Annotated in this window: 50 protein-coding genes, 1 tRNA gene and 3 rRNA genes (2 of these 54 running past the window's edge); 17 read left to right on the plus strand and 37 right to left on the minus strand. The window is 58.1% G+C overall.

The annotated features are described in order from the left end of the window. Positions 1-301, plus strand: the 3' end of a protein-coding gene (locus BKA12_RS09060; protein WP_338087484.1) for a DUF445 domain-containing protein. 941 nt of this gene lie to the left of the window's left edge; 301 of the gene's 1,242 nt are visible here — the last part of the coding sequence; its start codon lies beyond the left edge, outside the window; its stop codon occupies positions 299-301. A gap of 8 nt (positions 302-309) precedes the next feature. On the opposite strand, the gene BKA12_RS09065 is transcribed toward BKA12_RS09060, so the two are convergent. From BKA12_RS09065 to BKA12_RS09080, 4 genes are all read right to left on the minus strand, one after another. After that, on the minus strand, positions 310-1,278 hold the full coding sequence (locus BKA12_RS09065; RefSeq protein WP_246361650.1) for a hypothetical protein: 969 nt from the start codon (positions 1,276-1,278) through the stop codon (positions 310-312). Between the two features lie 131 nt (positions 1,279-1,409). Then, positions 1,410-2,054, minus strand: coding sequence for an alpha/beta hydrolase (locus tag BKA12_RS09070; RefSeq protein ID WP_338087485.1), 645 nt, complete (start codon positions 2,052-2,054; stop codon positions 1,410-1,412). Further along, a complete protein-coding gene (locus BKA12_RS09075; RefSeq protein ID WP_183642856.1) occupies positions 2,051-3,472 on the minus strand; it encodes an endonuclease/exonuclease/phosphatase family protein in 1,422 nt (473 codons plus the stop codon). The genes BKA12_RS09070 and BKA12_RS09075 overlap by 4 nt, the downstream gene beginning before the upstream one ends. A 111-nt stretch (positions 3,473-3,583) precedes the next feature. After that, on the minus strand, positions 3,584-4,351 hold the full coding sequence (locus BKA12_RS09080; protein ID WP_246361652.1) for a spermidine synthase: 768 nt from the start codon (positions 4,349-4,351) through the stop codon (positions 3,584-3,586). 141 nt (positions 4,352-4,492) lie between these two features. On the opposite strand from BKA12_RS09080, the gene BKA12_RS09085 reads away from it, so the two are divergent. Beyond that, positions 4,493-4,651, plus strand: a complete 159-nt coding sequence (locus BKA12_RS09085) for a hypothetical protein (protein ID WP_183642863.1) — start codon at positions 4,493-4,495, stop codon at positions 4,649-4,651. Between the two features lie 151 nt (positions 4,652-4,802). On the opposite strand, the gene BKA12_RS09090 is transcribed toward BKA12_RS09085, so the two are convergent. Then, a tRNA-Lys gene (locus BKA12_RS09090) sits at positions 4,803-4,875 on the minus strand. 143 nt (positions 4,876-5,018) lie between these two features. On the opposite strand from BKA12_RS09090, the gene BKA12_RS09095 reads away from it, so the two are divergent. The 3 genes from BKA12_RS09095 (at position 5,019) to BKA12_RS09105 (ending at position 7,589) form a co-directional block, all read left to right on the plus strand. Further along, positions 5,019-5,672: a hypothetical protein gene (locus BKA12_RS09095; RefSeq protein ID WP_183642866.1), complete on the plus strand. Its 654-nt coding sequence runs from the start codon at positions 5,019-5,021 to the stop codon at positions 5,670-5,672. Positions 5,673-5,933: 261 nt separating this feature from the next. Further along, on the plus strand, positions 5,934-6,551 hold the full coding sequence (locus tag BKA12_RS09100) for a hypothetical protein (RefSeq protein WP_183642869.1): 618 nt from the start codon (positions 5,934-5,936) through the stop codon (positions 6,549-6,551). 3 nt (positions 6,552-6,554) lie between these two features. Further along, complete coding sequence (locus tag BKA12_RS09105; RefSeq protein WP_183642872.1) at positions 6,555-7,589, plus strand: inorganic phosphate transporter; 1,035 nt, start codon at positions 6,555-6,557, stop codon at positions 7,587-7,589. Positions 7,590-7,864: 275 nt separating this feature from the next. On the opposite strand, the gene pstB is transcribed toward BKA12_RS09105, so the two are convergent. The 4 genes from pstB to pstS all read right to left on the minus strand — a co-directional run bounded on the left by pstB (position 7,865) and on the right by pstS (position 12,063). Then, entirely contained in the window at positions 7,865-8,644 is a 780-nt protein-coding gene (gene pstB, locus BKA12_RS09110) for a phosphate ABC transporter ATP-binding protein PstB (protein ID WP_183642875.1), read from the minus strand. A 27-nt stretch (positions 8,645-8,671) separates the two neighbouring features. Next, positions 8,672-9,829: a phosphate ABC transporter permease PstA gene (gene pstA / locus BKA12_RS09115; protein ID WP_183642877.1), complete on the minus strand. Its 1,158-nt coding sequence runs from the start codon at positions 9,827-9,829 to the stop codon at positions 8,672-8,674. Continuing rightward, entirely contained in the window at positions 9,829-10,779 is a 951-nt protein-coding gene (gene pstC / locus BKA12_RS09120) for a phosphate ABC transporter permease subunit PstC (protein ID WP_338087486.1), read from the minus strand. The genes pstA and pstC overlap by 1 nt, the downstream gene beginning before the upstream one ends. 156 nt (positions 10,780-10,935) lie before the next feature. Next, positions 10,936-12,063, minus strand: a complete 1,128-nt coding sequence (gene pstS, locus BKA12_RS09125) for a phosphate ABC transporter substrate-binding protein PstS (RefSeq protein ID WP_183642880.1) — start codon at positions 12,061-12,063, stop codon at positions 10,936-10,938. 372 nt (positions 12,064-12,435) lie between these two features. Here pstS and BKA12_RS09130 point away from each other — a divergent pair, with 372 nt between their 5' ends. Together BKA12_RS09130 and radA are read left to right on the plus strand one after the other, a co-directional pair. Next, complete coding sequence (locus BKA12_RS09130) at positions 12,436-13,557, plus strand: FUSC family protein (protein ID WP_338087487.1); 1,122 nt, start codon at positions 12,436-12,438, stop codon at positions 13,555-13,557. 69 nt (positions 13,558-13,626) lie between these two features. Then, positions 13,627-15,042: a DNA repair protein RadA gene (gene radA, locus BKA12_RS09135; RefSeq protein WP_183642882.1), complete on the plus strand. Its 1,416-nt coding sequence runs from the start codon at positions 13,627-13,629 to the stop codon at positions 15,040-15,042. On the opposite strand, the gene BKA12_RS09140 is transcribed toward radA, so the two are convergent. Then, positions 15,009-15,311, minus strand: a complete 303-nt coding sequence (locus BKA12_RS09140) for a hypothetical protein (RefSeq protein WP_183642885.1) — start codon at positions 15,309-15,311, stop codon at positions 15,009-15,011. The two genes, radA and BKA12_RS09140, sit on opposite strands and share 34 nt — an antisense overlap. On the opposite strand from BKA12_RS09140, the gene BKA12_RS09145 reads away from it, so the two are divergent. Further along, the gene (locus BKA12_RS09145; RefSeq protein ID WP_183642888.1) at positions 15,301-15,738 is read left to right on the plus strand and encodes a hypothetical protein; all 438 of its coding nucleotides are present in this window, start codon (positions 15,301-15,303) and stop codon (positions 15,736-15,738) included. The two genes, BKA12_RS09140 and BKA12_RS09145, sit on opposite strands and share 11 nt — an antisense overlap. Before the next feature lie 123 nt (positions 15,739-15,861). Next, a complete protein-coding gene (locus BKA12_RS09150; RefSeq protein ID WP_183642892.1) occupies positions 15,862-16,878 on the plus strand; it encodes an A/G-specific adenine glycosylase in 1,017 nt (338 codons plus the stop codon). Between the two features lie 95 nt (positions 16,879-16,973). On the opposite strand, the gene BKA12_RS09155 is transcribed toward BKA12_RS09150, so the two are convergent. The 7 genes from BKA12_RS09155 to BKA12_RS09185 form a co-directional block, all read right to left on the minus strand. Beyond that, positions 16,974-17,228: a hypothetical protein gene (locus tag BKA12_RS09155; RefSeq protein ID WP_183642895.1), complete on the minus strand. Its 255-nt coding sequence runs from the start codon at positions 17,226-17,228 to the stop codon at positions 16,974-16,976. Positions 17,229-17,475: 247 nt separating this feature from the next. Continuing rightward, on the minus strand, positions 17,476-17,985 hold the full coding sequence (locus BKA12_RS09160; protein ID WP_183642898.1) for an amino-acid N-acetyltransferase: 510 nt from the start codon (positions 17,983-17,985) through the stop codon (positions 17,476-17,478). Between the two features lie 177 nt (positions 17,986-18,162). Further along, entirely contained in the window at positions 18,163-20,676 is a 2,514-nt protein-coding gene (locus BKA12_RS09165; RefSeq protein ID WP_183642901.1) for an ATP-dependent Clp protease ATP-binding subunit, read from the minus strand. 161 nt (positions 20,677-20,837) lie between these two features. Continuing rightward, positions 20,838-21,134 (minus strand): histone-like nucleoid-structuring protein Lsr2, encoded by a 297-nt coding sequence (locus BKA12_RS09170; protein ID WP_183642904.1) that lies wholly within the window; start codon positions 21,132-21,134, stop codon positions 20,838-20,840. Positions 21,135-21,319: 185 nt separating this feature from the next. Further along, positions 21,320-21,544, minus strand: coding sequence for a hypothetical protein (locus BKA12_RS09175; protein ID WP_183642907.1), 225 nt, complete (start codon positions 21,542-21,544; stop codon positions 21,320-21,322). 2 nt (positions 21,545-21,546) lie between these two features. Further along, a complete protein-coding gene (gene lysS, locus BKA12_RS09180; RefSeq protein WP_183644885.1) occupies positions 21,547-23,025 on the minus strand; it encodes a lysine--tRNA ligase in 1,479 nt (492 codons plus the stop codon). Between the two features lie 113 nt (positions 23,026-23,138). Further along, a complete protein-coding gene (locus BKA12_RS09185; protein WP_183642909.1) occupies positions 23,139-25,070 on the minus strand; it encodes a M13 family metallopeptidase in 1,932 nt (643 codons plus the stop codon). Between the two features lie 219 nt (positions 25,071-25,289). Between BKA12_RS09185 and BKA12_RS09190 the strand changes: the two genes are divergently transcribed. Next, positions 25,290-25,838, plus strand: coding sequence for an AMIN-like domain-containing (lipo)protein (locus BKA12_RS09190; RefSeq protein WP_183642912.1), 549 nt, complete (start codon positions 25,290-25,292; stop codon positions 25,836-25,838). Between the two features lie 102 nt (positions 25,839-25,940). Here BKA12_RS09190 and rrf read toward each other — a convergent pair. From rrf to BKA12_RS09205, 3 genes are all read right to left on the minus strand, one after another. Further along, positions 25,941-26,057: ribosomal RNA gene (gene rrf, locus BKA12_RS09195) — 5S ribosomal RNA — on the minus strand. 217 nt (positions 26,058-26,274) lie between these two features. Further along, positions 26,275-29,374, minus strand: a 23S ribosomal RNA gene (locus BKA12_RS09200). 537 nt (positions 29,375-29,911) lie between these two features. After that, positions 29,912-31,435 (minus strand): 16S ribosomal RNA (locus tag BKA12_RS09205). The 16S, 23S and 5S rRNA genes sit together here, the layout of an rRNA operon. Positions 31,436-32,030: 595 nt before the next feature. Between BKA12_RS09205 and BKA12_RS09210 the strand changes: the two genes are divergently transcribed. Then, positions 32,031-33,035: an NAD(P)H-dependent flavin oxidoreductase gene (locus BKA12_RS09210; protein ID WP_183642915.1), complete on the plus strand. Its 1,005-nt coding sequence runs from the start codon at positions 32,031-32,033 to the stop codon at positions 33,033-33,035. Here BKA12_RS09210 and panC read toward each other — a convergent pair. The 10 genes from panC to ftsH all read right to left on the minus strand — a co-directional run bounded on the left by panC (position 33,032) and on the right by ftsH (position 42,141). Beyond that, a complete protein-coding gene (gene panC / locus BKA12_RS09215) occupies positions 33,032-33,895 on the minus strand; it encodes a pantoate--beta-alanine ligase (protein ID WP_246361949.1) in 864 nt (287 codons plus the stop codon). The two genes, BKA12_RS09210 and panC, sit on opposite strands and share 4 nt — an antisense overlap. A 114-nt stretch (positions 33,896-34,009) precedes the next feature. After that, entirely contained in the window at positions 34,010-34,906 is an 897-nt protein-coding gene (locus tag BKA12_RS09220) for a Rossmann-like and DUF2520 domain-containing protein (RefSeq protein WP_183642918.1), read from the minus strand. Then, positions 34,899-36,440 carry a PH domain-containing protein gene (locus tag BKA12_RS09225; RefSeq protein ID WP_183642921.1) on the minus strand — a complete coding sequence of 514 codons (1,542 nt, stop codon included), beginning with the start codon at positions 36,438-36,440 and terminating at the stop codon, positions 34,899-34,901. The genes BKA12_RS09220 and BKA12_RS09225 overlap by 8 nt, the downstream gene beginning before the upstream one ends. Next, positions 36,437-36,952 (minus strand): PH domain-containing protein, encoded by a 516-nt coding sequence (locus BKA12_RS09230; RefSeq protein WP_183642923.1) that lies wholly within the window; start codon positions 36,950-36,952, stop codon positions 36,437-36,439. The genes BKA12_RS09225 and BKA12_RS09230 overlap by 4 nt, the downstream gene beginning before the upstream one ends. Beyond that, positions 36,933-37,445, minus strand: a complete 513-nt coding sequence (locus tag BKA12_RS09235) for a DUF3180 family protein (RefSeq protein WP_183642926.1) — start codon at positions 37,443-37,445, stop codon at positions 36,933-36,935. Before BKA12_RS09235 ends, BKA12_RS09230 begins: the two co-directional genes overlap by 20 nt. Further along, on the minus strand, positions 37,445-37,987 hold the full coding sequence (gene folK, locus BKA12_RS09240; RefSeq protein WP_246361654.1) for a 2-amino-4-hydroxy-6-hydroxymethyldihydropteridine diphosphokinase: 543 nt from the start codon (positions 37,985-37,987) through the stop codon (positions 37,445-37,447). The genes BKA12_RS09235 and folK overlap by 1 nt, the downstream gene beginning before the upstream one ends. Continuing rightward, positions 37,984-38,367 (minus strand): dihydroneopterin aldolase, encoded by a 384-nt coding sequence (gene folB / locus BKA12_RS09245; RefSeq protein ID WP_183642928.1) that lies wholly within the window; start codon positions 38,365-38,367, stop codon positions 37,984-37,986. Before folB ends, folK begins: the two co-directional genes overlap by 4 nt. A gap of 3 nt (positions 38,368-38,370) precedes the next feature. Then, positions 38,371-39,297 (minus strand): dihydropteroate synthase, encoded by a 927-nt coding sequence (folP, locus tag BKA12_RS09250; protein ID WP_183642931.1) that lies wholly within the window; start codon positions 39,295-39,297, stop codon positions 38,371-38,373. 7 nt (positions 39,298-39,304) lie between these two features. Beyond that, positions 39,305-39,892 carry a GTP cyclohydrolase I FolE gene (gene folE / locus BKA12_RS09255; RefSeq protein ID WP_183644893.1) on the minus strand — a complete coding sequence of 196 codons (588 nt, stop codon included), beginning with the start codon at positions 39,890-39,892 and terminating at the stop codon, positions 39,305-39,307. 62 nt (positions 39,893-39,954) lie between these two features. Beyond that, positions 39,955-42,141 carry an ATP-dependent zinc metalloprotease FtsH gene (gene ftsH / locus BKA12_RS09260; RefSeq protein WP_183642935.1) on the minus strand — a complete coding sequence of 729 codons (2,187 nt, stop codon included), beginning with the start codon at positions 42,139-42,141 and terminating at the stop codon, positions 39,955-39,957. Positions 42,142-42,401: 260 nt separating this feature from the next. Here ftsH and BKA12_RS09265 point away from each other — a divergent pair, with 260 nt between their 5' ends. Next, positions 42,402-43,316: a hypothetical protein gene (locus BKA12_RS09265; RefSeq protein ID WP_183642938.1), complete on the plus strand. Its 915-nt coding sequence runs from the start codon at positions 42,402-42,404 to the stop codon at positions 43,314-43,316. Positions 43,317-43,489: 173 nt separating this feature from the next. Here the strand turns inward: BKA12_RS09265 and BKA12_RS09270 are convergent, their stop codons facing one another. From BKA12_RS09270 to dacB, 5 genes are all read right to left on the minus strand, one after another. Then, complete coding sequence (locus BKA12_RS09270) at positions 43,490-45,028, minus strand: HNH endonuclease signature motif containing protein (RefSeq protein WP_183642941.1); 1,539 nt, start codon at positions 45,026-45,028, stop codon at positions 43,490-43,492. 191 nt (positions 45,029-45,219) lie between these two features. Next, complete coding sequence (gene hpt, locus BKA12_RS09275; protein WP_183642944.1) at positions 45,220-45,771, minus strand: hypoxanthine phosphoribosyltransferase; 552 nt, start codon at positions 45,769-45,771, stop codon at positions 45,220-45,222. 69 nt (positions 45,772-45,840) lie between these two features. Continuing rightward, a complete protein-coding gene (gene tilS / locus BKA12_RS09280) occupies positions 45,841-46,878 on the minus strand; it encodes a tRNA lysidine(34) synthetase TilS (RefSeq protein WP_183642947.1) in 1,038 nt (345 codons plus the stop codon). A 54-nt stretch (positions 46,879-46,932) separates the two neighbouring features. Continuing rightward, positions 46,933-48,108 (minus strand): zinc-dependent metalloprotease, encoded by a 1,176-nt coding sequence (locus tag BKA12_RS09285; protein ID WP_183644896.1) that lies wholly within the window; start codon positions 48,106-48,108, stop codon positions 46,933-46,935. Between the two features lie 160 nt (positions 48,109-48,268). Continuing rightward, entirely contained in the window at positions 48,269-49,642 is a 1,374-nt protein-coding gene (gene dacB, locus BKA12_RS09290; RefSeq protein WP_183642950.1) for a D-alanyl-D-alanine carboxypeptidase/D-alanyl-D-alanine endopeptidase, read from the minus strand. A gap of 146 nt (positions 49,643-49,788) precedes the next feature. Here dacB and BKA12_RS09295 point away from each other — a divergent pair, with 146 nt between their 5' ends. Both BKA12_RS09295 and BKA12_RS09300 read left to right on the plus strand, forming a co-directional pair. Then, positions 49,789-50,313 carry an inorganic diphosphatase gene (locus BKA12_RS09295; protein ID WP_183642953.1) on the plus strand — a complete coding sequence of 175 codons (525 nt, stop codon included), beginning with the start codon at positions 49,789-49,791 and terminating at the stop codon, positions 50,311-50,313. 195 nt (positions 50,314-50,508) lie between these two features. Then, on the plus strand, positions 50,509-51,147 hold the full coding sequence (locus BKA12_RS09300) for a hypothetical protein (protein WP_183644898.1): 639 nt from the start codon (positions 50,509-50,511) through the stop codon (positions 51,145-51,147). A gap of 48 nt (positions 51,148-51,195) precedes the next feature. Here BKA12_RS09300 and BKA12_RS09305 read toward each other — a convergent pair whose 3' ends face one another. Then, positions 51,196-52,059, minus strand: a complete 864-nt coding sequence (locus tag BKA12_RS09305) for an HAD family hydrolase (RefSeq protein WP_246361656.1) — start codon at positions 52,057-52,059, stop codon at positions 51,196-51,198. Positions 52,060-52,456: 397 nt separating this feature from the next. Here BKA12_RS09305 and BKA12_RS09310 point away from each other — a divergent pair, with 397 nt between their 5' ends. After that, complete coding sequence (locus tag BKA12_RS09310) at positions 52,457-54,178, plus strand: choice-of-anchor I family protein (protein ID WP_338087488.1); 1,722 nt, start codon at positions 52,457-52,459, stop codon at positions 54,176-54,178. Between the two features lie 174 nt (positions 54,179-54,352). Here the strand turns inward: BKA12_RS09310 and serS are convergent, their stop codons facing one another. Continuing rightward, the gene (gene serS / locus BKA12_RS09315; RefSeq protein ID WP_183642959.1) at positions 54,353-55,639 is read right to left on the minus strand and encodes a serine--tRNA ligase; all 1,287 of its coding nucleotides are present in this window, start codon (positions 55,637-55,639) and stop codon (positions 54,353-54,355) included. A gap of 68 nt (positions 55,640-55,707) precedes the next feature. Here serS and BKA12_RS09320 point away from each other — a divergent pair, with 68 nt between their 5' ends. Next, complete coding sequence (locus tag BKA12_RS09320) at positions 55,708-56,691, plus strand: diacylglycerol/lipid kinase family protein (protein WP_183642962.1); 984 nt, start codon at positions 55,708-55,710, stop codon at positions 56,689-56,691. Positions 56,692-56,975: 284 nt separating this feature from the next. Further along, a protein-coding gene (locus BKA12_RS09325; protein ID WP_183642964.1) for a MetQ/NlpA family ABC transporter substrate-binding protein crosses the window boundary here: on the plus strand, positions 56,976-57,671 show its 5' portion. Its footprint extends 219 nt past the window's final position; the window shows 696 of its 915 coding nt (coding positions 1-696); its start codon is at positions 56,976-56,978; its stop codon lies off the right edge, out of view.

Genomic DNA, 57,671 nt, shown 5'->3' on the forward strand with positions numbered 1-57,671 from the left:
GAGAAAGTCCTTCGTCCGGGCTGTCGCTGATTTTGGTCGGCGCTTGAAGTCGGACGCCGCGCTGGCCACCAAGGTGGATGCTTGGGTCCGCAACGCGGCCATCTATGTGGCCACCACCTACCGCCATCAGGCCGCAAACCTGATCACGGAGACGGTAGCGCTGTGGGACGGCGAGGAAACCAGCCGCAAGATTGAGCTCCAGGTGGGCCGCGATCTGCAGTTCATCCGCATCAACGGCACCGTGGTGGGCTCCCTTGCGGGGCTCGCTATCTTCTCGCTGGCTTCAGCGATTTTCCACTAAGGGTTCAACTACGAATTCTGAGTACGACGACGCCGCTCGGCTTCGATTTCTTCCTCTACAGCCCGTGCGGCCGCGGATTCGTGGTCCTGTGTAGGGGCGTCCTGCTTGTCATCGTGCTTCAAAGAGAAGAGCGTTGACACCGGCGAGATGAGGCGGCCGATCTCGGCCAACTTGTTGCCGTCCTCGCCCTTGTGCTCCTTTTCAGCAGCCTTTGCGGCCTCCACCTCGTGACGGTACTCCTTGTAGCCATCCTTGGTGATTTCGCCTGGGATCACGGTAGGCAAAGGACCGAACGCAAGCTGCGCGGCCTCCACAACCTTCTTTCCGAGGATGCGGTTACCGACGCCGCCAACAGCAGCGCCAATGCCGAATGGAATGGCGCGGCCGAGCATCGAAGCGCCCTGGGTAGCGAGCATGCGGCGGAGGAATCGCTTCTGGATCTCCTTGGCAGCAACGTCCCAGAGTCCACCCTTGCCGGTGGTGCCCTGAGTAAACGCGGCGCCCCAACCGGCCATGGGGCCTGCTCCCTTGCCGGCAGCCTGACGCGTGAGCGCGGAAATCATGGAAGAGCCTTCGTCACCCATGAGGATAGCCATGACCAAAGCGCGAGCCTTCTCAGGATCCTCGGTGGTGACACCGTGAAGTTCCGCGAGCGACTGCGCATAGATAGCGCTCGCCTCCAGGAAGCCAACCGTGGCAACAGCCGAGAGGCCAATGGAGGTCACGGTGCCGATGCCAGGAACCGCTGCGGTAGCGCCGACACCTGCGCCGGTGGCGGTCACCGCCAACATGTACTCCTGCTCAACTTCCTTGGCGAGTTCGGCGGCCGTGGCGTTCGGGTGCTTCTTGCGCAAGTAGTTCAAGTGAGCGATGACCAGGGGGCGCTGGACTGCGACCGCCTGGAGAAGTGCCTTCTGGATGCCCTTGGCGGGCTTTCCGTCAGCGTCAACAACTCGATTGGCTAGAAAGTTCTTCATAAATACTCACCGTATGTTGTGTTGGGTTTGATTTACTATCGCCACGGACAACTATTCGCCCACGGCGCACAGACTTTGTTAACAGTGTAAGCAGACTTTGCTGGATCGTTTGTGGATCCTCAGCCGCAGGATCAGCGGGATCCGATGTAGTGACTCAAAAACACGCGAAGATCCACCTTTTCTTCAAGGCTAATCCGATGTCCCATCTCAGGATACGTGCGCGAGGTGAGGCGCGTATGCGCTTCGAGCCAGTCGCTCGTGTGCTCCACCGCATCAGGGTTGATCACGACGTCCTCGACATCTCGACCCCAGAAGTAAGGTGGTCGCTGCGCGGGATCTTCGTGAGGAGCATCTTCTGACATCGCCAGCAATTCGTTAGAGAGCACAAAGCCGCTCAGCCCGGCCACGCACGTGAATCTTTGCGGCCGCAAGCGCTGGATAGTGGACGCCATTGCCATGCCTTGCGAGAACCCCACCAGCGAAATGCTCTTGTAGTCCTGGGCGTTGGCATCGATCCAGTCGTAGACGCGTTGCGTTGCCGAGAGCACCTCGGTGAAATCGTGGGTCAGGAAGTAATCCAGCAAGAACCAACCGTGGTCTCCCCCGACGTCCAACCCGCCGCGTAGCGCCACTGCGGTGGCGCCTGCTGGGACGGCATCGAAAAGTTCGGCCATGCGCTGCTCGCTCGAGCCATAGCCGTGGAAAAACATCACGAGGTCCGTGCCACTCCGCTGGTCTTTGGGCCGCGAGTAGATGGCCTTGAGTTCAGTGCTCACGTACCAAACGGTAGCGCGATATCCACCCAGACCAAATGATGGTCCGAAACATTCTTGCCGCTCGATGTCTGTAGTGCACTGGACGCGGCTTCGGACGGAGCCGGCCAAAAGACGCCCGCATCCGTGACCTCTGCATCCTGTGACGGCAAGACGTAGTCAACGCGCATAGGCCCTTGCGAAAACTGTGCTGTGCTCGTGGCCGCCAAAGCGAGTTGTACAACCGCCGACGAGTTCATCGGATTCAGGAAGTCGCCCATCAACGCGACGTCGCCGCCGGCCTTGATGGCCCCGGCGGAAGCAGGTGAGGGATCTTGGACTCGAGCATCTTCGCGGAGTGCGTCAATTGCCGCGGACGATTGAGGCTGAGCATTCAGGTCGCCCAGGATGACGAAACTCGCGTCCTGCTTGAGACCTCCCGCAACGCCTTTGTCATCCGTGATGTAGGAGGCGGCTTTGCCGCCGGTGACGTAGTCCTTGATCAGCCGGATCTCGTCGTGATTGCGGCGCACATTGCGCTCTTCCGGACCATCGAAGGCCGGCGGCGTGGGGTGGGACGCGATGACGTGGACCGTTTTGCCGTTGACCAACAACGGGACGTCCCACAAAGACTTGCTAGGCAAGCGCAGCGTCTTCGCTGCGAGCGCGCCATAGAACTCCACCGGCATGAGGTTGTCCGGCATGGCCGACCACTTGAGCTTCTGGAACGTGCGGACGTTCGTGGTGTCGATCGGATACTTCGAATACAGCACCATCCCGTACTGACCAGGGAACGATCCAAAACCGTAGGCGTCCTGCGGCCCGCCAACTTCGCCGTCGCCGTTTAGGTCAGCGCCGCTTTGCACGCCGGTATTGGACGCGGCCGTGTAAATGAACGGGTAACTTGCGGCCGGCTGATTGCCCTGTGAAACGCCAAGGTATTCATTCGCGAAGACCCGGGCTGATTCACCCGTGGCGTCATAATCGAACTCGTTGAGTAGCACCACGTCAGGCTGTGTGCGCTGAATAATCTCAGCGACAGCCTTGCCCTGAACACTAGAGCCGTTCTTGAGTTCGGTAGCCAGCGCACCTTCGGAGTTGCGAAACATCGAGACGTTGAACGTGGCAAAACGCAAGGAATCCACCAGTACGCTACTTTCTTCCGAGGGCGCGACTTGTTCAGATGGAGCAACCAGATCAGACGGTACATTTCGATCCGATGGGAGCGTCTGACCAGATGAATCAGACGGACTAGATGGCGCAGACGGGTCAGATGTTGCGGTCTGACTAGGCAGAACAGACGGATCTGCGGGTGCGGATTGCGTCTGCAGAGGAGCAGTCGGCGCATCGCTGAAATCTGGAGAATGTGGCATGACAGGGCTCGCCCACACGTTGACCGCGAGGGACGCGGCAACGGCTATCGAAGCGGACCATGAAAGCACTGTTTCAATTTACTGTCTGGTAACCCGCTACAGAAGAGTTCAGTGGGATCGTTAGTAAACCGCAACCTAAACGTGACTGGGCAAGGCGAGCCAGCGTCGTCGTAATCTGCCCTAAACAGCCCGGAATTGTGCGGGCAACGCATCCATCCGCAGGTCCCGCTCAAGCGCTGCGAGGTTTTCGAAAGGCCGTTGTGAGGCCGCAAAAACCACGTTGCCGCTGCGACGACCCTTAAACATCGCGGGGTCCGAGATCATCGCTACAAGTTCAAAGACTTCGCTCAAGATTTGGGACTCACGGCGCACTTCCTCGAGCTTGGACGTATCGCCGCAATTGGCCAAATACAGGCCATCCGGGTCCAGAACGCGCTTGATCTGCGTTGCGAATTCTTTACTTGAGACCCTTGCCGGGGTCTTATTGCCTGCGAAAACGTCACGAATAATGATGTCCCGCGTGGCATCCGTGAGGGTCGGCGTGACCTCGGCAGCGTCGCCCACGCGAATCCGCAAGAGCGGGGCTTTCGGAAGGTCAAACCACTCGCGCACGTACGTGGCGAGCTTACCGTCCAACTCCACCACCACTTGGCGGCTGTCCGGATACTTGGCCGCAGCCCAGCGAGCCATCGAACAGGCGCCGCCACCCAAGTGCAGGATGCGGCGATACGGCGCAGGGCCTGCCGGCCACTGATTAATCGCGGCAGCCATCCACCGCATGTACTCGAAGTCGAGGCGAAGCGGATCGTTGAGATCCACATGGGAGCTCTGGACGCCGTTGACGCGAAGCAACCAGGACGAATCGCCGTAGTGATCTCGCTCGAGGGACGCCGTGCCCGTGTCGATCTGATACGTGCCCGGAACCGGGGCGTTCGCCTGCTTAGCCATGCGAGTCATGTTAGCCCGTAGGCACACAAGTAGCGTTTCCACGAGGAGTTGCTACGCCAAAAGCGCGCGTTAGCTCTCCTGCGGGCCTAGCCGTGATTCGCGGACGTCCGGCGCAGACTCTTTGAGTTCTACGAAGATCACGTGAGTTTCCGATTCCCCAGTGTTTTCGCCGCGGTGCGTTTGGGCATCGAGCCAACGGGCTTGGTGCGGGGCATGTCTACTTCGACGGCTTTCCCGCCTGCGTTGATGCTCCGCCGAAACCCGCTCAGCGTCACCATGACGGAGTCCGGACGGTCGTGATCATGCGTGAAATCTCCGGGCTGATCCCGGTACTGCAACACTCGAACGCGCTCGTTAATAGAAATGTGCCGGGAAGCGAAAGAGAAAAATCGATGCCCACACCTGCAGATTTCGCACGTGTGGGCATCGATTCAGCTGAACAACTATGGGGTGGGCCCTGCGGGGATCGAACCCGCGACCAGCGGATTAAAAGTCCGATGCTCTACCATCTGAGCTAAAGGCCCGGACCTCGAAAGGTCACGTTCCATGGTAGTGCATTCTGGCGATTCCTTAGAATTTTGCGAAATCACGACGCCGCGGCTCACCTTGAGCGCGCACCTGTAGTCACGGGGGCTTACGTCCCGGTAGCGAGAGTATCCTTCACTGCATGAGTTCTCGGCATAACCATCATGTGGTCAGTACACGACACCGGCGGCCGGTCCCCTTCGAACCGCGTGCTTTCGAGCCTTTTGAAGGTGGAACCGACCCCGCACGAATGTCTGAGGCTGCACATTTGTCTGCTGCGGCGCTCGTTCAGGGCGGCCGCGAATCGGAAAGCCCTGATATTCACGATCGTCTCGTGAAACTCACCGAGCGTGAGGGACTCGAAGCCATCGCCGAGCTGTGGGCCGAAAGCCCTGCCGTCACCCTCCCTGGCGCGTTGTGGCGTTTGTACGCGTTGCGAAGCTCCATCACTTCCGATCCCGAGCGCGCCTCCGCGCTGTTCCGCGATGGCCGCGCCGCGGCCCCTGTATCGACCGCAGTCGCCGGGGTCGCAGAGCCTCCCACGGCAACCGAACTCGTCAAGATGGCCGATTCTGTGCTGTCCGGCGCCTTCAATGGTGATTTCGACGTAGCGCTAGAGCGGGCGGCGGCCTTTTGCCGCGTCGTCGCAATTGGTCAAACGCATCACGCGGACGCCACGGAGACCGCATCCGCCTCGAGGGCCACGGAGTTCACCAAGAATTCGGCCCGCCTCATCAAGACCGCCGAACAGCTGGAAGCCGCAGCACGCCTCTGGCGACGCGGCGAACTTGATTAGCGTCACCTTTAGACGCAGTTCGCTTGACTCAGGGATAGGCGCAGGTGCAGACTTATGGCCGGCGTCGGGCCGCGGTAACCCCGGGCTCCAATATTCAGCCGCTTCGAGCGGCCTTCCGCCGAGAGGCGTTCCCGGTCCGGCGTCGATTAAATCCGTGACCCACCCCACGGCGGGTTGTTCATCTCATGGTCACGTGCGATTCACGCAAACTTTTCTCAGTACACTAGTCCTGTTCTATCCCCCTCCACGCGGCGGTATTCTGTGAAGCTTTCGTTGTTCCCCACCGAACACCGGGGACTCGAGTTACTCCTCGACGTCTCCGCAGACGTCCGCGAGTGCATTTTCGCGATGTCGCAAGGGCTGGGCGCCACCACGGAAGAGCGTCTGGAACTGGCGGAAGACTGCGCGCGAGCGGAAAACCGCAGCACGGATCATCACTACGCTCTCTTGACTCATCTGCGTAGCTCGTATGTGAGCCCCATTCCGCGCGAGGACATGTATAAGTTTTCGCTGTTGCTACATGACGCCGCAGGACACCTGACCGGTGCGGCCCGCGCACTGGCCGAAATGCCCACTGACCGTATTCACAAGAGCGTCTCTGAACAGCTCGAAGTGTTGGACCGACAGTCAGAGTTATTTTCTGACATTATTCGCCGCCTGGACAATCTGGGATCCCTCGAACTCAAGTGGCTAGATATGCTGCGTTTGTCCAAGCGCATGGCTACGGCCCACCGGTTGTGGCTCGCGGAACTCGGCACTTATGAGCGGGTAGGAAGTTTTGCGCGAGACCGCGCTTTTGCGGATCAGTTGTATGACGCCATGCTCAGCTTCCGTGCGATTGCGGATCATTTGGGCCTTATCCTCGTGAGAGAGTCCTAGCGCGTGACTATTTTGCTCATCGTCGTCATTGTCGCGGTGTGCGGTTATTCGTGGCTTAACGGTTTTCACGACGCCTCGAACTCGGTGGCGGCTTCGGTCCGCACTCGCGCGCTCTCGCCACGAGTCGCTGTAGTCCTCGTCGCCTCATTCACCGCTGTTGGCACGATGCTCGGCGCGCTGCTTGGCACTCGTTTGATTGTTCGGGCACCAGAGTTTCCGATGTATGAAGACGGCCTCGCAGTATTGCTATGCGCAGTCCTCGCAGCGGCGCTGTGGTCCCTGTGGACGTGGTGGCAGAAAATGCCAGCGTCGTCGACCCAAGCCATCTTGGCCGGTGTACTGGGATCCTTGACGGCCGCCAACCTTCTGGGCCATGGTTCCACCGAAGATCTGATTCCCTATGCGTTCTACGGCATCCTCCTTCCGCTCATCCTCACGCCGATTGTCTCCGCGCTCTTGGCCATCGGCGCCACGGTGCCCGTCAGTTGGCTGATGCGGCACAGGACGGATAACGAGGCCTCGGCTTCCGGCCGAATCATTCAGTCCATTACGACGGCGCTGCTCGCCTTAGCGCACGGCCTACAGGACGGTCAGCGCAACGCCGCAACGATTGTTGTCGCATTGATGGTTGTGGGACAACCCCTCGTGCGCGGTGGATCGATTTTGTGGGTGCAGATTCTGGTGGCCGCATGCATGGCATGCGGCGTACTTTTTGGCGGCTGGCGCATCACGCACACGATGTCCACCAACCTGGCCCGGCTGACCCCCATGATCGGTGCAACCTCCCACGCCTCATCGGCGCTGCTGTTGTACGTGGTTGCTTTCGTTTTGCACATGCCAATCTCCACTACGCAGAGCGTGGTGAGCGCGATTGTCGGCGCCAGCACGGTGAAGCGCCGCGGCTTCGTCAATTGGAAGACGTTCAATCACATCGTCGCGTATTGGATTGCCACTCCAGTTGCTTGCTCCGTCGGCGCAGGAATCCTCTTCCTTGCCATCTCTCCCATGTTGAACCTCATTCACGGCAGAATTCACTAAGTACTCCTTACGGACGCAGCGCCATGGCCGAGACGCGAGGGTCATCGCACGAAGTAAACGGGGAACGTTGTTAGCGGGGACCGTTGCCAGCGGAAATCGTTACCAGCGGGAATCGTTGTTAACAGGAAGTTTCGCTAACGGGGTTCCGTTAACGGGAACAGCGGCACCGCCGGCCCGAAAGCCTGCAATGCCGCTGCGATCCCCCTCAAGATCCCCCAGGACGAGCCTGGGGCCTCCCTGCCACACGTGGCGGGAAACTTACGTTGAGAAAATCCTTATCCGAAGCGTCCAGAGACGTAGTCCTCAGTGGACTTTTCCTTCGGGTTGTTGAAGATTTCCTGCGTAGGTGCGTATTCAATGAGCTTGCCCGGCTTGCCGGTGCCAGCGATGTTGAAGAACGCGGTCTTGTCAGAGACACGTGCTGCCTGCTGCATGTTGTGAGTCACGATGACCACGGTGTACTCGTCCTTGAGCTCGTTGATGAGGTCCTCAACGGCGAGGGTCGAGATCGGGTCGAGTGCCGAGCAAGGCTCGTCCATCAGGATCACGTCAGGCTGAACGGCGATGGTGCGGGCGATGCACAAACGCTGCTGCTGGCCACCGGAAAGGCCGGAGCCTGGCTTGTCCAGACGGTCCTTGACTTCGTTCCACAAGTTAGCGCCCTGCAGGGAACGCTCAACGATGGCATCTGCATCAGACTTGGAGATGTTCTTGCCGTTGAGCTTGATGCCTGCAAGCACGTTGTCACGGATGGACATCGTTGGGAACGGGTTGGGGCGCTGGAAGACCATGCCCACCATGGTGCGAACCGTTACTGGGTCCACGCCTGGTCCGTAGATGTCATCTCCGTCGAGGAGAAGCTTGCCTTCAGCGCGTGCACCAGGAAGAACCTCGTGCATGCGGTTGATCGTTCGCAAGAACGTGGTCTTGCCACAGCCGGAAGGACCGATGAACGCAGTCACGGTCTTAGGCTCAATGTTGATGTTTACGCCTTCTACAGCAAGGAAGTCGCCGTAGTAGACGTTAAGGTCAATCGCGTCGATTCGCTTTGACATGGAGTTTCCTTTACCTAAATCCGTGGACTAGCGTCCGGTTTTCTTCGGCGCGAACGCCTTAGCGATGATACGTGCGATCAAGTTCAAGATCATCACGATGAGGATCAGCACAAGCGCAGCACCCCAAGCTCGTTCCGACGAAATGTCTGGAGCACCCGGCGCGGTGGGGTTCATGAGCTGGCGGTAGATGTACACAGGAAGGGACATCATCCAGTCCTTGAACATGCTCCAGTTCGTGGTCAGTGCAACGCCGGCCGTCACGAGGATCGGAGCCGTCTCGCCAATAACACGAGCGATTGCGAGCGTCACGCCGGAAGCAATACCGGAGATCGCAGTTGGAATGACCACCTTGAGGATGGTGCGCCACTTGCGAACGCCCAATGCGTAGGAGGCTTCGCGAAGTTCGTTGGGAACCACGCGGAGCATTTCTTCCGTCGAGCGAACCACCACAGGAATCATGAGTACGGACAACGCGACTGCTGCGGAGAAGCCCATCACGTTAGCGCCTCGGCCCACAAGAGCGGCCATGACACCGGCAGCAAACAAACCGGCAACGATGGACGGGATACCCGTCATCACGTCAACGAAGAACGTGATGGCCTTGGACAACCAGCCGTCGCGGCCGTATTCCACCAAGTAAATCGAGGTGAGCAAGCCGATGGGCACCGAGATGAGCGTTGCGGTCAACGTGATCAGCAAGGATCCAACAACTGCGTGCTGAATACCGCCGAGTGGGTTCGTTTCTTCGCGGGCGGTCTTCAAGTCAACCGCACCGGTCACACCGTTCATGTCCGAGGCAAAGAAGCCTGGGTTCATGAGGCCCGGAATACCCTGGGAGAGAACGGTCCAGATCACGGAGACCAGCGGCAACAAAGCTAACAAGAAGGCGCCGTAGATCAGGTTTCGCCACAAGCCGTCCGTGGCCTTGCGACCATTTTCAATGACTCGGGTAACGATGTACATCGCGACCACGTAGAGGATGAAGGAAAGCACCAACCATCCGCCAACACTGAATGCCGCGCCACCACCGAGGAGGGCCGTTGCAGCTGCACCCAAGATAAGCGAACCGACGAGCACAGCGATCCAGGTCCACGTTGGCTTCTGGCCTTGCGTCAAGCGTGACTTGCCACGATTCTCCACCGGAGAAAGGTCGTCACTGAGAGTTTTTTCTGCACTGTGCGACATTAGTTTGCCCCCGAGAATTCCTTGTGGCGGTTAACAATCCAGCGAGCAATCATGTTCACTGCGAGAGTGATGACGAAGAGCACGAGGCCTGCCGCGATGAGCTCACTCTGGCGCATACCGAATGCTTCTGGGAAGTTCAGCGCAATTTCAGATGGGATGGTTTGGTTGCCCGAACCGATGATGTTCCACGTAAAGGCACCTGGCGAAAGCACCAAGGTGACAGCCATGGTCTCGCCGAGTGCACGGCCAAGTCCCAGCATGATGGCGGAGATGATGCCTGCACGGGCGAATGGGAAGACCGACATCTTCACCATTTCCCAGCGCGTAGCGCCCAAAGCCAGCGCTGCTTCTTCGTGCAGCTTTGGCGTCTGGACGAAGATTTCGCGGCACATCGAGGTGATGATCGGAAGCACCATCACGGACAAGACGACACCGGCGGTCAAAATAGTACGGCCCGTAGAGGACGCTGGTCCGGAGAACAACGGAATCCATCCTGCATAGGTTTCCAGCCACTTGAAGAGCGGAACCATCAGCGGGCCAAGCGTTGCCATACCCCATGCGCCGTAGACGACGGAAGGAATGGCAGCCAGCAAGTCAATGACGTAGCCAATGGTCTGCGACAACTTGCGTGGTGCGTAGTGCGAGATAAAGAGTGCCACTCCGACTGCCACTGGCGTCGCGAGCAACAATGCGATTGCCGAAGCAATCAAGGTGCCGCCCATGAGCGGCAAAACGTAAGTCCAGAAGCTCTTCTGGTCGCCGGAGAGTTCTCCCTCTCCTGCGGTTAGCGCTGGGATGGACTCGGACACCAAGAAGGCGGCGACCAAGGCCAAAACGGTCAAAATGATGATTCCGGCTGCCAGGGCGAATGAGGAGAAGACCTTATCTCCAGCCCGGCCAGCGGATGAACTCTTGTCAAACAGTGCGTTTGACGTGGTGGTCTCTGTCACGCGGATACTCCTCGGGAGGGCGAGCAATGAGGGGGAATTGAAACCTACCACGGGGCACTGGCGTGCCCTGAACAGCAAGTCCCAAGAGAAGTCTTGACCGCCGGGCCGCGCACTGCGGCTCGGCGGTCAAGACTAAATGCTCAGTTGTAAGAGAACTTACTTGGCGACCGAGATGAAGTCGATGGCCTTGTTAGCTTCTTCAATCGTTGCATCGGTCAAAGGAGCGTTGCCTGCAGACTCGGAAGCAACCTTCTGGCCCTCAGCGGAAACGGCGTACTTGCCGAATGCCTTGATCAAGTCAACAGTTTCCTGATCCTTGTAGGTGGCGCAGAAGATGTGGTACGAAACCAAAACGATTGGGTAGGTACCAGCCGTGGTGGAGGTGCGATCAAGCTTGATAGCGAGGTCGTGCTCGTTGGTGGAAACCTTCTTAGAGGTCTCAACCGTCTTTGCAGCAGCTTCTGGCGTGTAAGCCTCGTACTTGTCGCCAACCTTGACAGCAACGGTGCCGAGCTTGCCAATCTGAGAAGCGTCAGCGTAAACGATGGAGCCTTCGGTCTTGGTTGCAAGACCAACAACACCGGAGGTGCCCTGAGCGTTTTCAGCCTGGATGTCAGAAGGCCACTTTTCCTCAACGCCGTACGTCCACACCTTTGGTGCAGCTGCGGAGAGGTAGTCCTGGAAGTTCTTCGTGGTTCCGGACTCGTCAGAGCGGTGAACAACGGTGATTGCCGTGTCAGGAAGCTCTACGCCTTCGTTCTGTTCAGCGATCTTTGGATCGTTCCACTTGGTGATCTTCTTGGTGAAGACAGAAGCGATGGTGTCTGCGTCCATGTTCACGTGCTCTACACCTGGAAGGTTGAAAGCAACTGCGATTGGGGAAACGTATGCAGGAACCTGGACAGCACCGTCAGGACCGCAAATCTTCTGAGCTTCGGTCTGCTCGTCTTCCTTCATTGCAGAGTCAGAGCCAGCGAACTGGTACTGGCCAGCCAAGAAGCCCTTACGGCCAGCGCCGGAGCCAACTGGGTTGTACTGAACCTTGACGCCTGGGTTTGCAGCGGTGAAGCCGTCTGCCCATGCGGTCATTGCAGCTTCCTGGGAGGAAGCGCCGCCGCCGGTGAGCGTACCGGTCAAGGTCGAAGTAGCAGAAGAACCGGCGGCGGAAGATCCGCCTGCAGCGGAGGAGCTAGCAGCTGGGGTGTTGGAGCCACCGCATGCGGTCAACGCAAGAGCAGCAATAGAGAGAACGGCGGCCGACTGGCCGATGCGTAGAGCCTTCACAGATAGCCTCTTTCACAGTTTTTGAGGGGGAGTGTCCCCGGGTGACGAGTGCCGCGCACTCTCGTGCCCGGGCTACCAAAGTCAGAAGTCCAACTTTGCCACTTTTGAAGTTAAGTGGTTCAAGTGAAGAGTTAGGGCTACGAAGGTTAACGGAGGGTTAACAGGGCCCCGCAACACCTCTAGATGATCCCACCGCATCGGGTTGAGTATCAGGTACTTTCCGCGAAATATCAATAAAGAGTCCGCGCCCTCGCAGAGATAACACTGTCTCAAAATAATTCACTAAAAACTATGAGTGATGCATCACAGCGCCAATAGGTGACAGCAAATTCCGCGTCATACAGCCGGAGATGGAAAGATTGAGGCGTGGGAGTGGATACCGCGGTCGTCAGGGCCAAAAAGTTCACGTGGCGGCGTACACGTGCTGGCTTCCTGCGCGTCCGCAATTCCATGCCCAAGATCATCCAGGCCACCATCTGCGCGGTCGGCGCTTACTGGTTCGCGGAGTTCTTGTTGGGCCACGAAGGTCCGCTCTTTGCTGCCACCAGCGCGCTCATTGCTTTGGGCTTCGGCTCTGACACCCACATTCGGCGCACGCTCGAAGTTGCCATCGGTTGCACACTTGGCATCGCAGTAGGCGACGTCCTTCTCACCATTCTTGGCCAAGGTCTCTGGCAAGCCGGCGTCGTCCTCTTCATTTCCTTGATGCTTGCGCGATTCCTTGATCGCGGAACGATCTTTTCTACGCAGCTGGGACTCCAAGCGCTTCTCGTGGTACTCCTGCCCCCGAACGCTGACGGCATTTTCGGCCGCAGTATCGACGCCATCGTTGGTGGAGTGTTCGCTATGGCTATCGTGGCACTCAGCCCCCGCGACCCCCGCCATGAGCCAGTGAAAGAGCTACAGACGCTCCTCCGGGAGCTCAGCGGAACACTCCAAGATGCCGCAAACGCCCTAGCCAAGCTAGATTCCACCGGTTCTTGGCACGCCCTGACCCGCGCACGAGCCACGCAGGCCACCATGAACAAGATCCCTGCGGCGCTTCGAGCAGCAAACGAGCTCGCCACGATCAACCCGGTCTACCGCAATCGTCGTAGCGAAATTAAGCGCTTGCGCCGTATCGCCGACGGAACTGATCTCGCGATGCGCAACATGCGCGTCTTTACGCGTCGCCTCGCGTCGGTCATTTCCCACGAAGCCGTTTCCGTTGAGGCCGCCGAGCTCCTGGCTGCTTTCCTCGAGCAAGTCGCCGAAGAAGTCAACCTCATGAACCGTTCCATTTCGGAGCGGTCCCAGCCCACCCGCATGCGCGCCGAACATAAGGCGCGCGAAGGCCTCATGCTGAAGGCTGCAGAACTCGCTCCCGCCAATTTCGCAGTGACCGGCGTCGAGGGCGAGGGCTTGGTGCTGTTGTTGCGTCCGTTCCTCGTCGATCTGATGCGGGCTTCCGGCGTAGACCACGACGCCGCAGCTACCTACCTCCCGAAGCTTTAGCGGGTGCCACGCGGTTTGGGTTATCCCCACGCTTTTCTAACTGTCCGTGGCGGTAGGTAGTCTCGAGGAATGGCCGTTAGTACTGCACGATCTTCAAAGTCCAAGAGCACTCCCGCATACCGCTGCACCGAGTGTGGGTGGACCACCGTTAAATGGGTGGGCCGTTGCGGCGAGTGCCAAGCGTGGGGCTCGGTCACTGAGGCCAATCAGGTAGTTGCCAAGACGACGGCGGCCACCTCCGTCGCTCAGCCTGCTCCCCCGATTACCGAGGTGGACGCCACTGATGCCTCACACCGTAGCTCGGGCGTGGGCGAGTTTGACCGTGTACTCGGCGGCGGACTGGTCCCAGGAGCCGTCATTCTGTTGGCTGGCGAGCCCGGCGTCGGCAAGTCGACGCTCCTCTTGGACGTCGCGGCAAAGACAGCCGCCACCGGCCTCAAGGTCCTCTACATCACGGGCGAAGAGTCCGCCGCTCAGGTCAAGCGCCGAGCCGAGCGCATCAATGCGCTTCACCCCCAGCTCCATGTCACCGCCGAGACAGATCTCGCGCTAGCTCTTGGCCAAATCGACGCCGTGGAACCACAGCTTCTCATCGTGGACTCGGTCCAGACCCTCTCCTCATCAGAGGTGGACGGCGGCGCCGGCGGCATCACGCAGGTCAAGGAAGTGGCAGCGTCCATTATTAACGTCGCCAAGAAGCGCGCCATCGCCACCTTGCTCGTAGGTCACGTGACTAAAGACGGAAACATTGCCGGCCCACGCTTGCTCGAACACCTCGTGGACGTGGTCTGCCAGTTTGAAGGCGATCGCCACTCGCGTTTGAGGCTCTTGCGCGCAGTCAAGAACCGTTATGGCTCTACCGACGAGGTGGGTTGTTTCGACCTCAACGAGGACGGCATCGTGGGACTCGCAGATCCCTCCAGCCTCTTCGTCACGCGGACCAACCAGCCAGTCTCAGGTACGTGCATCACGGTGACTATCGAAGGACGACGCCCCCTCGTTGCCGAGGTCCAAGCACTACTGGCCAAGTCCCCTAACTCGCAACCACGCCGCACCACCAGTGGCCTCGACGCCTCGCGAGCAGCCATGCTGCTGGCGGTTCTGCAGGCACGCGCACGGGTAGATCTGTCCTCTGTGGATTGCTACTTGGCGACCGTCGGCGGCGTACGCCTCACCGAGCCCGCTACCGATCTCACGGCGGCTCTGGCCATCACGGGGTCCGCTTTGAACTACGCACTTCCCCGCGACCTCGTCGCTTTCGGCGAAGTAGGTCTCGCCGGCGAAGTACGACCAGTTCCCGATATTCAGCGACGCATCAGCGAAGCGCACCGGCTGGGCTTCCGCCAAGCGATCGTGCCGAAGACGGATTTGGCCCGCCACAAGATCCCGGAGGGCTTTGCCATCAAGGAAGCGGCGTCCGTGGTGGAGGCACTGGCCGCCGCATTCCCGAACTACTCGAGGTCAAACACCGATCGGTTGGACTGAACGGATCCCAGCTTGGCGGTGAACACGTAGGTTCCCGGAGCTGGCTTCAAGGTCACGGGATCACAACCTGGGGTGGAGCGGTTCCGGTCCCACGTGAACTTCGCCGTCTCAGACTTTCCGGCATCGATGACCAGCTCCACGTTGGAAGGTTTGGCCAAGCAGTCGGTCGTGGAGAAGATCCGATCATTGCCGGACGTGATGGTGAATTCTTGCTGGCTGGTTCCCACGTTCAACGAGCAAGGAACGGTACCGGCATTGGTGACCGTCAAAGACAAGACTGGCTTCGCATTCGCGGCGTACTTCTTCTTGTCCGTGGCGCTCGAAACGCGAACGATCGCAGGAGAGCAAGCCTGTGCGGCCGCCGCATTAGTGGCGCTAGAAGAAGAGGCACCCGCCGAACCGGAAGCACTAGAAGAAGCCGTTCCACTACCTGTGGCCGAAGCACTTGCTGAACCCGATGCAGAGGCGGACGCGGAGGTCGAAGCCGACGCGGACGCCGAAGCAGACGTGCTCGGAACCGGGGAGGAAGCGCTAGGTGAGGGTGACGGCGCGGCGGAAGACGGCGGCGTCGTACTGGAAGACTCAGCCGCAGATTTCGAAGGGAACAAAGCCTTAAAAGCGGCGCTCATTCCCCAAATAATGAGCACAATAGCCAGCACGGCCGCAATTAGCGCGACCCAGCGGCGTCGTGCATAAACTTCCGGACTAACTGGTCCTGTAGGACTCAATGGACTCACTCCTGCCGTGACTTGCTTGCGTTACAGACTAGACCGCGCATTTTCCATCAACGAGCGTCCACGCCGGGCGGTTACAGTATTCATGCAGAAACGTAAGGAAACCGTGGACACCTCAATCCTCACTCAAGCGCACGAACGCATCAATGGTTGGTTCGCCGCCTCGGCCCGCGACCTCCCATGGCGCCGGCCCGATGCCACCCCCTGGGGCATTATGGTCAGCGAATTCATGCTCCAACAAACGCCCGTGGTTCGCGTGCTGCCCGTGTGGCACGAGTGGATGCGCCGCTGGCCCACCCCCGCCCTACTCGCCGCCGAACCGTCCGGCGAGGCCGTCCGCGCGTGGGGCCGGCTGGGTTACCCACGGCGAGCGCTGCGTTTGCACGCTGCGGCCCAGAAAATAGTCGAAGAGTACGACGGCGCCGTCCCCGGCTCCCCCGAAGCCCTCCTGTCCCTGCCGGGCATTGGGGGTTATACGGCTGCCGCGATTTCCTCTTTTGCCTTCCGGATTCCGGAAGTGGTGGTGGATACGAACATTCGCCGCGTCCACGCGCGGCTGTTTACCGGAAATGCTTTGCCGGAACCGTCGTTGACTGCCGCCGAGAATGCTTTGGCCGCCGAGGTCATGCCTGCTGAGGTGACTGAGGCGAACACGTGGAACGCCGCGGTCATGGAGCTTGGGGCAGTAGTGTGCACGGCGCGATCACCCAAGTGCGCCGACTGCCCAGTGCTAGACCTCTGCGCATGGGTGGCCGCCGGTAAGCCCGAACCGCACTACGTCCCGAAGGGCCAATCGTGGCATGGGACGGATCGTCAGGTGCGCGGAGCCATCATGGGCGTACTTCGAGTGGTCTCTGCGCCAGTGCCGCGCATGGATTTAGTGATGTCAGCGGATGCCACTCCCCCAGCCCCGCCGGCTCCACAAGATTCCGGCTCCGGCACTTCGACCGTTTCAGATCTTTCCGCCCAGCAAGTCAACGATGCTTGGACACTGCTGTCTTCGCTCACCGCCGATAAAGAGCAACGCGAAAAGTGCCTCAATGGGCTTCTCGCTGATGGGCTCGCAGTGGAGACGGCGGCTGGCGTGAGTCTGCAGAGTTAGAGCTTTGGTCGCTGGAACTTAGGACGTTAAAAAACGTGATGACCCCGGGTTTCCCCGGAGCCATCACATTGATTGAAAACTAGTCAGAAAACTACTTACTGGTTTTCCTGACCTTCAGCCTGCTCTGCAGCCTGCTCGTTGACCTGCTGCTCGCCGGTTGGCTGCTCCTGGCCAAGGTGCTCGGTCTGCAAGCCATCGATAAAGTCGTTAGCTGCGCCAGCGTGCTCGCCCAACTTGTCGGAGTGCTGCTCCTGCAAGCTGTCTGCGCCTTCGTTGATCTTGTCGCCGTGTTCATTCTTGAGGTTGTTCAGCTGTTCGCCGAGTCCACCGAGGTTATCTCCGAAACCCATGTGATTGCCTCTTTCCTGGTTGTTCAGTATCTCGCAAGGGAACTTGCGAAATTTCCTTCACAGCGTGAGCCTTTTCGGCCTTGCTTATCCCCACGGTAGGCACGATCAACTAGAGAAGTCCAGCAAATTCCGCCTGAGAGTTTCCTGATTTCACCCATTGCGAACAATGGCGAATGCGCAATTTCAGAGATTTGAAATCAAAAAACAACCATGTAATTCAATTACTTGAGACTGTGGAAGAATCCGTTTAGAAGTTCAGGATCATCCTGGTATTACCCAGCGTATTCTGCTTCACACGGGCCAAGTCGAGGAATTCTGCGACGCCTTCATCGTGGGATCGCAAGAGCTCTTGGAGCACCACAGGGTCCACGGCGGACTGGTCTTCCATGACCTTGAATCCGTGCCGCTCAAAGAAATCCACTTCAAAAGTCAGGCAGAACACGCGCTTCACACCCAGAGCGCGGGCGTCGTCGATGAGCCGTTCAAGGAGGGCATGGCCCACACCCTTGCTGCGCACCTCTTGAGTGACCGCGAGAGTGCGTACTTCGGCGATGTCTTCCCACATCACGTGGACAGCTCCACAACCCAGCAGGTTGCCGTCCTTGCCTACGGCCACGCGGAACTCTTGCAAGGACTCGAAGTAAGCGACAGCTTCCTTCTCCAACAAGATGCGCGATTCAGCATACGGCTTCACGAGCTGACGGATTCCTGAGACATCAGCAGTGGTGGCTCGGCGAATCTCGAAGTCTGTAGACATGGGTTTCATCTTAGGTTCTCTAGTACTTTGACGTTAATTCGGTGAGGTTGATTCAGCACATCGCGGCAGCGCTTAGCCGTCGTGCTCTAAACCGTCCTGCTTTAAAGGCGTGCCCTAAAACAAGTAAGGACCCCCGCCGCTTTTCAGCTAACGGAGGTCCTTACCAACTAAACGAGATTAGCTCTCGATGGCTACCGGTTCAGGCTTGCCTTCGATGGCGCCTGGTCCGTCTTCGCCGCGGAAGGTGAACTTTGCGTTGTCACCCTCGCCGTCGACGTCGATGAAGACCGTCTGGCCGGTGTGGATCTCGTTGAAGAGGATCTTCTCGGAGAGCTGATCCTCGATCTCACGCTGGATGGTGCGGCGCAGCGGACGAGCACCCATTGCTGGGTCGTAGCCTCGCGTGGCCAAAAGCACCTTGGCGGCCGGCGTGAGCTCGATCTTCATGTTGCGGTCATCAAGACGCGACTGCAAGCGGCTGACGAACAGGTCCACGATCTGAACGATCTCGTCCTGCGTAAGCTGCGGGAAGACCACCACGTCGTCGACGCGGTTGAGGAACTCGGGACGGAAGTGCTGACGAAGCTCTTCCTGAACCTTGGCCTGCATTCGGTCGTAGCCGGTCTTCGTGTCAGTGGCGGACTGGAAGCCCGTCATGACACCCTTCGAGATGTCGCGGGTACCCAAGTTCGTGGTCATGATGATGACCGTGTTCTTGAAGTCCACCACGCGGCCCTGGCTGTCCGTCAAGCGGCCATCTTCCAGGATCTGCAAGAGGGAGTTGAAGAGATCTGCGTGTGCCTTCTCGACTTCGTCGAAGAGGACCACGGAGAACGGACGACGACGAACCTTCTCGGTCAGCTGGCCACCTTCTTCGTAGCCAACGTATCCCGGAGGGGCACCGAAGAGTCGAGATACCGTGTGCTTCTCGGAGTACTCCGACATGTCCAAAGTGATGAGTGCGTCTTCGTCGCCGAAGAGGAACTCAGCCAAAGCCTTCGCAAGCTCCGTCTTACCAACGCCGGTAGGACCAGCGAAGATGAACGAGCCGCCCGGACGGTTTGGATCCTTGAGGCCAGCACGCTGACGACGGATCGCCCGCGAAATGGACTTGATGGCTTCGTCCTGACCGATGACGCGCTTGTGAAGCTCGTCTTCCATGTGGATGAGTCGCGAGGACTCTTCCTCGGTCAGCTGGACCACTGGGATGCCGGTGGAGTTGGCGAGAACTTCCGCGATCAACTCTTCGTTGACCTCGGCGACCTCGTCCATGTCGCCACCCTTCCAAGCGCGCTCCTTCTCGGCACGAGCGTCCTGAAGCTTCTTCTCCTTGTCACGGAGGTTAGCTGCACCCTCGAAGTCCTGAGCATCGATGGCCGATTCCTTTTCGCGACGAACATTCGCGATTTCCTCGTCCATTTCCTTCAGGACAGGAGGAGCCGTCATACGACGGATGCGCAAGCGAGCGCCTGCTTCGTCGATGAGGTCAATAGCCTTGTCCGGCAAGAAGCGGTCAGAGATGTAACGGTGTGCCAACTGGGCAGCTGCTACTAGAGCGCCATCGGTGATGGACACGCGGTGGTGAGCTTCGTAGCGGTCGCGCAGGCCGCGGAGGATCTCCGTGGTGTGTTCCACGGAAGGTTCCTTGACCTGGATCGGCTGGAAACGACGCTCAAGAGCGGCGTCCTTTTCGATGTGCTTGCGGTACTCGTCAAGAGTGGTGGCGCCAATGGTCTGGAGCTCGCCACGAGCAAGCATTGGCTTCAAGATGCTGGCAGCGTCGATTGCACCCTCGGCTGCGCCGGCACCCACGAGCGTGTGGATCTCGTCGATGAAGAGGATGATGTCGCCGCGCGTGCGGATTTCCTTGAGGACCTTCTTGAGGCGCTCTTCGAAGTCACCGCGGTAGCGGGAGCCTGCAACCAAGGATCCGAGATCCAAGGTGTAGAGCTGCTTGTCCTTCAACGTTTCAGGAACATCGCCGCGAATAATGGCCTGTGCGAGGCCCTCTACGACGGCGGTCTTACCAACGCCAGGTTCACCAATGAGAACCGGGTTGTTCTTGGTACGGCGCGAGAGAACCTGCATGACGCGTTCCATCTCGAACTCGCGTCCAATGACCGGGTCAAGCTTGCCTTCGCGGGCTGCTGCGGTGAGGTTGCGGCCAAACTGATCCAACACTGCGGATCCAGCTGGCGTACCTTCCTGCTGGCCGCCGCTAGCAACGGCTGCACCTGCAGTCTCCTTGCCACCCTGGTAGCCGGACAACAGCTGAATGACTTGCTGGCGAACACGGCCCAGATCGGCACCCAAGTTCACGAGAACCTGAGCGGCCACGCCTTCGCCCTCACGAATGAGGCCAAGAAGGATGTGCTCGGTGCCAATGTAGTTGTGTCCCAACTGCAGCGCTTCGCGCAAGGAAAGTTCAAGGACCTTCTTTGCACGTGGCGTGAATGGGATGTGGCCGGATGGAGCCTGCTGCCCCTGACCTATGGTTTCCTGTACCTGCTCCCGAACGGCGCCCAAGGAGATGCTCATGGCCTCAAGGGCCTTGGCGGCAACTCCTTCACCTTCGTGAATGAGGCCAAGAAGAATGTGCTCGGTACCGATGTAGTTGTGGTTGAGCATACGTGCCTCTTCTTGGGCAAGCACGACAACCCTACGGGCCCGATCTGTAAATCGTTCAAACATGAGAACACTCCTCGCTAACGCTTGGATTCGATGCTACGCATCTTCGCCGCGCTTGTGGGGAATGTTCGCCACGGGGATAACGTCCCCAGACACAAAACTGGTGCCCCACCTCTAAAGACGTGAGACACCAGTTATGAAAGAAATACGGCGAGAAACCTCTACTACGAGTTTTCCTTGCGGTAAGCGTCAATCAGCTCTTGCTGCAAGCGACCACGCTTGTTCACTTCGTAGCCCTTGCCGCGAGCCCACGCACGGATTTCCGATGCGTCCTCCGCAGAGTGCGCACGCGTACGACGAGCCACCTTGATGTACTTCTCTAGGACCTTCTTGAGCTCCGCGCGGTTCGTTGCGTTGAGGTCAATTTCGTAGTGAATGCCGTTCAGCCCAAAATGAACCGTCTCGGCATTCTGCGTACCGTCGAGGTCATCGACGAGGCGAATTTCAACCTTGCGTGCCATTCGGATTACCTTCCACCCAAGAATTTATTGTCAGAAATTCGGATGAACCATTTATTTGCTCCGTGAACAGCATCGACCCCCGAGTCGAGTTTATTCATCCGATCCGAAGGGAAGTCTACGCCGATAAGCTATGTTTGTCGCTAGTTTTTGAAATATTTACTATTCATTCCCACTAAAAACTATCGCTATTCGTTGTTTGCCTTGTCAGAGGAATTCGAAGTTGTATCTTCACGTTTCTCTTCGGTGCTTTTGGCCGAATTAGCCGTAGGCGCTGAATTGATGCCGTGTTCTTCGAAAACTTCTGCCTGAGCTTCACGTTCATTTCGATCCGCATTGAATAATGCGCGAATAACGAAAAAGAAAATGATGGCAACAACAACTGTTGGCAACAGAACTTCTACGTATTCCACGATTAGGCCTCAGGCTTCAAGAGCGGGAAGAGAATAGTCTCGCGAATACCCGCTCCGGTGAACAACATGACCAAACGGTCAACACCCAGTCCGATGCCGCCCATTGGTGGGGCACCGTACTCGAGCGCACGGAGGAAGTCCTCGTCCAGCTGCATGGCTTCGTCGTCGCCACCAGCGGCAAGTCGAGACTGCTCGGTCAAGCGCTCACGCTGAATGACCGGGTCAATGAGCTCGGAGAACGCGGTACCGCGTTCCATGCCGCCAATGATCAAGTCCCAGGCTTCGATAAGGCCCGGCTCGGAGCGGTGCTGACGTGCCAACGGCTGAGCTGCCGGCGGGTAGTCGTACACGAAGGTTGGGTTCAGCAGGGTCGGTTCCACGATCTCACCGAAGAGCTCGATAACAACCTTTTCAGCACCCCACGATGGCTGCAGCTTCACTTCGTGCTTTTCAGCAATTTCAAGAAGCGTGGACAGCGGCGTTTCCGGAGTGATTTCCACGCCAACGGCCTCAGAAAGTCCCGGGTAGACACCCAACCAGCGCCATTCGCCGTCGAGGTCAATAACGCCCTTGTCCGTCTCAATCTGACGGCCGGCGCCCACAGCGTCAGCTGCCGCAAGGATGACTTCCTTCAAACGATCAGCCATCACAAACTGATCTGCGTATGCTTCGTAGCACTCGAGCATCGTGAACTCTGGCGAGTGCGTGGAGTCCACACCTTCGTTGCGGAAGATGCGGCCAATTTCGTACACGCGGTCAACGCCACCCACCACAGCGCGCTTCAAGTAGAGCTCGAGAGCAATACGCAAAGTCATCGGCTGGTCGAATGCGTTCAAGTGGGTGTGGAACGGACGCGCTGCAGCGCCACCGTGCACCAACTGAAGCATGGGGGTCTCGGTCTCCACGTACTCGTGGCTCTCGAGCGTCTGGCGGATCGCACGAACAATCGCGGCACGTTTATAGATCATCTCGCGCGCTTCATCACGCACAATGAGGTCCGCGTAGCGCTGACGCACGCGGGTCTCTTCGTTCAAGTCAGCATGCAACACAGGCAACGGACGAAGCGCCTTGGACGCCATCATCCAGGACTGCGCCATGATGGACAGCTCGCCACGGCGCGAAGAAATGACGCGACCCGTGATCGAAACGTGGTCGCCCAAGTCAACGAGGTGCTTCCACTCGGCGAGGGACTCTTCGCCCACTTCAGCCAAAGACAGCATGACCTGCAGGCGCACGCCTTCGCCGCGAGTGCCGCCCTCTTGCAAGGTGGCAAAGCACAGCTTTCCGGTGTTGCGCATGAACACGATTCGTCCCGCGACGGAGACAACCTCCTGCGTCTCTTCGCCGGCCTCGAGATGCGCGTACTTAGTGCGAACCTCGGTCAACGAATGAGTGCGAGGCACACAAACGGGGTAGGCCTCGCGGCCCGAGTTAAGCAGTTCCTCGCGTTTCGCCGAGCGCACAGCTCGCTGATCATTCATGTTGATCGTGGAATTTGCGGGGGCGTTAGAATCTTCGGCAGTCACAATTAGCCATTCTACCGGTCTTCAGTTGCTCATATCCCCGAAACGTGAGTGATCTCTACGGCGTATCGCTACCAGATGACTACGCGGTCCGCCGGATCAAGCCACATACCGTCACCCGGTTGCGTCTGGTAGGCAGCGTGGAAGGCGTTGAGATTCTTCACGATCTGGTTGCAACGGAACTCATTCGGCGAATGCGGATCCGTCTTCAAACGGGTCAGCAACGTTTCCGAGCGCGTGATCGAGCGCCAGCTTTCGGCCCAGGCTGCAAAGAATCGTTGGTCGCCAGTGCGACCCTCGATCACTTCGTCCTCAGCCTTGCCTTCGCGTTGCAGCTCCATCTTGTACGCCTTGTACGCGATGCCCAAGCCACCAAGGTCACCAATGTTCTCACCCAAAGTGAGTTTGCCGTTGACCTTATTGCCCGGAGTCTCCGGCGGCTCAAGCTCATCAAACTGAGCAACGAGCTTCGCCGTCAGAGCTTCAAAAGCGTCGCGATCGTCCTGCGTCCACCAGTTGTTGAGCTGGCCAGTGCCATCAAACTGCGAACCCTGGTCATCGAACCCGTGCCCGATTTCATGGCCAATCACAGCACCGATCGAACCGAAGTTGGACGCTATGTCACGCTCGGCATCGAAGAACGGCAACTGCAAAATAGCTGCTGGGAACGCGATTTCATTGAGCAACGGATGGTAGTAAGCGTTGACGGTCTGCGGGAACATGAACCACAGCTCGCGGTCCACGCCGTCGTCAATTTTCTGCAGTTCGCGCTTGAACTCGAATTCGTTCACGGCGGCCGCGTTCTGAATAACGTCAGTTGGCGTCGTCTCAAGGCTCGAGTAATCGATCCACTGATCGGGGTAACCAATCTTCGTGCGGAAAGACCCGAGCTTCTCCAAAGCCTTCGCCCGCGTCTCATCCGTCATCCATGGCAATTGCTGGATCGATTCACGGTACGCATCCACCAGGCGAGCAACGAGCTCCTCCATCTTCGCCTTATTAGTAGGCGGGAAATGCTTGGCAACGTAGAGCTGACCAACATCCTCACCGACGCCACCTTCGACGAATGCCACCCCGCGCTTCCAGCGTTCCTTCTGCTGTTCCACGCCGGCAAGCTTCTTCTGATAAAACTCGAATGCCTCCGTCACGAACTCCGAGGACAAATACGGCGCAAACGAACGCACCACCTGCACAGCAAGCCACGACTTCCACTCGCTGAGCGGCCGCTCGTAGGCCTCCTTCTCAACACCCTCCAAGAAACTTGGCTGCCACACATTCACTTCGGCGTAGTACTTGGGCTCAATTCCCGCGCCCTTCAACCAGTTCTCGAGCAGCGGGTGCCGCGCAAAAAGCTCCTCCGCGGACATGAGGTTGTAGCGCGCCTGGGCATCGCGGGATTTCACGCGGTCCCAGTGATGGCTTGCGAGAGCAGTCTCCAGTACGACGGCGCCGCTCGCCGCCGCTTCATCGTCAATTCCCGCGAGGCTCAAGAAGCGAACGAGGTGCTCTTGGTACTGCTGCTTGAGCTCTGCGAACTGCTCTTCGCGGTAGTACGACTCATCTGGCAGGCCCAGTCCGGACTGCAAAAAGGTCAAGAGATTCCGGTCCGGCCGCCCTGGATCATTACCAGCGCCCACTCCATAAAGTCCGCTGATGCCTTCTCGTTGGAATCGACCCAGCAAAGTAAAGAATTCAGTAACGTTTTCAACGCGCTCAATGTCCTCGAGGTAGCCCTTGATCGGCACAGCTCCACGCTTTTCAATGCTCGCTTCATCCATGAAGGAGGCAAAGAGTTCGGCAATGCGCTGAGACTTGGGGTCCTGCGAGGCGGGCTGCGCCGTCGTAGTTTCCTGAATAATTTCGTGAACGTTCGACTCTGCCTTTTCACGAAGCGCTTCGAAAGATCCGAAACTTCCCCTGTCAGCGGGAATCGATGCAGACGCTATCCACTCGCCATTGAAGTGGCGGTACAAATCATCCTGGGGGCGTTTCGTTTCAGACATGATTCCAGCCTAGAAGTTGCCAAGGACACATGGAAAATTTCGCGACGAATATTCGCTCTCGGCGTTCGATCACACTGCGCGATACGTGGATCTTCTTGAGTCCGTGACCTTTTCGAAACACCTGCGACTTATTTCACTAAGATTGAATAACAGCTATTGCTTGTGCATTGCGATGAGCGCACCATGAATTGTCACCACCCCTCAAGAAAGGCAATACTCATGAAGAAGTTGCTCACCGCCATTGCTGGTGCGGCAATGGCAGCCACCACTTTAGTTGCGGTTCCAACGAGTGCCACTGCGGCACCGTATTGTGGACTAGTTTGGGGATCGCTCGCCGAGCGCTCCACTTTTGTCAGCACTACGGCTACTGTCCGAAACGTTCGGGCCGGCCAACACACTTGCTACGACCGTCTGGTTATCGATCTGCGGGGAAACTTGCGCGGCTATGACGTTCGCTACGTCACCGCTGTCTATACCGAAGGTCAGGGACTACGAGTTCCACTACTCGGAGCTGCGGACCTACGCATCATCGTCAATGCACCTTCGTACAACATCAATACCGGTGCATCAACGTATAGCCCAAGCAATCGAAACAACATCGTCAACGTTGCCGGCTACCGGACCTTCCGTCAGGCAGCATTCCTTGGAAGCTTCGAAGGTCAGAGCAGCTTTGGCCTTGGTGTTCGGGCTCGGTTGCCATTCCGTACGTTCCTTCTGAAGGATGCGACGACGACCAGGCTGGTGATCGATGTCGCTCACCGTTGGTAGGTCGTTAAACCAGAAGTTCCGCCATCCATTCGGGTGGCGGAACTTGTCTGTTAAATGTTGGAAGACCCGCACGTCGTTGTGTGGGTCTTCCTTTTAAGGGTTGTCCGGCGGTGTCCTACTCTCCCACACCCTCCCGGGTGCAGTACCATTGGCGCTGTGGGTCTTAGCTTCCGGGTTCGGGATGGGTCCGGGCGTTTCCCCCACGCTATGGCCGCCGTAACTTTGGCGAACCGGCAACGTCCACAATTGTTGTGGTGTTGGGTTCAAGTATTTATTTATGGTTGGTGTCTGCCCCTCTACAACCGCCGGGTTATTTCGTTGGTTGTGGGGGGTGTTTTGTTGTTTCGGTGCTGTATGGTGGACGCGGCAGTTTCTGCTGTTTTGTTCTTCCCCACTCATAATCAACCAGGCATTGCTGCTTGGTGTGTGGTGGGTGTGTTGTAAGTTGTTGGCCTATTAGTACAGGTCAGCTTCACGAGTCTTTAGTTCTCGCTTCCACATCCTGCCTATCAACCCAGTGGTCTAGCTGGGGGCCTTCAACACTTATGTGTATGGAAATCTTATCTTGAAGGGGGCTTCCCGCTTAGATGCTTTCAGCGGTTATCCTGTCCGAACGTAGCTAATCAGCGGTGCACTTGGCAGTACAACTGACACACCAGAGGTTCGTCCGTCCCGGTCCTCTCGTACTAAGGACAGCTCTTCTCAAATTTCCTGCGCGCGCAGCGGATAGGGACCGAACTGTCTCACGACGTTCTAAACCCAGCTCGCGTACCGCTTTAATGGGCGAACAGCCCAACCCTTGGGACCTACTCCAGCCCCAGGATGCGACGAGCCGACATCGAGGTGCCAAACCATGCCGTCGATATGGACTCTTGGGCAAGATCAGCCTGTTATCCCCGAGGTACCTTTTATCCGTTGAGCGACGGCCGTTCCACAACGTGCCGCCGGATCACTAGTCCCGACTTTCGTCCCTGCTCGAGATGTCTCTCTCACAGTCAAGCTCCCTTGTGCACTTACACTCGACACCTGATTGCCAACCAGGCTGAGGGAACCTTTGGGCGCCTCCGTTACTCTTTAGGAGGCAACCGCCCCAGTTAAACTACCCATCAGGCACTGTCCCTGACCCAGATTATGGGCCGAAGTTAGGAATCCGGTACGGTCAGAGTGGTATTTCAACGATGACTCCACGAGCACTAGCGTGCCCGCTTCACAGTCTCCCACCTATCCTACACAAACCGCACCGAACACCAATACCAAACTATAGTGAAGGTCTCGGGGTCTTTCCGTCCTGCTGCGCGTAACGAGCATCTTTACTCGTACTGCAATTTCGCCGAGTTCATGGTTGAGACAGCGGGGAAGTCGTTACTCCATTCGTGCAGGTCGGAACTTACCCGACAAGGAATTTCGCTACCTTAGGATGGTTATAGTTACCACCGCCGTTTACTGGGGCTTAAATTCTCCGCTTCGCTTGCGCTAACAGGTCCTCTTAACCTTCCAGCACCGGGCAGGAGTCAGTCCGTATACATCGTCTTGCGACTTCGCACGGACCTGTGTTTTTAGTAAACAGTCGCTTCCCCCTGGTCTCTGCGGCCCCGATCCGCCTCCACCCAGCAAGTGGGTTTCACGGTTGGGGCCCCCCTTCTCCCGAAGTTACGGGGGCATTTTGCCGAGTTCCTTAACCATGATTCTCTCGATCGCCTTGGTATTCTCTACCAGATCACCTGTGTCGGTTTGGGGTACGGGCGGCTAAAACCTCGCGTCGATGCTTTTCTTGGCAGCAGAGGATCACCGGATCACCCACGATTGTGGGCGCCTATCAGGTCTCAGCCTTATGTGAGTCACGGATTTGCCTATGACTCGGCCTACACCCTTGGACCAGGTCATTTCCATTGCCTGGCCCGGCTACCTTCCTGCGTCACACCTGTTAATACGCTGACCTCACATTCCCGGGTCCCACGCCGCGAATACAACCATCTCCCGAAGGAGAAGAAAGTATCTTTGGGGTGGTTAGCAGAAAACGATATTGGTATGGGACGGTTTTTCGCCGGTACGGGAATATCAACCCGTTGTCCATCGACTACGCCTGTCGGCCTCGCCTTAGGTCCCGACTAACCCAGGGCAGATTAGCTTGACCCTGGAACCCTTGATCATTCGGCGGACGGGTTTCTCACCCGTCATTCGCTACTCATGCCTGCATTCTCACTCGTGTACAGTCCACCACATCGGTTACCCGGCAGCTTCACCCCATACACGACGCTCCCCTACCCATCCAACAAAAGTTGAATGATGCGACTTCGGCGGTGTGCTTGAGCCCCGCTACATTGTCGGCGCGGAATCACTTGACCAGTGAGCTATTACGCACTCTTTCAAGGGTGGCTGCTTCTAAGCCAACCTCCTGGTTGTCTAAGCAACTCCACATCCTTTCCCACTTAGCACACGCTTAGGGGCCTTAGTCGGCATTCTGGGCTGTTTCCCTCTCGACTATGAAGCTTATCCCCCACAGTCTCACTGCTACGCTCTCACTTACCGGCATTCGGAGTTTGGCTGACGTCAGTAACCCGGTGGGGCCCATTAGCCATCCAGTAGCTCTACCTCCAGTAAGAAACACGTAACGCTGCACCTAAATGCATTTCGGGGAGAACCAGCTATCACGGAGTTTGATTGGCCTTTCACCCCTACCCACAGCTCATCCCCTCCATTTTCAACTGAAGTGGGTTCGGTCCTCCACGCGCTCTTACACGCGCTTCAACCTGGCCATGGGTAGATCACTCCGCTTCGGGTCTAGACCGTGCCACTCAAACGCCCTATTCAGACTCGCTTTCGCTACGGCTTCCCCTCACGGGTTAACCTCGCGACACAGCACTAACTCGCAGGCTCATTCTTCAAAAGGCACGCCATCACACCTACAAGGATGCTCTGACGGTTTGTAAGCACATGGTTTCAGGTACTATTTCACTCCCCTCCCGGGGTACTTTTCACCATTCCCTCACGGTACTAATCCGCTATCGGTCATTGGGTAGTATTTAGGCTTACCAGGTGGTCCTGGCAGATTCACACGGGATTCCTCGAGCCCCGTGATACTCGGGTATCACCACAAAAACCTGTACACACAGACCAGTTACCGGACTCTCACCGTCTACGGTCGGGCTTCCCAACCCATTCACCTCAGTGCATACACATTTCACGACCCAAAACGGTGATCGTACGTGGTAACCCCACAACCCCCATGATGCAACCCCCGTCAGGTATCACACACCACAGGTTTAGCCTCTTCCGCGTTCGCTCGCCACTACTAACGGAATCACTTTTGTTTTCTCTTCCTACGGGTACTGAGATGTTTCACTTCCCCGCGTTTCCCCCAATACCCTATGAATTCAGATATTGGTTACACGTCATAACACGTGCAGGGTTTCCCCATTCGGAGATCCTGGCATCAACGCTCGGTTATCAACTCCACCAGGCTTATCGCAGATTCCCACGTCCTTCATCGGCTCCCAATGCCAAGGCATCCACCATGCGCCCTTAAAAACTTACAAACACAAAAAGCTCATAAGCAAGAACAAACACTAAACAAACACAAGAACAATCAAAATTATTACTCGGATATATTTGCAGAAAACAACAACCACAATAAATTGTGATTGTTAGATGCTCGCGTCCACTATACAGTTCCCAAACAACAACCCACACACCCCACACCAGAAGAAACACTATGGTTTCAACCGTGTTAGCAGCATGCAGACACCTTCAAAACAACAACCCTCCACACACTCAAAAACCCCAAAGGATTCTCTTGTTTGTGGATGGCCTGTTGTTTCAGGCCCCAATAATGTGTCATAACCACCCATCCATTCACCAGCTCGTCTTGTGTTCCTCACCCTGACCTCCCACCGAAATGGTTGGTCCTGGTTGTACTAACAAAGCGTGCCGGCACGAGAATGCGCAGCAAATTTGTTGATATTCCACCCATGAGCACCACGCCCTCGCAACACAAGTACGAGATAGCGGGTAACTTCTACCACCACACACAAACATCATGTGATGCTGTGTGACAGGTGTTAGATGCTCCTTAGAAAGGAGGTGATCCAGCCGCACCTTCCGGTACGGCTACCTTGTTACGACTTAGTCCCAATCGCCAGTCCCACCTTCGACAGCTCCCTCCCACAAGGGGTTAGGCCACCGGCTTCGGGTGTTACCAACTTTCGTGACTTGACGGGCGGTGTGTACAAGGCCCGGGAACGTATTCACCGCAGCGTTGCTGATCTGCGATTACTAGCGACTCCGACTTCATGGGGTCGAGTTGCAGACCCCAATCCGAACTGAGACCGGCTTTTTGGGATTAGCTCCACCTCACAGTATCGCAACCCTTTGTACCGGCCATTGTAGCATGCGTGAAGCCCAAGACATAAGGGGCATGATGATTTGACGTCGTCCCCACCTTCCTCCGAGTTGACCCCGGCAGTCTCCTATGAGTCCCCACCATAACGTGCTGGCAACATAGAACGAGGGTTGCGCTCGTTGCGGGACTTAACCCAACATCTCACGACACGAGCTGACGACAACCATGCACCACCTGTGAACCAGCCCCGAAGGGAAACCGCATCTCTGCGGCGATCTAGTCCATGTCAAGCCTTGGTAAGGTTCTTCGCGTTGCATCGAATTAATCCGCATGCTCCGCCGCTTGTGCGGGCCCCCGTCAATTCCTTTGAGTTTTAGCCTTGCGGCCGTACTCCCCAGGCGGGGCACTTAATGCGTTAGCTACGGCGCGGAAAACGTGGAATGTCCCCCACACCTAGTGCCCAACGTTTACGGCATGGACTACCAGGGTATCTAATCCTGTTCGCTACCCATGCTTTCGCTCCTCAGCGTCAGTTACAGCCCAGAGACCTGCCTTCGCCATCGGTGTTCCTCCTGATATCTGCGCATTTCACCGCTACACCAGGAATTCCAGTCTCCCCTACTGCACTCTAGCCTGCCCGTACCCACCGCAGATCCGGAGTTAAGCCCCGGACTTTCACGGCAGACGCGACAAACCGCCTACGAGCTCTTTACGCCCAATAATTCCGGATAACGCTCGCGCCCTACGTATTACCGCGGCTGCTGGCACGTAGTTAGCCGGCGCTTCTTCTGCAAGTACCGTCACTTTCGCTTCTTCCTTACTGAAAGAGGTTTACAACCCGAAGGCCGTCATCCCTCACGCGGCGTCGCTGCATCAGGCTTTCGCCCATTGTGCAATATTCCCCACTGCTGCCTCCCGTAGGAGTCTGGGCCGTGTCTCAGTCCCAGTGTGGCCGGTCACCCTCTCAGGCCGGCTACCCGTCGTCGCCTTGGTGAGCCACTACCTCACCAACAAGCTGATAGGCCGCGAGTCCATCCCCAACCAAAAAATCTTTCCAACACCCACCATGCGGTAAATGTTCATATCCAGTATTAGACCCAATTTCTCAGGCTTATCCCAGAGTCAGGGGCAGGTTACTCACGTGTTACTCACCCGTTCGCCACTAATCCACCTAGCAAGCTAGGCATCATCGTTCGACTTGCATGTGTTAAGCACGCCGCCAGCGTTCATCCTGAGCCAGGATCAAACTCTCCGTAAAAAAATACAGACACCACCAACACAACACGGGAAAACGCGTTACACGATGGCACCAAATTCAAACCCAGCAATAAAAAACCCAACAACAAACAACCACAAAAGCAGCCATTCACCATCAGGCAGTTATTACCGATATAAAACAATCGGTATCAACAAACATGACACACTATTGAGATCTCAAACAACAGACACCTACCAAACTTCCATCGAGAACCATTTCTCGATCTCCGCGTTGGCGACTTGAATACTTTACCGCGTGTCGTTCCGGATTTCCACTCCGTTCGGTGTGGTTTCCGTTACAATCCGCTTTCAATCTTTTTGTCCCAGGGCGCAAAGTGCCCCGGTCCTTTTCGGACTGAATTGTAAAGGGTTCGGCCGCCCGATTTGACTGGCCTTTCCGGCCTGTCCTCGTCGCGGCGACAAGAGAAAACATTACACGGATTTTGGGCACTTGCAAAATCGGGGGGCTCTTGCGCCGCTGCTAGCCGAGTCTGCAGCGTCAAAAACCCCGAGATTCCGGGGTTTTCCCAAGTCAGCCATATAGAACCATCCACGAGAAATGCGCACCAAGAGCGCTTTTCGGCCAGAATTGATTTATGAGAAGTGGATCACTTGCCGAGCAACTGAAGTTATCAACCCCCGTCATCAACGCACCCATGATCGGTGTTGCTGGCGGCGAACTGGCCGCAGCTGTCAGTAATGCTGGCGGCCTGGGCCTGATCGGCATTGAGCCAAAGGGCACAGAGGACTGGTTCGCTCAACAGTTCCGCTATTGCGAGAACCCCGACAAACCATGGGGCGTTGGATTCATCGGCTGGTCCCTCACCGAGGACCTCGCTTTCCTCCGCCATGTACTTAGTCATCAGCCGCACTTCATGTCCGCAAGCTTTGTCGAAGCCAGCGATCCCCGGATGGCAGAGGCCTTCTCGATTGCCAGAGACCTAGGAATCATCACCAGCATTCAGGCCGGCTCCGCCCGAGAAGTCGACGAAGCCCTCGAAGCAGACGTTGATGTGGTGGTTGTCCGCGGTAGTGAAGGCGGTGGGCATGGTCGCAATGAAGTCGCCACTCTCCCGCTCCTCCAGTACGCGAAAGCCGCAACCGACAAACCGGTCATCGCAGCAGGAGGCATCGGAACCGCGCGCGGAGTAGCCGCTGCCCTTGCAGCCGGTGCGGATGCCGCATGGGTCGGAACCAGATTCATCACGGCTCGAGAGTCCCTGACGGATCAAACCAAGAAGTCCGCCGTGGGAAACGCCGGTCTTGACGACACCATCTACACCAACGCGTTCGACATTGCTCAAAAGCTTCCATGGGACCGTGGCTTTGGCGGCCGCGCACTCAAGAACGCGTTCGCCGAAGAATGGGCTGGCCGCGAAGATGAGCTCCAACAAGCCGTCGACACCAACGGCGACATCACCCAAAGCGTCAACGAAGCAAAGACCACGGGCAACTTAGACAGGCTCCCCATCTACGCCGGCGAAGCTGCAGCTTTCACCAAGGATGAGGGTCAAACCGTCGCAGAAATCATGGAAGAGCTCGACGGCTTCCGCATTTACTTGCAGCAGGCGAGCAATACCTGGGGAACGAAAACTCGCTAGGAACCTAGAGGCATGTTGTCGATGAGCCGCACAGGACCCACCTTCGCCGCAACCAAAGCAAGCGCTTGGCCGGTGAAAGGCGTGTCCTGGCAGTTCACACCAATGACCTCGAGCGTCGATGGATCAACCACTTCGAGGTAATCCAGTTCCACGAGCGGCTCTGCATCAATGAGCGCAACGGCATCCTCAACATTGAGGGGTTCATGTGCGTCCGCGCGGGACTTGAGCAAGAACAACGCGCGTGAGAGCACCAAAGCAGCTTCGGCTTCAGCCTCGGAGAGGAACTGGTTACGCGAGGACAAGGCGAGTCCGCGATCAGAACGCACAATCGGCACAGCCTGGATCTCCACGTTGTACGCGAGGTCCAGCACCATGCGCCGAATGATGGCCAATTGCTGAGCATCTTTTTGCCCGAAGAATGCGGAGAATTCGACTTTTCGCGACGTCAACAAGCTCGGCTGAGCGATATGCAAGAGCTTAGAAACCACTGCCAACATGCCGTCAAAGTGGCCGGGACGCGAAGCGCCTTCGAACTTCTCCCCCAGCTTTCCGGACGTCACCTTCACCAAGGGATCGCCGTCCGGGTACATCTCGGACTCCTCAGGCGCGAACACAATATCCGCGCCGGCCTGGCCCAGTAGCTCCAAGTCAGCGTCAAGAGTGCGCGGGTAGCGCTCGTAATCCACGGGATCGTTGAACTGAAGCGGGTTCACGAAGATGGACACGGCCACCACATCATTCGCCGCGCGGGCGGTGCGCACCAACGTCCCGTGCCCGTCATGCAGCGCACCCATCGTTGGCACAAAACCCACTCGAACCGTATCCGCCTCAGCGCCGGAAAGCGGCTGCGCCTCAATCAGTTCCCGCGTCTTTTCGCGGAACTCAGCAATAGTGCGAGTGAGGATGGGCAGTCGCTGAGCGGCGGCGTCGTACGGGGTATTTGAGGCGTTAACTTCAGAAGTCACACACTGATTTTACGAGTGTTCCGGGCCGCGCTCTGCCAAAGTATCCAAAATGGCGGTGGTTTGGTTCTCGGTGAGCAGGCCGCGGGCAAGCGCGCGCTGGGCGGTGGAGCGCGCCAGCTCCGTGTACGCGCGGCGCATATCTGCCGTCACGTTGTCCGATGCCAACGCCTGCATGTGAGCCTCCACGGTTCCCACATCCCCACGCGCCACTGGGCCCGTGAGCGCAGATTCCCCGGCTGACAAGGCATTTTCAAGAGAAGCGCGCATTAGTGGGCCGATGACTCGGTCCGGCCGTTCAACGCCGATGCTACGCAAGAGCTCGGCGGACTGACCGGCGATCGTGACGAGATGGTTCGAGGCATGGGCCAGAGCAGCGTGGTACTTCCCGCGATCTTCTTCGGCGATCACCGTGCTTTCGGCGTCCATCTCCAAGACCAAAGCTTGGGCGATCGGCAGCATCATTTTGTCCGCGGTGATGCCGAAGACGCAGTCGCGCAAGCGGCCCAAGTCGAGGCTAGTTCCCGTGAAACTCATGGCCGGATGGATGGCCAGAGGGATAGCGCCGGATGCGCGGATGGGATCAAGAATCCCGGTTCCGTAGCGGCCGGCCGTGTGGGCCACGAGCTGACCGACTTGCCAGTGCCCGGCGTCGGCGAGGCCTTTCACGAGTGGGCCGAGGGCATCATCGGGTAGCGCCAAAAGAACGAGCTCGGAACGCTCCACGATCTCCGGAATGTCGAGAATAGGTGCACCCGGCAACAGCGCTTCGGCGCGCTCTCGAGAATCCTCACTCACCGCGTGAACACCCACAACTTGATGCTCCGCAGCGCGCAAGGCCGCACCCAACACAGCACCGACCTTGCCGGCGCCGATGATTCCTAGGCCCAGACGACCAGGCTTACTCATGAGGTTGCTCCTGTGATGATTGCGGCGACGGTGGCGCTGGAGAAATCTGTGCGTTCTGCTCGGCGACGAGCCAATGGTTGCGGTCGTGCAAGCGCCGCGCGGTTGCTGCTCGGTCCGCTTGCATCAAGAACAAACTACGCGCTTCAGCCACGGACATCTGCTTTACGCGCGGAAGAATTTGCCCGGACGTCGACGCCAGCTCAACATCCGCTACTCCCGCTCGGCGCGCGATGGGACCTTGATGCATGAGGACACCTTGCGTGCGTTCGTGCGGCACATAGGTCAGATGCCGAGACAGCCGCCCGCCACGAATCACGATGCTCGTCGACGTACTCGCATACCCCTGACGCTTGAACGCGAGCGGCGAGAGCCACGCGGCACTGCGCGGAGTCTGAGTAAATCCGGTCTGATCCGTGGAGTCCTTGAGCCCGTCCGTCAGCAAGTCCAGCGGTCGGTCAGTCCCCGGATCCGGCAGGACAATCGGCAGCACGGCATAGACGTCCTCGAGCTTGCCGACCCGCAACAACATGGAGCGCTGCTCGCCCGATGCCTCGCCGTAACCAGCCACATTCGCGATCACTCGGTACCAGCCAAACGGCCGCCAGAAGAGCGGCGCATGCACGCGCACCGCCTGAATACGCCCCGGCGGAATAGTCTGATGGCTCGTCTCGGTCAGCCCGTACTTGAGCCGCAGCCCGTCCGGACTCGCCGATGCGGTGAACCCAAAACCCTTATTGAGCTCATTCCACACGATCGCCCCGACGCTCAACAGCCCCGGCAGCAGACCCACGTACGTCGCAGGCGTTTCGAGCAAAACACCGCCAATAACCACGGGAATCAAGAACGCAAGCGCCACAACCAGGAGGGTCGGATTCAGAATCGAACTCCCGATCAACCGTCCCGGCGGCGTCGTGGCCACCACAATTTCCGGGGCTTCAGCGGTCTCCACGCCATTACTAGAGGACGACGACGCAGCTTGCGTTTCCTGCGCATCATCCGTTCCGCTGGGGTGTGGTGCCGTTGCGCGAAGCCCGGCGGCACGGGCCAGGATCGTATTGCGAAGTGTCTGGGCGTCCGAGTACTTGAGGTAGCTCAAATTCATGGCCGACTGGCCAGAGTCCGCCACCTCAAACTTGAGTTCGGCAAGACCGAAGATGCGTGCCAACAGAGGCTGCACGATGTCGATCGCCTGTACGCGATCAATCCGAGCCTGACGGTGTTGCCGGAACAAGATTCCGGAGCGTGTGCGCACGTGATCGTCGGTGATTTGGTACTGCGTGAAGCGCCACGACAAGTAAAAACCCACCAGCAAAAGCGCAATGATGCCGAACGCGATACCCATGATGGGCCACAAGACTTCAGACGGAAGCTCGAAGACGTTGCCCTTGAGATTGCCCTCGAGGGCAGAACTCAGAATGTTCTGCGAATAAATGTAGATGGCACCTACGACAACAACCCAGCCGCGCACGAAGGGCGAGATGGGGTGAACGCGATGCCATGGAGACTCGTACTGTTCCTGGCTCTCGATGCTCACAGACCGGCCAGCTTCGCTTCACCGCGGGCGGAAAGCTGCTCGCGAAGTCGAGCACCTTCAGCCTCGGGAATGCCGGGGATCTCCGGGTTCGCCGAAGGGCTAGCCGTGTGCATCTTGACCTTGCAGAGGCCAAAGGCGCGATCTACCGGGCCGGCCTCGACGTCTACGTACTGCATGCGGCCGTAAGGGACCACCATGAGTTTGCGGAACATAATGCCGCTACGAATCAACAAGTCTTCTTGACGTTCGGCATAGCCGATGGCCCGGACTTGCCGAGGGATGATGAAGAGAACATCGATGATCGTCCAGATGAGGCCCACAATCGGCAGCGCCCACGCGATCCATTCAGCGGGCCAGATCCAGACCCCGAGGAGTCGCATCACGAGCGGAACGGACAAAATCAGCACGAAGACCACATGGCCAATAAGTGCCGAAATGACTCGGACTTTCAAGTACTTCTCCGAAACGCGCGACCATTCAATTCCTACCGGATCAATGGGTTCGTGCGGCATATCCTTCGGTTTCCCCCTTGGTTCCACGCCCACGAAGTGGCGTGCTTGGTCCGTCCATGTCCTCGGGCGGAAGCTTACAAAAACGTTCCACCACAAATCCCACAATAACCATGACCAGTGCGCCGACCATCATCACGATGCAGGAAACCAAGGATGCACTACCTGTGGATCCGGCACCCATGAGGTCCAACAAAATGCCCAGATGCCAGCCACCAATAACCGCGCCACCGTACGCTCCGGCTTGCGCCAACACCAGAGTGCGTGCGGCAAGAATCGGATCGATGGGCACAGTGGCTTTGCCTTGGCGGTAGCGCAAGACGCGGAAACCTAAGACGAAGGCCAACACGGATACGGCAGCCATCGTGATGAGGGACGTCCAGTGCAAAACTGGTGCCCCAACACCTGCTCCGGAGGCAATGCGCTGAGCGATCCAACCACCAATCGCGGCGACCGCGATGACGATCGTGAGCCAGGAAACCTTAAGCGTGGACACTACGAGCTCGACTCCCACATATCGTCGTGTGGCGAGTACGGTGCAAGACCTTCGGCGTCGACCGCCTTTTGAGCCAGCACAGCTACAGATTCACCACGCAACGTTGCATCGGGATCCATCCACGCCCATGGCTGCAGCACGAAAGCGCGCTCTGCTGCCAACTTGTGCGGAATGGTGAGGCGCTCTTCGTCCATCTCCAGATCACCGTAGGTGATGATGTCGACGTCCAAGGTGCGAGGACCCCAGCGGACCTCGCGGACGCGATGGTGCTTGTCCTCGACCTCGTTGCAGTGCGCCAACAGCTCATACGGCGCCAGCGTGGTCTCGATTTCCATGACCATGTTCAAGAAGTCAGGCTGACCATCGGGTCCACCCACTGGCTTGGTCTGCACCACTTGCGACACTTGGCACAAGCGCACATCATCGCGATCCACAAGATCGGCGACAGCCAACGACAACGTATCCGCGCGCTCGCCCAGATTAGAGCCCAGCGCGAGAATGCACTTCACCGGCTTCGGTGTTTCAGTCATTGGTTCAGTCATGGTCTCTCCCGATGGATGGTGATGGTGACATCCCGAAAGGGAACAGTAATGGGTGCTTGGGGCTTGTGAACCGTGAGGTCCAGCGCAACTAAGCGAGCGGCGTCGTCGTAATGGCTAAAAATCGCGGCAGCCGTGCGTTCCGCAAGCGTTTCAATCAGGTCGTAAGGACCAGACTGGATTTCGCGGATCACCACTTCAGCGAGTTCGCCGTAGTTGAGCGTCAGCGCAAGATCATCCGTGGCCGCAGCCGGGCGGATGTCCGTATAGAGCGTCACGTCGATGGTGAACTCTTGGCCGTCGCGCTTTTCGTGCTCGAAAACCCCGTGATAACCCGTGGCCTTCAGGCCCGTTACCGTGATGGCATCGCGTACGTTGTCCACGAATTAGCTCTTCGCGCTTGCGATAGATTCAGGGTCCAGCCACGCACCAACAACCTTGACCGCGTCGAGGGACTCTTCAATGTTGTGGACGCGGACAGCCCACACGCCACGGGCTGCTGCCAGTGCCGTGGTTGCTGCGGTGGCGTGATCGCGCTCGACTGGAGCAGCAGGCTTGCCATTCGCAGACAGCAGGGACCCCAAGAAGCGCTTGCGAGACGTACCCACGAGCACGTCGTGACCGAGCTCTTCGAGCTTGTCTAGGTTCTTGAGAAGCTCCCAGTTGTGGTGCGCTTCCTTGGCAAAGCCCAAGCCTGGATCGATGATGATCTTGTCCGACTTCACGCCGGCGTTGAGAAACGTTTCACGAACCTGCTTGAGCTCGTTGACCACGTCTTCAACCACGTTGGTGTAGTCGGTGAGACCCGTCATGGACTGCTGATCGCCGCGACGGTGCATGAGCACATATGGCACACCGCGTTCAGCGATGAGGGCTGGCATGTCCTCTTCGTGCGTGAGTCCGGAGACGTCGTTGATGATGTGCGCGCCCGCATCGAGAGCGGCGCGAGCGGTAGAGGTATGGGTGGTATCAACGCTGACGACGGCGCCAGCCTTCACGAGTGCTGCAACTACTGGGATGACTCGCTTTTGTTCATCCTCGGGAGCCACAAAGTCTGCTCCTGGTCGAGTGGACTCGCCGCCCACATCGATGATGTCCGCTCCCGCGTACATCATGCGCAATCCGTGCTGGATGGCGTCATCCACGTTGAGGTACTTGCCGCCATCGGAGAACGAATCTTCCGTGACGTTGAGGATGCCCATGATGAGCGTGCGACCCTTAGGCAAAGAATCGAAGGTTTTGACAGTGGACTTCTTGATGACGGGTAGTGGGCTCGTAGCTGGACCGGTTCCGGGGATGGCGCCGAGGGACATGTGATACCTACTTTCCAAGAATGAGGCTCATGGCCTCTGCGCGGGTTGCGGGTTGCCGCAATTGCCCACGAACTGCACTTGTGACGGTCATTGCGCCTGGTTTGCGCACGCCACGCATCGACATACAAAGATGTTCGCATTCGACAACAACAATGGCACCGCGCGGTTCCAACAGTTCCTCGATCGCTTCCACGATTTGCGTGGTCAGGCGCTCTTGAACCTGCGGCCGGCGGGCATACAAGTCAACCAAACGAGCCAACTTGGAAAGCCCAGTGACGCGCCCATCCTTGCCTGGGATGTACCCCACGTGAGCCTTTCCGTGGAAAGGCACCAAGTGGTGTTCACAGGTGGAATAGAACGCGATGTCCTTGACCAAGACCATTTCTTCATGGTCGATATCAAAGGACTTAGAGAGGATCTCCTTGGGGTCCATGTGGAGCCCCGCGAAGATTTCCGCGTAGGACTTCGCGACACGCGCAGGGGTCTCCTGCAGTCCGTCGCGATCTGGGTCTTCACCGATCGCCTCAAGGATTTCTCGCACCGCTTTGGCAATGCGTTCCTGATCGATCTGCGGGGCGATGTACTGGCCACGCATGACGTCGTCGTCGATTTCGCTCACTTTTCGATCCTACCGCTAGGCCCTCGCGGGGTTACGTTCTATTGCTCTTCGGAGGTGTTCTCGCCGGAGATACCCCGCGTCATGGGTCCACCAGTGGTGGGACCCTGACCGCCAACGCCCGGACCGTGCGAACCTGGTTCATTCGAACCCGGTCCATTCGAGCCTGGGAAGTCGTTGCCGTCACCCGGCTGGTGGCCAGGCAATTTCGGTGCAGTGCCCGGATCGATCATGACGCCCTCGTGGCCGTCACGCTCCTCAGCAGCTTCCTCTGGGGACTTCTCGGTGTTGTTCTGACGCGCGGCTGCCTGCTCGGCAAGTTCCTTCTGCGTGGTCACAGGAGGCTTGCTGTGCACGGGACGGCTGTCCTTAGAGAGCCATACTTCGCGAGCTGGAGCCTTGATGATGTCGTGGAAGACTTCCTCGAGCTCGCGCTGGTTCAACGTTTCGCGCTCAAGCAATGCCAAAGCCAAGCGATCCAGCACGTGACGGTTTTCCGTCAGGATGCGGTACGCCTCGTCGTGAGCGGTATCAATAAGCTCGCGAACTTCTTCGTCAACCACAGCTGCGATGCGCTCGGAGTAATCGCGGTCGCTGCCCATATCGCGGCCCATGAACGGCTCGGAGTTTCCGCTGCCGAGCTTCACGGAACCGATGCGGTCGCTCATGCCGTACTGCGTGACCATCTTGCGGGCTGTGCCCGTGGCCTTCTCGATGTCATTCGAGGCGCCAGTCGATGGATCGTGGAAGATGATTTCTTCCGCCACGCGACCGCCCATGGCGTACGCGAGCTGATCCAACAATTCGTTGCGAGTCACGGAGTATTTGTCTTCGCTCGGAACCACCATGGTGTAACCCAAAGCGCGACCACGAGGAAGAATCGTCACCTTCGTGACCGGAGCGGAGTGACGCTGTGCAGCCGCCACCAAAGCGTGACCACCTTCGTGGTACGCGGTGACCTTGCGCTCGTGTTCCTTCATCAAGCGGGAGCGCTTCTGCGGTCCAGCCATGACGCGGTCAATAGCCTCATCCAAAGCACGGTCATCGATGAGCTGCGCGTTCGAGCGAGCAGTCAGCAATGCAGCTTCGTTCAGCACGTTCGCCAAATCGGCGCCGGTGTAACCCGGGGTGTTCTTCGCGACGGCGCGGAGGTCAACATTGTTGGCCATCGGCTTGCCCTGCGCGTGAACACGCAAAATCTTTTCGCGACCAGCAAGATCCGGTGCTTCCACTGGAATCTGGCGGTCAAAACGTCCCGGACGTAGCAAAGCTGGGTCCAACACGTCGGGTCGGTTAGTTGCAGCGATCAGGATGACGTTGGCGTTGGCATCGAAGCCGTCCATCTCCACCAAGAGCTGGTTGAGCGTCTGCTCGCGTTCGTCGTTGCCGCCGCCGACACCGGCGCCACGGTGACGACCCACAGCATCAATTTCGTCTACGAAGATGATGGCTGGAGCGTTGTTCTTGGCCTGCTCAAAGAGGTCGCGAACGCGGGAAGCACCCACACCAACAAACATTTCAACGAAGTCAGAACCGGAGATCGAGTAGAAAGGCACGCCGGCTTCACCAGCGACGGCCTTCGCAAGCAGCGTTTTACCGGTACCTGGAGGGCCGTACAGCAAAACGCCCTTAGGAATCTTGGCGCCAACAGCCTGGAACTTGGCAGGCTCCTGCAGGAATTCCTTGATTTCGTGGAGTTCTTCCACGGCCTCATCCGCACCGGCAACGTCCTTGAACGTCACCTGTGGCATGTCCTTGGTGATCAGCTTGGCGCGGGACTTGCCGAACTGCATGACCTTGCTGCCGCCGCCTTGAGCGCGGGCCATCAAGAACCAGAACAGCAACGCAATGAGCAAGAACGGCACAATGAAGCTGAGCATGGACAAGAGCCAGTTGTTCTCTACAGGCTGGTCCGTGTAGCCCTTGAGTTCTGCCGTGTTGATCGCATCGACAACTTCGTTCGCACGTGCCGTGGAGTAGTAGAACGAGACGTTCTTACCCTTGTCAGCGCCGTCGAGCGAGAGGTTTTCCTTCAGCTGCAGGTCAACGCGTTGATCGGCATCAAAGATCTTGGCCTCTTCAACCTTCTTCTCCTGCAAGAGCTGCATACCAATGCTGGTATCAACGCGGCCCGAGCTTCCCGAAGTGAGTGACGGCAGAAAAATGAGCAGCGCGACAGCACCGATCAGGACCCAGAATGGCCAACTGTTGAAGATCTTCTTGTTCATGCGTTGGGGAGAAATCTCCCCGTCCCTTCTTGTCGAAAAGTACGACGCCAACCGTCGTTCCCCCGCGCAAAACTAAAACTCAGGAGCGCGCGGGACCACGTGAAGTACAAAGTTTAGTTTCAAGCATTGCACTTCACGACGTTCTCACGCACCGCGGGCTCAAAAAGTTCCCTCTCGGCGTAGTGAATGACCACGCCGAGCTTTCGAGCCCTCCACGATATTTGCGTAGTCTGGATGCCGCATCCTCGAAAGGTCCTCACATGAGCCGCTCTTCGGCGTCGTCGCCATCTCGCTTACTTCCCGTGATTTCTGGTCTTCTGATCGGACTAATCGGCGTTGCAATCGCGCTTACTCCGCACCTTCTCAGCGGCGGACTTATGCCGCTCCAGAACATGTGGATCCGCGAGACGCTCCCAGAGAATATGCCGTTCTCACTCCTGCCTCTCAACCAGTACTACTTGCTGAGACTCGTGGGCGTGTTGGCATTTGCCGGAACCTTTGCCGGATGCGTTTCTCACTTTATTTTTCCCGTACGACGCCGCAGCGTCGCCTTGGGTGCCGTCCTTGGTGTCGCGCTGGGATTGGTTGTCGCACTCGCACAGTCCTTTTGGGTCTTGGCTCAAGGATTGAGCATTGCAGTCAGCGCCTCGAGCATTGCGGTGATCTACTTTTGGGGCCTCTTGACGGGGATGATTTGCTTTTCCATCCTCGCCTTGGTGGCCACCTACGTCTTCGCCATCGGTTCGCCTACTCCGTCAGCTATCTGGTGGGCACTCGTGGCCGCACCGCTGACCTCATGGGTTACTAGTTGGGCAACCATCGCTGGACCGATCCCTGGCGACTCAACCTGGCTTGGATACATTTCCCGATTCCTTCCGGCAATCATCGTTGGCCTCGCGCTCGCTTGGTACGGCGTTCGACCAGCCGCCCGACTTCTGGTCTGGATCCTCGACCTAGCGCTCCTCTTCTTCATCCCCATCACTGCAACCGCGGTACAGAGCGCCGTTGGCATGCGTGTTCTGCAAGGCCAAGTATCCGAAATGCTGCAGTACGGTATCGAAGTCTTCCGAGCCCAGCTCACTCCAAACAGCCCTCAGCTGTGGGTTCTTGGAGTTGCTTTGATCATTGCGATCGTGGGCACTGTGGTTCGCGTGCGGGGGTCACGCCGATACTGACGTGACGCCCCGCGTTCTTTTGTACTGCTTTTCATGGTCCCTATGTGGTTATCAATTTGCGGTCGTATCGACACCGTTTGGCTGCCGCACCGGTCTCGGAAAAACGGTGATGCGTGGGGCTAGTTGATGTGGAACAAGCAGACGTGAATAAAGACGCGCCTCGTGGAATTCACTTAGGCGGAGAGTGCTAGCTGGCCAGCTTTTTCGGGGTGGAAGTACAGGTTCCGCATTAGCGGTTGATTCGGGTCTTCATCAAGGGGTGGTTGCCAAAACGGGACACCTTGGCGCATCTGAATTCTCCACGTGGTTTCATGAACCAGATGGTGGTGATGAGAACAGACCATGGCCGCGTTCTCCAGGGTGGTCACACCACCTTTGGAGTACTCCTGGACGTGGTGAGCTTCGCACCGATCCACGCCCCTTGTGCATCCGGGGAAAGTGCAACCACGATCCCTCGCATACAAGAGCTTTCGCTGCTCCGCGGTGAAGAGACGCGTCCTAGAACCCGCATCCACCACCTGGGACGCCGAGCCCAAGACCACCGGGATCAACTCCGCATTACATGCCAACTGGCGGATCGACATCGGATTCATCGGCCCTGAGTGCACAGCATCAGACCGGAACAACTCATGCGTGGTCAGCTCATCCAGAAGCGTCTTATGGTCAATGTTCACCACAACCTGCGGCTGATACCCACCATGACGGGACAACTTCCCCGTCGAAAGCGCAGTAGTGACCGCATGCATCAAGCCGTCCAGGCGTTTCTGACCCAGACTGCGGTCATCCTTTGGCGGCTCGACAGGCTTACCGCTCTCATCCATCGCCACCGGGATTTCATGACCGTCGATATCCAGCAACGGAACCACGCCATCTTCGGAGCCCACCACATGGTCCGGAGTCCGTGGGTTCACCTCCGGTGCGACGGCGGTGAGGAATTGTTCTTGTTGGAGCTCATCAAGACGAAACGTCCACTCAAAGAGGCCCATCTTCTTGCCTTTGAAGAACGCACCCTGAATCTCACGCTTCACCTCACGAGTGGGAAGAACACCTTGAGCATCGAGTTGGTGCTGCCAGACCCGCACCTGACGCTCCATCGCCGTCGGCGTCCCCGACACCGCAATGCCCACAAGATCACTCTCGACTTTCCGCTTGAGAGCTTCCGCTTCTTCACGTGTTGGTGAGAGCTGCTCAATAGCGGGTTGAAGGCGTTCCAGGGCGCTCATGATTCGGGCAGCGACCCCAACCGTGAGCAGGCCTTGAGCGAACGCGTCCGCAACAGCGGGAGCAACAGCTTCAGACACCGCATGTGCGACGTCCAAGCGTTTCTGCACCTCGGCCGGGTTCACATGCAACACCTGCGACAAACGATCCGTCGCACTCCGGAACCTCGACCGGCGCGGAGTGAAAGTTTGGGAGTCTTTTAACTCCTGCACCACCGACTCCATCCGCACCGCAGCTTTCACCTGCAAACGCCCGACTTGATGGCTCAGCTCCTCCACCCCAGCAGCCAGATGATCCAACTCGCACGCACCGGTAGCCACACCATCCACCGCCAACACGAGGGCATCAATCTGGTTATGCACAGACACCACATACTCACGCAGCTCAGCCACAGACAGGCGGCTAACATCAGTGGAAATCGCAGGGACGCAGCTAGAAGGAACAGGGCTCGAAGGATCAGGTTTCAGGAGGGCTGGATTCACTGTTTCCATACCCCCACACTATGCGTGACCTATGACACTTAGAATCAACAGTCTTCGATTGTGGATAAACATTCGAACTATCCACAAAGCCCAGAATTGTGGGTGAAAAACGGGCGCAAGACGACAGACAAACGCAAGCTGCGCCGTCGTACTCAAAAAAGAAAGCCCCGGCGAACCGGGGCTTTCAGAAACTCAACGATTTACTCGTAGACGTGGCGAGCGAGCGTGCCCACGAAGTCGAGGTTGCGGTACTTCTCCGCGAAGTCGAGGCCGTAACCGACCACGAACTCGTTCGGGATTTCCTCGCCGACGTACTTGACGTCGATCTCGACCTTGGCAGCCTCAGGCTTGCGCAAGAGGGTGCAGATTTCCACAGATGCCGGGCCGCGCGAGCGGAGGTTGGACTGCAACCAGGACAATGTCAGACCGGAATCGATGATGTCCTCAACGATGAGCACGTGCTTGCCCATGAGGTCCGTGTCCAAGTCCTTGAGAATCCGCACCACACCAGAGGACTGCGTGCCGGAGCCGTAGCTCGAGACAGCCATCCAGTCCATCGTGACGTGGGAGTGCAAGGCGCGAGCGAGGTCTGCCATCACCATGACGGCGCCCTTCAAAACACCCACAAGCAGGATGTCGCGGCCTTCATAGTCGGCATCGATGCGCGCTGCAAGATCCTTGATGCGCTCCTGAATATCTTCTTTGGTCAATAAAACGTGTTCGATATCGCTGGCTACATCTTGAGTATCCACGCCGTGCTCCTGTTCGGGTGCAATTGCGCTGACGCGCGAGTGAGAATTGCTGCGTTTAACATTGCCACATTAGCGCGCGCTTGATGACCGCACGGAGGCAAAAACCAGCTTACGAGGTGTAAGAGTGGTGCGAATTACGTTCACCTGACCGTCCAATTGCACTGGGCCCGTGGACGGACCCAGCTGCAACAAGCCCAGAACGGCGCGGGTTCGCTCGAAATCTGGCGCCTTTCCTCCCACCATCACGGCCGCTTGCCGAATTACCCGGCTCGAGAGCGCACGAGGAAGTTCCTGCAATGCGTCGACCCACAATTCCAATGTGTCCAAGGTCCGGGTCCCATCAAAGGCAACCGAATCACGCACAGACGGGTCAACAGCAACCCGATTCCACAGCGCTTCCTCCGCCAAAACATCCAAATAATCCGCGTCATCCCGCGCCAATTCGGCCGTTCGTGCGAGCTGTCCGGTTAGGTCGCTAAAGGTTTCTGCGAGCGCCGGCAGGACTTCCAGGCGGACCTTGTTCCGCAGAGCATCGGTTTCCAGGTTGGTGGGATCGGTCCAGAAGTCCAGACCTTCGTGCTTGCAGATCGCTTCCGTATCGGCCCTACTCAGGCCCAGAAACGGCCGCAGATACCGTCCTCGCACAGGCGGAATTCCTGCGAGCGCGCGCGTTCCAGATCCTCGAGCGAGCCCCAAGAACACCTGCTCGGCCTGATCGTTCTGCGTGTGTGCCAGCAATACCGGCACGTCAGGAGACAAAAACTCGTCGATCGCTGCGTAGCGAGCATCGCGAGCATCGCCCTCGTTCAAGTTCCCGGAAACGTGAGCACGCAACACATGAACCGGCGACAGCCCCAAAGATCGGCACTGTTCAGACGCCTTCGCGGCCACCGCATCACTGCCTGGCAAAAGTCCATGGTCTACAACGACGGCTCCGATGTTCAGGCCCCGCCGTCGTACGAGAAATCCCGCGGCCGCAGCCAAAGCTAGCGAGTCCGCTCCCCCGCTACACGCGACGAAAGCGGGCCCGGAAGAACCAATACCTGAAAGCGAAGCCTGCACCGCATTCCGCGCGGCAGCGACGTACGGCGGTAATTTACCGCCCACAGATTTCCGTCCCCGCGAACAAAGCAGACAGAGCAGACACAAGAGCCACAGACATTACGACGCCGCCCGCATGCGTTCCACCCATTCCTGCGGATTGTGCAGCTCGTGTTCGGTGGGCAGGTTCTCCGGCCCGGCCCACACCACGTTGAAACCGTCCATGCCCATGGCGTCCACGGCATGCTGCACGAACTTCTGCCCGTCCTGGTACTGGCGCATCTTCGCGTCCAAGCCCAGCACTCGGCGAATGAACTTCTCCAGGGACGTGCGATTCTTGCCGCGATCGTCGAAACGGCGGCGAATGGTCTTCACGGACGGCACGATGCTCGCATCGATCGCGTCCATAACCACGTTCGCGTGACCCTCCAACAGGCTCATCACGGCGGTGACGTGGCTCAGAACGGCGCGCTCTTCCGGAGTCTGCAGAGCGGACATCAGCGTGCTTTGCGAAGGCAAAACCTCCCCCGACTTAGACGAAGACGCGGAAGAAGGGGACAGAGAATTCCGCCCCTTGAACGCCTCAGTCGCCACACGCGCGGCGTTCTTCAATCGATCCACCAAGTCATCCGGCGAATTCAACAACCCGCCCGTCAGCTTCTCGATGTTCTCCTGCAAGTGCCCCTGCAACCACGGCGCCGCGGCGAATTGCACGCGGTGCGTCTGCTCGTGAAGGCACACCCACAAGCGGAAATCAGCAGGCTCAACCACCAGCTCGCGCTCGATCGTCACGATGTTCGGCGCTACCAACAGCAAGCGCCCGTTGGTTCCCGAGAAAGGATCAAACTGGCCCAGCACATTTCCGGACAAGAACCCCGTGATCACACCGAGCTCCGTGCCCGAAACCGCGCTGGAAACCGCCAAAGATCCCGCGGACATCGTGTCACCCTTCGCGTCCCACAACCGGCGCAAAGATGGCGACAACATCGTGCGGAAAGACTCGATCGTCGCTTGAGCCCACGTCGCACGGTCCACCACGAGGACGGGCGAATTCCGCAATCCCGCGGCCGCTTCAAGCTGCGTGATGCGCTGGACGTGGTCAACAGCTTCGTCAGCCGCCACGCGCAACGCGGCCACAACATCGTTGATTTCCTTACTGGAAAGCCGAGGACCTGCTGTGGTCACCTTGGAGGCCGTGGTCGCAGCGATGCCCCAACCAATGAGGGAATCTCCGCGGTTTTCCCGCCCCGATGCGTTCGGGGTGTTTCCGTTCGAGCCTTCAACCGTTGCGTTCAACACTGCGCCTCCTGAGTCGCGCGGCTCACACCGCTCCCTCTATCCCACCACGCATTCCCCAGTTTTTCCTGTGGATTTCGTTATCGGTGAAGCGCGGAACTTTTTAAGTGTCGCGCCGCAGCCTCACGTCAAGAGCGGACTCATGAGAGTCGCAGCTTGACTAGATGAGCGCAGCGACGGCGCGGTCTAGTGTTGCACGTGCATCAGACAACGACGTCACGTCCGACGCAAAGAGTGAGAACACGAGCTGTCGCCCGGTGCCATCAACCAAGGTGCCAGTCAACGTGGTCACTCCGGCCAGCGTGCCCGTCTTGGCACGCACCACACCGGCCACCGATGAGTCCGTCAGACGCGTATCCAGCGTTCCGGACAGGCCGGCAATCGGAAACGCGTAGGGCATATCCCGCAAAGCACGGTTGGTAGAACGAGACGCCGCTGCCAGCACGGCCGTCAACTGAGACGGGCTCACACGGTTGTCCGCAGACAATCCGGACGCGTCCACCATCTGGATGCCGTCAGTCCGAACGCCCAGGGCCGCGGTCTTCTCGAGAATCGCGGCGGTGGCACCTTCAAAACTCGCGGGCTTGCCCTGCTGCAATGCGATCAAACGCCCCAAAGCCTCGGCCACATAGTTGTCCGACTCTTCACCCATGAACTCCACGACTTCAGACACCGTGGCGCCCTCAACCTTGGTCAGTTCCCGAGCATCGGCGGCCGTCGTGCCCCGCGACACCTCGCCAGACACGGACGTCTTTGACCCCGAAAGAGCCGAAGACAGCGCCTTCTCAAAAACCTGAGCCGCGGTCATCGCGGGATCGCTCACGCGGCCAGCCTTTTCAGCTTCACTCGAGCGAGCACCCCACATCGCCAACGGCTGCACCGCCGAAATATTGCCGCTCGTCATCAAGGACTTGTCCCAAGCCGGCAACAGGGCGTCACCCGTAAAGAGCGAATCATCCAGCACGATGCGTACGGAACTGGGGGCTGCGGCGTCGTCCTTCAAAATTTTGGCCGTCTGCTCAGCGAGCGACGCAAGCCCCGCTCGTCCCGAAATCCGCGAAGAATTCTCGCCGGCGCCCAGCAAAACGTCTCCGCCGCCGCGCAAATACAGGGTTCCATCCGCGCCCAACAGCGTGGTGGTGGCGAAGCGATGCGAGGACGGGAAGGACTGCAGAGCGGCCGCGACCGTCAACGTTTTGAGGCTCGAGGCCGGCACACCAGCGGCATCGCCGTTGCGCGAAAAGACCGTCTCACCTGTAGAAACATCCATAACGGACGCCGTGAAGTTCCCCTGCGCCCCATCAAAAATTCCGCTGAGCGCTTGCGACTTCGCGGAGAAATCCTCCGTGCTCGCGTTCTGCGCGGGAGGAAAGAGGGAGTACGACGACGATGCTGGAGTCGGGCGGTTCAGTGGCGACTGTGCCGCCTCACCAGATTTACCTAAAGCAATACCCGCCCACGTGATCAGCCCAGCAATGAGAGCGACGACGGCGAACAACGCCACAAGGGCGAGCTGTCCGGTCTTCCATTTCATGCGAGCCTCTCAAATAGCAGTGAACGCGCCTTGCCTTGTAGCCTTGGCTCAGCACTTCTTTTAACACTAACCGCCGCGTCATGCCCTGACGGGTAGTGAAATCGCACGGGAAGTGAATTCACATAGCGAAGGAAAGTCAGAGTCCTATGGCACACGACGTCACGATTGAGATCCCTGCCGGATCTCGCGTCAAGTACGAAATTGATCACGAGACCCACCGCTTGCGTTTGGATCGCGTCCTCTTCACCCCGATGCAGTACCCAACGCACTACGGCTACTTCGAAGACACCCTCGGCGAAGACGGCGATCCATTGGACGCCATGGTCTGGATCCCAGGCGTGGACCTCATCCCAGGTGTTCTCGTGGAATCCCGCCCAATCGGCGTCTTCAACATGACGGACGACGGCGGTGGAGACGCAAAGCTCATCTGCGTTCCAACCGACAAGCGCTTCGACCACATCCAGGAACTTGAGGATGTGGACCAGTGGCTCATCAAGGAGATCGAGCACTTCTTCACGCGCTACAAGGATCTTGAGCCAGGCAAGTGGGTCAAGGCTGAAGGCTGGGAAGGCCGCGAAGCCGCTGAAGCCGAGTTGCAGCGTTCCATCGAGCGCTTCGCCAAGCACGGCGAAGAGTCTGCAGACGACGAGCCACAGGGCCGCGACGTCTAACCACTTTTAGGTGCCACCGTTTGAGTGTCACCCGCCATGTGTGGCCAATTTGCGACAGGTTTTTCACGAAACACTGTCAAGAATTGGCCACACATCTGTTTAAAGCGCGAGGCACCGGCCTCGCATCCAGTTCCTCGCGGCGTGCCGATTCGTGAAATCAACCAATTCTGGTTGATTTGCCGCGAAGATGTAAAGATGTTCGTCCTCACCATCAATCAGCGAGATTCCAAAGAATCTGGTGATCGCGTCGAGGAACTCTTGGAAACGCTCGGCGACATTCCTGCCCTGGTTCCTTTTCAGCGTTCCATCGGCGACGAGGCCATTGGCGTGGTCCAGTCCGCCCACATCGCCGTGGAAGTTGCCCTTGAAGCCATCCGCGAGCGCCGTTGGCACATCGGTATTGGAGTTGGTCCCGTAGAGATGGCCGAAGGTGCGAGCATCAATACCGCCGAAGGTTTTGGTTTGGTCTACGCGCGCCGGGCAGTAAACCGCGCACAGCGCTCCACCGAACGCATTCCGCTCGCCGTCGAAGGCCCCAGCTCTGAAGTAGCGGCAGAGGCCGAAGCCGTCTTGCGGCTCATTGCCCAGATTGTTTTCACTCGCACGGACGCTGAATGGTCTGTGTTGGACTTGATGGTCCCCGGAGTCCGAGGCCAGCAAAAGGCGATCGCTGCGGCACTGGGCATTTCTACCCAGGCCGTCTCTAAAGCGATTTCGCGATCCTTCTGGAACGAAGAGTGGGCTTGCCGTCCGGCAGCCGCCCGTCTCCTCGATCTCGTAGCCGGTCCAACTGCATTGGCACCGGACACCCTCGCTTACAACCCGCGGGACTAGCTCACGCGAATTGCGAACGAGACTTGCGAATGCGATCGGCGAACCCGATCAGCGCTCGAGCAATGACTCCAAGACGTCCGCGAGGCCGTCTTCATCTACGCCGCCGGTAACTTCGTTGGCGACGCTCTTCACTTCGTCCGGAGCCTGACCCATGGCCACGCCGCGGTCCGCCCACTGGAGCATCTCCACGTCATTGCGGCCATCGCCCACGGCGACCGTCTCTGAAATGACGTGTCCGGCGTTTGTGAGCCGGTCGTGCAGGTTCTGCAAAGCACTCGCCTTGGAAATTCCTTCGCCGGCGATGTCCAGCCAAGCGCTGTAACCCACCGAGTACGTGACTCCGTGGAGTCCAATGTTCTGCACAGCATCGCCGAAGTCTTCTGCGGACGTATCTGTGGCGAAGACCACTAAACGCACGGCCTCAACGTCCAAGAGCTGATCGAAGGCCACGCCACGCGCATCCACGCCGAAGCTCATATCCTGGAAACGCTCAGTGGCCAAGAACTCGCCGGTGACAGTTTCCAAAGCGAACTTCGCGGTCGGCAGTGCCTTGCGAAGCTTGACGAGGACCTGTCCCGGGTGGAAGGTCTCGCGGTTGATGACTTCGTAGCCATCAGGGCCCGAGGTGTCGATGCGTAGCGTCACGCCGCCATTGGAGGCCACCGCATGGCCGCGTTCAATGCCCAAGAGTTCCACGATGGGAAGCGTTGCGCCGCGGGATCGGCCGGTAGAAATCACCACGTGGTGACCTTCATTCACTACCGCTTGAGCCATCTCGCGGACTCGTGGAGACATGTGGCCGTCGTGATTGACGAGAGTTCCGTCAACGTCCAGGCTGACGAGCTTCTTTGGAGTTGCCCCGTTTGTGGCAGGGTGCACGCCGTTCATGATGTTCAATGTTGCACTTTTCATTTCTTCTGTCCGGTCCTCGTTGCCGGTTACTAACTGAGTTGTCATACGTTCTAGTGAACCATTCTCACGCCGTCGTTGGCGATGAACTATGCCACAAGCCATATGAATTCTGAGTAAACAAGTGGTCGGTTAGGTGAACCCCACGTTATATCCACAGGCATACGCACAGTGTGAGTGTTTACCTAGGACAACAAAATCCGGGCCAGAAGCATTCCACAGGCTCGGCAGCGACGAAAGCTGCGGCGTCGTGCCTTATCCAAAGTAGGGGCAATCTCGAAAGAATTCACCCGCCGTTTACCCGGCGGCAACTCCGCATTAGGCCACCTGTCACGGCAACATCACCCGGCATTCATAGATTGATCAGGTTCTCACCCGTCACCTTGAAAAGGAATCCTCCGTGAAGACCCTTGGTTTGAAGCACGGCGGCGTCAAGATCGTTGCTATCGCAGCCCTTGCCGCATGCGCCACCACGGCCGTCCCAGCCTCCGCCGCAGTTGTTCCTACTCCCGTCAACTACTCGTCTGACAACGCGGCGATTTCCCTCGCGCCGCTAGACAGCTACGACACCGAAATCTTCGATTCCTCCGCCGCCGAAATTGTGCAGTACGTGCCGGAATCCCAACGCATCCTGACCGTTAACGCTCAGGCCGGCGAAGTAGATGTTCTCGACGCCAGCGATCCGAAGAACCTCGTCAAGGAATACGCCATCAACGCTGCCGGCGTGAAGTCCGCAGACGGCTCCGTCATCCCTGAGGGCGCCGTGGCGAACTCCGTGGCTGTGCGTGAAGACGGACTCGGCGTTGTGGCCGTTGAGGCTCCTAACAAGACGGACGCTGGCTGGCTCGTGTACTTCAACGCCAACGCTAACGCGCCAACCATCATCGGCGCTGTGCGCGTGGGCTCCTTGCCTGACATGGTGACCATCACCCCGAACGGCGCCACCGCGCTCGTTGCCAACGAAGGCGAACCGGCCGAGGACTACTCGGTGGATCCAGAAGGCTCCATCTCCGTGGTGACTTTGCCGAAGACCCTCGCGGCAAACGCCAAGGGCTTCAAGGGCTCCATCGCCCAGAACCAGGTCAAGACCGCAGGCTTCCACGCTTTCGAGAACAACGTGCCTGAAGGCGTTCGCATCTTCGGCGGCCGCGAAGACGCCACCGGCGTGAAGCCAGAGTTCCCTGTCTCGGAAAACCTTGAGCCTGAATACATCGCCGTTTCTGAGAACGGCGCGAAGGCCTACGTTTCTCTTCAGGAAGCCAACGCCGTTGCCGTAGTCAGCGTGAACTCCGGACAGATCCTCGAGATCCTCCCGCTCGGCACGGTTGACCGCACCGAAATTGCAATGGACGCCTCTGACAAGGACAAGTCCATCGGCCTCAAGACCTGGCCAGTTCAGGGCTTCCGCATGCCGGATGCTTTGGGCACCTACAAGGTTCAGGGCATGGACTACTTCGTCACCGCCAACGAGGGTGACTCCCGTGACTGGGCCGGATACTCCGAAGAATCCCGCATGAAGGACTTCGGCAAGGACGGCATCGCGCCGGTTTGCGAGTCTGTTGCTGAAGAAGCTGGCCTGTCCCTCAAGGATCTCCGCAAGGACGAGAACTTGGGCCGCTTAAACCTCACCACCGCCCAGGGCTTGAACGCTGACGGATCTTGCTACGAGACGCTCTACGCGTTCGGCGGTCGCGGCTTCTCGATCTTCGATCCGCAGGGCAACCTGGTGTTCGAGTCCGGTAGCGAGTTCGAGGAAATCGTTGCGAAGGCTGTTCCTGAGTACTTCAACTCCAACCACACTGAGGCGAAGTTCGATGGCCGTTCGGATGACAAGGGCCCAGAGCCTGAGGGCCTGAGCCTGGGCAAGATCGACGGCCGCACCTACGCGTTCATCGGTTTGGAGCGCGTAGGCGGCGTCATGGTCTACGACATCACCAACCCTCGCGATGCAAAGTTCGTGACCTACGTGAACAACCGCGACTTCTCCAACAACACCGGCGACTTGGGCCCAGAAGGCTTGGACTTCGTCTCCGCGACGGACTCCCCTACAGGGAAGCCGCTGGTGGTTGTGGGCAACGAAGTCTCCGGCTCCACGAGCGTCTTCGAAATCACCGTCAAGTAAGCACCTAGCGGCACTCGCCAAGAGGGTGGGATCCCGCTTCTGAATTGGACCGGGCTCCCGCCCTTTTGTGCGCTATTTTTCCAGTACGACGACGCCGCTCGGCAAAGTGCCTGAGCGGCGTCTGGGTTGGCTCAATTGAGATAGCTTGACTCCATTAAGAGAGTCGCGCGCACTTTAGAGAACTGGCAGAACTTCCATGCCACCCAGGTATGGGCGAAGAGCAGCCGGAACGGTGACGGATCCATCAGCGTTCTGATGGTGCTCAAGCAATGCCACGATCCAGCGGGTGGTGGCGAGGGTGCCGTTGAGGGTTGCCACTGCGCGAGTGCCACCCTTCTTACCCTCGGCGTCTACCTGACGTTCGCGGATGTTCAAGCGACGAGCCTGGAACGTGGTGCAGTTCGAGGTGGACGTGAGCTCGCGGTAGCGCTCCTGGGTAGGAACCCACGCTTCGCAGTCGAACTTGCGAGCAGCACTCATGCCCAAGTCGCCAGCAGCAGTATCAATCACGCGGTACGGAAGCTCAACCTTTCCGAGCATCTCTTCTTCCCACGCGAGCAACTTGGCGTGCTCAGCTTCGGCCTCTTCAACTGGCGCGTAGATGAACATCTCGAGCTTATTGAACTGGTGCACGCGAATGATGCCGCGCGTATCCTTGCCAGCCGAACCGGCCTCGCGGCGGTAGCACGTGCTCCAGCCCGCGTAACGAATGGGCCCGTCGGACAGATCCAGGATCTCGTCGGCATGGTAGCCCGCGAGGGCTACTTCCGAGGTTCCCACCAAGTAAAGGTTGTCGCGCTCGAGACGGTAGATTTCGTCGTCGTGCTCTACGTCAAAGCCGGTGCCCTGCATGGTTTCCGGGCGCACCAAAGTAGGGGTGATGACCGGAATGAAACCGTAGGAAACCGCTTGATCAAGCGCCATGTTCATGAGCGCGATCTCGAGGCGGGCGCCGACGCCCTTGAGGAAGTAGAAGCGTGATCCGGAAACCTTCGCGCCGCGTTCCATGTCGATGGCGCCGAGGAGTTCGCCGAGTTCCAGGTGGTCGCGTGGCTCGAAGCCTTCGGCGCCGAAGTCGCGCGGGGTGCCCACGGTCTTGACCACGGTGTAGTCGTCTTCGCCGCCGGCTGGGGCGCCCTCGAGGACGAGGTTCGGCATCATGCGGACCAAGCGCTCCTGCTCGGCTTGCGCGGCGTCGGATGCAGCGGATGCTTCCTTTACTCGCGCGGAAAGTTCCTTGACCTCAGCCAAGAGAGCCTGCTTCTCTTCGCCACTGGCCTTGCCGACCTTCTTGGAGAAGACATTCTGCTCTGCGCGCAGGGACTCGAATTCGGCAATCGCGGCGCGACGAGATGCATCCGCGGCGATGATCTGATCCACTAGGGATTCGTCCGCTTCACGGTTTCGCTGCGAAGTACGGAAAAGGTCAGGATTTTCAGTGAGTTCTTTGACGTCGATCACCGTTACAGGTTACCCGTTCCATGTATTCTCAAAGGAATAGAGCAGGTCTTTGGCGGAGAGGCGTCACATTGAGTATTCGCGAAATGCATTTTGCGGTGATTTTAAACCCGTCCAAAAATGGCGCAGACAAGCTCTGTGAAACTTTCACGGCGGCGGTAAAGCGCGCCGGCGGTGCAGAACCTGGCTATTTCGAGACCACCGTGGATGATCCTGGGCGTCAAATGACCCTCGACGCCATTGAGCAGGGCTACAACGTGATTGTTGCCGCCGGTGGCGACGGCACCGTCCGCGAAATCGCCGAGGTCTTGGTGCAGCGCGAAGTCGCCGAGGGCGAAGAGCAAATCGAAATGGCCATCCTGCCCATGGGCACGGGAAACCTCTTGGCCCGAAACCTCGACATGAACGTCGACGACCTCAAAGACGGCATCAACTGGGCACTGCAAGGAACGGCGCGACCCGTCGATGCGGTCCGCATTGATCTAGAACGCAAGAACGGCACCATCGACGAACACGTCTTCTTGGTCATGGGCGGTGTGGGCATTGACGCTGAAGTCATGGATGACACCCGCGACGATCTCAAGAAGAAGGTGGGACCCCTCGCATATGTGGAAGCTGGCTTCCGCAAGATGAAGGGCAGCAATAAGCCCGTGAGCTTCCGCGTGGGCGATGGCGAGTGGGAAAAGCGCAACGTCCGCTCCGTGGTCTTCGCTAACTGCGGCAGACTTCAAGGCGGTTTCGATCTAGTCCCTGAGGCCAAGATCGACGACGGCAAGATCGACCTGGTGGTCATGACTCCACGTTCGCCTTTGGACTGGGCACGCATCTTCGTCAAAACCCTCGTGCGGGTGAAACGCCGCATTCCGGTGATCGAGTACTTCCAGGATGAGAGCTTCTCCTTGCGCACGGTTGAACCGATTCTTGCGCAACTCGACGGCGACCCCGTCGGCGAAATCATCGGCATCACCGCGCGCACGGTGCCGAGCTCACTTCATTTGAGGACCCTTCAAGAGCGCCGCTGGTCAGCAAACCTCGGCACTGTCTTCAAGAGGTAACACCGCCACGTAACATTTGCGCAATATTTGGGAAATTCCTTGTCTAGACATCAATTTCTCGTGTATTGAGTAGCGCCGAATCATTGCAATCCACACCTGTGCCGTGACGCTTCGAAGTGGGACCAATGTGGTCACTTCATCAAATATTCTTCGATTTCAATACGCAAACTGCGGACTGATTCGTATTAAGTTCGACACAATTGTTACTTCCTAGTTTTTGGACATGCGGCGTTGCCCGTAATTTGAGGAGCACATTACTCAAACTTCCAGCCGGAAAGAGCATCATGACCAAGAAACTTCTCATTGCGCGCCGCACCGCTGTTGCAGCTCTCGCAGTTTCCCTCCTCACCGCTTGCGGTGCAAGCGGAGGGGCAACGCAGGGTTCGAGTTCCGCGCTTCCAACTGACATTAAGACCGTCAAGATTGGCGTTTCTGATGGTGCAGAGCCTTACTGGCAGGTGTACAAGAAGGTTGTTCAGGAAAAGGCTGGCGTAACGGTCGAATTCCAGAACTTCTCTGACTACAACCAGCCAAACCCGGCATTGGATCAGAAGCAGTTGGACCTCAACGAGTTCCAGCACTTGCAGTACCTCGCCACCTACAACGTGGCCAACAACAAGAACCTGCAGCCAATCGGCGCCACCGCGATCTACCCACTTCCGCTGTACTCCAAGAAGTACAAGTCGGTTGAAGAGATCCCTCAGGGCGAAAAGATCGGCGTACCAAATGACCCCACTAACCTTTCCCGCTCCTTGATTGTTTTGGAGCAGGCAGGCTTGATCAAGGTTAAGGGTGGCGCAAACTCCACCTCCACCCCAGCTGATGTCGACACCGCCAACTCCAAGGTCACCGTGGTGCAGATGGACGCGAAGATGACCGCTCAGAACCTTGACTCTTTGGCCGGATCGATCGTCAACAACAACTACGCGACGGCCGCAAAGCTCAGCCAAGACTTGATCATCGCCAAGGATGATCCGGCT

Source organism: Neomicrococcus lactis (assembly GCF_014200305.1).
Classification (GTDB): domain Bacteria; phylum Actinomycetota; class Actinomycetes; order Actinomycetales; family Micrococcaceae; genus Neomicrococcus; species Neomicrococcus lactis.

Coding starts and splice junctions, on each gene's coding strand:
- BKA12_RS09165 (WP_183642901.1), bottom strand. CDS start 20,676: ATGTTTGAACGATTTACAGATCGGGCCCGTAGGGTTGTCGTGCTTGCC.
- BKA12_RS09295 (WP_183642953.1), top strand. CDS start 49,789: ATGGCACACGACGTCACGATTGAGATCCCTGCCGGATCTCGCGTCAAG.
- pstB (WP_183642875.1), bottom strand. CDS start 8,644: ATGTCAAAGCGAATCGACGCGATTGACCTTAACGTCTACTACGGCGAC.
- pstA (WP_183642877.1), bottom strand. CDS start 9,829: ATGTCGCACAGTGCAGAAAAAACTCTCAGTGACGACCTTTCTCCGGTG.
- folK (WP_246361654.1), bottom strand. CDS start 37,987: ATGACTGAACCAATGACTGAAACACCGAAGCCGGTGAAGTGCATTCTC.
- BKA12_RS09080 (WP_246361652.1), bottom strand. CDS start 4,351: ATGGCTAAGCAGGCGAACGCCCCGGTTCCGGGCACGTATCAGATCGAC.
- BKA12_RS09190 (WP_183642912.1), top strand. CDS start 25,290: ATGAAGAAGTTGCTCACCGCCATTGCTGGTGCGGCAATGGCAGCCACC.
- ftsH (WP_183642935.1), bottom strand. CDS start 42,141: ATGAACAAGAAGATCTTCAACAGTTGGCCATTCTGGGTCCTGATCGGT.
- BKA12_RS09270 (WP_183642941.1), bottom strand. CDS start 45,028: ATGGAAACAGTGAATCCAGCCCTCCTGAAACCTGATCCTTCGAGCCCT.
- BKA12_RS09185 (WP_183642909.1), bottom strand. CDS start 25,070: ATGTCTGAAACGAAACGCCCCCAGGATGATTTGTACCGCCACTTCAAT.
- BKA12_RS09150 (WP_183642892.1), top strand. CDS start 15,862: ATGCAGAAACGTAAGGAAACCGTGGACACCTCAATCCTCACTCAAGCG.
- BKA12_RS09230 (WP_183642923.1), bottom strand. CDS start 36,952: ATGCCGCACGAACCCATTGATCCGGTAGGAATTGAATGGTCGCGCGTT.
- dacB (WP_183642950.1), bottom strand. CDS start 49,642: ATGAAATGGAAGACCGGACAGCTCGCCCTTGTGGCGTTGTTCGCCGTC.
- BKA12_RS09095 (WP_183642866.1), top strand. CDS start 5,019: ATGAGTTCTCGGCATAACCATCATGTGGTCAGTACACGACACCGGCGG.
- folP (WP_183642931.1), bottom strand. CDS start 39,297: ATGTCCCTCGGCGCCATCCCCGGAACCGGTCCAGCTACGAGCCCACTA.
- BKA12_RS09300 (WP_183644898.1), top strand. CDS start 50,509: ATGTTCGTCCTCACCATCAATCAGCGAGATTCCAAAGAATCTGGTGAT.
- BKA12_RS09305 (WP_246361656.1), bottom strand. CDS start 52,059: ATGAAAAGTGCAACATTGAACATCATGAACGGCGTGCACCCTGCCACA.
- BKA12_RS09210 (WP_183642915.1), top strand. CDS start 32,031: ATGAGAAGTGGATCACTTGCCGAGCAACTGAAGTTATCAACCCCCGTC.
- BKA12_RS09155 (WP_183642895.1), bottom strand. CDS start 17,228: ATGGGTTTCGGAGATAACCTCGGTGGACTCGGCGAACAGCTGAACAAC.
- BKA12_RS09265 (WP_183642938.1), top strand. CDS start 42,402: ATGAGCCGCTCTTCGGCGTCGTCGCCATCTCGCTTACTTCCCGTGATT.
- BKA12_RS09170 (WP_183642904.1), bottom strand. CDS start 21,134: ATGGCACGCAAGGTTGAAATTCGCCTCGTCGATGACCTCGACGGTACG.
- radA (WP_183642882.1), top strand. CDS start 13,627: ATGGCCGTTAGTACTGCACGATCTTCAAAGTCCAAGAGCACTCCCGCA.
- BKA12_RS09160 (WP_183642898.1), bottom strand. CDS start 17,985: ATGTCTACAGACTTCGAGATTCGCCGAGCCACCACTGCTGATGTCTCA.
- folE (WP_183644893.1), bottom strand. CDS start 39,892: ATGCGTGGCCAGTACATCGCCCCGCAGATCGATCAGGAACGCATTGCC.
- lysS (WP_183644885.1), bottom strand. CDS start 23,025: ATGAATGATCAGCGAGCTGTGCGCTCGGCGAAACGCGAGGAACTGCTT.
- BKA12_RS09220 (WP_183642918.1), bottom strand. CDS start 34,906: ATGAGTAAGCCTGGTCGTCTGGGCCTAGGAATCATCGGCGCCGGCAAG.
- BKA12_RS09065 (WP_246361650.1), bottom strand. CDS start 1,278: ATGAAGAACTTTCTAGCCAATCGAGTTGTTGACGCTGACGGAAAGCCC.